This is a genomic window from Devosia sp., assembly GCF_017307495.1.
In the GTDB taxonomy this organism is placed as follows: Bacteria; Pseudomonadota; Alphaproteobacteria; order Rhizobiales; family Devosiaceae; genus Devosia_A.
The window spans coordinates 107705-162810 of the sequence record NZ_JAFKHE010000019.1 but is presented as its reverse complement, the minus strand read 5'-3'; the positions used below and the strand labels follow the sequence as shown (position 1 = coordinate 162810).

General features: G+C 66.9%; 57 protein-coding genes and 1 other RNA gene (2 of these 58 running past the window's edge). 25 read left to right on the top strand and 33 right to left on the bottom strand.

From position 1 onward, the window contains the following. The 10 genes from rsmH to katG form a co-directional block, all read right to left on the bottom strand. A protein-coding gene (gene rsmH, locus J0I99_RS12545) for a 16S rRNA (cytosine(1402)-N(4))-methyltransferase RsmH (RefSeq protein ID WP_291397973.1) crosses the window boundary here: on the bottom strand, nucleotides 1–102 show its 5' portion. The gene continues 885 nt to the left of window position 1, outside the view; 102 of the gene's 987 nt are visible here — the first part of the coding sequence; it begins with the start codon at nucleotides 100–102; the stop codon falls past the left edge of the window. Between the two features lie 111 nt (nucleotides 103–213). Further along, on the bottom strand, nucleotides 214–612 hold the full coding sequence (locus J0I99_RS12540; protein WP_291397972.1) for a PIN domain-containing protein: 399 nt from the start codon (nucleotides 610–612) through the stop codon (nucleotides 214–216). Then, entirely contained in the window at nucleotides 605–880 is a 276-nt protein-coding gene (locus J0I99_RS12535) for an AbrB/MazE/SpoVT family DNA-binding domain-containing protein (protein ID WP_291391970.1), read from the bottom strand. Before J0I99_RS12535 ends, J0I99_RS12540 begins: the two co-directional genes overlap by 8 nt. A 69-nt stretch (nucleotides 881–949) precedes the next feature. Then, nucleotides 950–1334, bottom strand: an RNA gene (gene rnpB, locus J0I99_RS12530) — RNase P RNA component class A. A 56-nt stretch (nucleotides 1335–1390) separates the two neighbouring features. After that, nucleotides 1391–2089: a DnaJ family molecular chaperone gene (locus tag J0I99_RS12525; RefSeq protein WP_291397970.1), complete on the bottom strand. Its 699-nt coding sequence runs from the start codon at nucleotides 2087–2089 to the stop codon at nucleotides 1391–1393. A 121-nt stretch (nucleotides 2090–2210) separates the two neighbouring features. Then, nucleotides 2211–2957, bottom strand: a complete 747-nt coding sequence (locus tag J0I99_RS12520; protein ID WP_291397968.1) for a hypothetical protein — start codon at nucleotides 2955–2957, stop codon at nucleotides 2211–2213. Nucleotides 2958–3088: 131 nt separating this feature from the next. Beyond that, entirely contained in the window at nucleotides 3089–3988 is a 900-nt protein-coding gene (gene metF / locus J0I99_RS12515; RefSeq protein ID WP_291391967.1) for a methylenetetrahydrofolate reductase [NAD(P)H], read from the bottom strand. Beyond that, nucleotides 3985–4947: a metalloregulator ArsR/SmtB family transcription factor gene (locus J0I99_RS12510; RefSeq protein ID WP_291397966.1), complete on the bottom strand. Its 963-nt coding sequence runs from the start codon at nucleotides 4945–4947 to the stop codon at nucleotides 3985–3987. Before J0I99_RS12510 ends, metF begins: the two co-directional genes overlap by 4 nt. Nucleotides 4948–5089: 142 nt before the next feature. Then, nucleotides 5090–6220: a DUF2336 domain-containing protein gene (locus tag J0I99_RS12505; protein WP_291391965.1), complete on the bottom strand. Its 1131-nt coding sequence runs from the start codon at nucleotides 6218–6220 to the stop codon at nucleotides 5090–5092. A gap of 205 nt (nucleotides 6221–6425) precedes the next feature. Beyond that, a complete protein-coding gene (katG, locus tag J0I99_RS12500) occupies nucleotides 6426–8612 on the bottom strand; it encodes a catalase/peroxidase HPI (RefSeq protein WP_291397963.1) in 2187 nt (728 codons plus the stop codon). A gap of 178 nt (nucleotides 8613–8790) precedes the next feature. Between katG and J0I99_RS12495 the strand changes: the two genes are divergently transcribed. Further along, on the top strand, nucleotides 8791–9699 hold the full coding sequence (locus tag J0I99_RS12495) for a hydrogen peroxide-inducible genes activator (protein ID WP_291397961.1): 909 nt from the start codon (nucleotides 8791–8793) through the stop codon (nucleotides 9697–9699). On the opposite strand, the gene J0I99_RS12490 is transcribed toward J0I99_RS12495, so the two are convergent. Together J0I99_RS12490 and rarD are read right to left on the bottom strand one after the other, a co-directional pair. Then, the gene (locus J0I99_RS12490; protein ID WP_291397959.1) at nucleotides 9681–10268 is read right to left on the bottom strand and encodes an MOSC domain-containing protein; all 588 of its coding nucleotides are present in this window, start codon (nucleotides 10266–10268) and stop codon (nucleotides 9681–9683) included. The two genes, J0I99_RS12495 and J0I99_RS12490, sit on opposite strands and share 19 nt — an antisense overlap. Next, a complete protein-coding gene (rarD, locus tag J0I99_RS12485; RefSeq protein ID WP_291397957.1) occupies nucleotides 10265–11173 on the bottom strand; it encodes an EamA family transporter RarD in 909 nt (302 codons plus the stop codon). Before rarD ends, J0I99_RS12490 begins: the two co-directional genes overlap by 4 nt. A gap of 164 nt (nucleotides 11174–11337) precedes the next feature. Between rarD and J0I99_RS12480 the strand changes: the two genes are divergently transcribed. After that, a complete protein-coding gene (locus J0I99_RS12480) occupies nucleotides 11338–11787 on the top strand; it encodes a host attachment protein (RefSeq protein ID WP_291391960.1) in 450 nt (149 codons plus the stop codon). 29 nt (nucleotides 11788–11816) lie between these two features. On the opposite strand, the gene J0I99_RS12475 is transcribed toward J0I99_RS12480, so the two are convergent. Beyond that, entirely contained in the window at nucleotides 11817–12674 is an 858-nt protein-coding gene (locus tag J0I99_RS12475) for an alpha/beta hydrolase (protein WP_291391959.1), read from the bottom strand. 67 nt (nucleotides 12675–12741) lie between these two features. Then, nucleotides 12742–13071: a hypothetical protein gene (locus J0I99_RS12470; RefSeq protein ID WP_291397954.1), complete on the bottom strand. Its 330-nt coding sequence runs from the start codon at nucleotides 13069–13071 to the stop codon at nucleotides 12742–12744. Between the two features lie 60 nt (nucleotides 13072–13131). Here J0I99_RS12470 and J0I99_RS12465 point away from each other — a divergent pair, with 60 nt between their 5' ends. After that, on the top strand, nucleotides 13132–13698 hold the full coding sequence (locus J0I99_RS12465) for an NnrU family protein (RefSeq protein ID WP_291397952.1): 567 nt from the start codon (nucleotides 13132–13134) through the stop codon (nucleotides 13696–13698). A 9-nt stretch (nucleotides 13699–13707) separates the two neighbouring features. Here J0I99_RS12465 and tam read toward each other — a convergent pair whose 3' ends face one another. Further along, entirely contained in the window at nucleotides 13708–14472 is a 765-nt protein-coding gene (gene tam / locus J0I99_RS12460; protein ID WP_291397950.1) for a trans-aconitate 2-methyltransferase, read from the bottom strand. A gap of 95 nt (nucleotides 14473–14567) precedes the next feature. Between tam and J0I99_RS12455 the strand changes: the two genes are divergently transcribed. Further along, complete coding sequence (locus J0I99_RS12455) at nucleotides 14568–15344, top strand: DpnI domain-containing protein (protein ID WP_291397948.1); 777 nt, start codon at nucleotides 14568–14570, stop codon at nucleotides 15342–15344. Nucleotides 15345–15360: 16 nt separating this feature from the next. After that, entirely contained in the window at nucleotides 15361–15642 is a 282-nt protein-coding gene (locus J0I99_RS12450; protein WP_291397947.1) for a hypothetical protein, read from the top strand. Between the two features lie 4 nt (nucleotides 15643–15646). On the opposite strand, the gene ettA is transcribed toward J0I99_RS12450, so the two are convergent. From ettA to J0I99_RS12435, 3 genes are all read right to left on the bottom strand, one after another. Next, nucleotides 15647–17302 (bottom strand): energy-dependent translational throttle protein EttA, encoded by a 1656-nt coding sequence (ettA, locus tag J0I99_RS12445; RefSeq protein ID WP_291394119.1) that lies wholly within the window; start codon nucleotides 17300–17302, stop codon nucleotides 15647–15649. A gap of 218 nt (nucleotides 17303–17520) precedes the next feature. Next, nucleotides 17521–18195, bottom strand: coding sequence for a DUF2461 domain-containing protein (locus J0I99_RS12440; protein ID WP_291397945.1), 675 nt, complete (start codon nucleotides 18193–18195; stop codon nucleotides 17521–17523). A gap of 3 nt (nucleotides 18196–18198) precedes the next feature. Further along, a complete protein-coding gene (locus J0I99_RS12435; protein WP_291397943.1) occupies nucleotides 18199–20370 on the bottom strand; it encodes an FdhF/YdeP family oxidoreductase in 2172 nt (723 codons plus the stop codon). 181 nt (nucleotides 20371–20551) lie between these two features. On the opposite strand from J0I99_RS12435, the gene J0I99_RS12430 reads away from it, so the two are divergent. Beyond that, nucleotides 20552–21202 (top strand): ankyrin repeat domain-containing protein, encoded by a 651-nt coding sequence (locus tag J0I99_RS12430; protein WP_291397942.1) that lies wholly within the window; start codon nucleotides 20552–20554, stop codon nucleotides 21200–21202. A 329-nt stretch (nucleotides 21203–21531) separates the two neighbouring features. Here the strand turns inward: J0I99_RS12430 and J0I99_RS12425 are convergent, their stop codons facing one another. Continuing rightward, entirely contained in the window at nucleotides 21532–21942 is a 411-nt protein-coding gene (locus tag J0I99_RS12425) for a hypothetical protein (RefSeq protein ID WP_291397940.1), read from the bottom strand. A gap of 186 nt (nucleotides 21943–22128) precedes the next feature. Between J0I99_RS12425 and J0I99_RS12420 the strand changes: the two genes are divergently transcribed. From J0I99_RS12420 to J0I99_RS12410, 3 genes are all read left to right on the top strand, one after another. Next, complete coding sequence (locus J0I99_RS12420; RefSeq protein WP_291397938.1) at nucleotides 22129–22947, top strand: urease accessory protein UreD; 819 nt, start codon at nucleotides 22129–22131, stop codon at nucleotides 22945–22947. Between the two features lie 159 nt (nucleotides 22948–23106). After that, entirely contained in the window at nucleotides 23107–23409 is a 303-nt protein-coding gene (locus J0I99_RS12415) for an urease subunit gamma (RefSeq protein WP_291397937.1), read from the top strand. A 5-nt stretch (nucleotides 23410–23414) separates the two neighbouring features. Beyond that, nucleotides 23415–23726: an urease subunit beta gene (locus J0I99_RS12410; protein ID WP_291397935.1), complete on the top strand. Its 312-nt coding sequence runs from the start codon at nucleotides 23415–23417 to the stop codon at nucleotides 23724–23726. A 210-nt stretch (nucleotides 23727–23936) separates the two neighbouring features. Here the strand turns inward: J0I99_RS12410 and J0I99_RS12405 are convergent, their stop codons facing one another. Then, a complete protein-coding gene (locus J0I99_RS12405; protein ID WP_291397933.1) occupies nucleotides 23937–24320 on the bottom strand; it encodes a hypothetical protein in 384 nt (127 codons plus the stop codon). 133 nt (nucleotides 24321–24453) lie between these two features. On the opposite strand from J0I99_RS12405, the gene J0I99_RS12400 reads away from it, so the two are divergent. Continuing rightward, the gene (locus J0I99_RS12400; protein WP_291391868.1) at nucleotides 24454–24855 is read left to right on the top strand and encodes a hypothetical protein; all 402 of its coding nucleotides are present in this window, start codon (nucleotides 24454–24456) and stop codon (nucleotides 24853–24855) included. Between the two features lie 170 nt (nucleotides 24856–25025). On the opposite strand, the gene J0I99_RS12395 is transcribed toward J0I99_RS12400, so the two are convergent. Together J0I99_RS12395 and J0I99_RS12390 are read right to left on the bottom strand one after the other, a co-directional pair. Further along, nucleotides 25026–25856: a c-type cytochrome gene (locus tag J0I99_RS12395; RefSeq protein WP_291391869.1), complete on the bottom strand. Its 831-nt coding sequence runs from the start codon at nucleotides 25854–25856 to the stop codon at nucleotides 25026–25028. A gap of 244 nt (nucleotides 25857–26100) precedes the next feature. Further along, the gene (locus J0I99_RS12390) at nucleotides 26101–26532 is read right to left on the bottom strand and encodes a hypothetical protein (protein WP_291391870.1); all 432 of its coding nucleotides are present in this window, start codon (nucleotides 26530–26532) and stop codon (nucleotides 26101–26103) included. Between the two features lie 129 nt (nucleotides 26533–26661). On the opposite strand from J0I99_RS12390, the gene ureC reads away from it, so the two are divergent. The 10 genes from ureC to J0I99_RS12340 all read left to right on the top strand — a co-directional run bounded on the left by ureC (nucleotide 26662) and on the right by J0I99_RS12340 (nucleotide 34291). Continuing rightward, entirely contained in the window at nucleotides 26662–28371 is a 1710-nt protein-coding gene (gene ureC, locus J0I99_RS12385; protein WP_291397931.1) for an urease subunit alpha, read from the top strand. 43 nt (nucleotides 28372–28414) lie between these two features. Further along, nucleotides 28415–28873 carry a DUF29 domain-containing protein gene (locus J0I99_RS12380; RefSeq protein WP_291397930.1) on the top strand — a complete coding sequence of 153 codons (459 nt, stop codon included), beginning with the start codon at nucleotides 28415–28417 and terminating at the stop codon, nucleotides 28871–28873. A gap of 67 nt (nucleotides 28874–28940) precedes the next feature. Further along, nucleotides 28941–29696, top strand: a complete 756-nt coding sequence (locus tag J0I99_RS12375; protein ID WP_291397928.1) for an SDR family oxidoreductase — start codon at nucleotides 28941–28943, stop codon at nucleotides 29694–29696. 156 nt (nucleotides 29697–29852) lie between these two features. Next, a complete protein-coding gene (locus J0I99_RS12370; protein WP_291397926.1) occupies nucleotides 29853–30842 on the top strand; it encodes a hypothetical protein in 990 nt (329 codons plus the stop codon). A gap of 54 nt (nucleotides 30843–30896) precedes the next feature. After that, entirely contained in the window at nucleotides 30897–31235 is a 339-nt protein-coding gene (locus J0I99_RS12365; protein WP_291391875.1) for an MliC family protein, read from the top strand. Between the two features lie 101 nt (nucleotides 31236–31336). Then, nucleotides 31337–31810 (top strand): urease accessory protein UreE, encoded by a 474-nt coding sequence (locus J0I99_RS12360; RefSeq protein ID WP_291397924.1) that lies wholly within the window; start codon nucleotides 31337–31339, stop codon nucleotides 31808–31810. Further along, on the top strand, nucleotides 31807–32610 hold the full coding sequence (locus J0I99_RS12355; protein WP_291397922.1) for an urease accessory protein UreF: 804 nt from the start codon (nucleotides 31807–31809) through the stop codon (nucleotides 32608–32610). Before J0I99_RS12360 ends, J0I99_RS12355 begins: the two co-directional genes overlap by 4 nt. Then, nucleotides 32607–33035, top strand: a complete 429-nt coding sequence (locus J0I99_RS12350; protein WP_291397920.1) for a DUF3995 domain-containing protein — start codon at nucleotides 32607–32609, stop codon at nucleotides 33033–33035. The genes J0I99_RS12355 and J0I99_RS12350 overlap by 4 nt, the downstream gene beginning before the upstream one ends. After that, entirely contained in the window at nucleotides 33032–33664 is a 633-nt protein-coding gene (ureG, locus tag J0I99_RS12345) for an urease accessory protein UreG (protein ID WP_291397918.1), read from the top strand. Before J0I99_RS12350 ends, ureG begins: the two co-directional genes overlap by 4 nt. Nucleotides 33665–33736: 72 nt before the next feature. Beyond that, nucleotides 33737–34291, top strand: a complete 555-nt coding sequence (locus J0I99_RS12340) for a GNAT family N-acetyltransferase (protein ID WP_291397916.1) — start codon at nucleotides 33737–33739, stop codon at nucleotides 34289–34291. 147 nt (nucleotides 34292–34438) lie between these two features. On the opposite strand, the gene glgX is transcribed toward J0I99_RS12340, so the two are convergent. The 8 genes from glgX to J0I99_RS12300 all read right to left on the bottom strand — a co-directional run bounded on the left by glgX (nucleotide 34439) and on the right by J0I99_RS12300 (nucleotide 49174). Beyond that, nucleotides 34439–36592, bottom strand: a complete 2154-nt coding sequence (glgX, locus tag J0I99_RS12335) for a glycogen debranching protein GlgX (protein ID WP_291397914.1) — start codon at nucleotides 36590–36592, stop codon at nucleotides 34439–34441. Between the two features lie 13 nt (nucleotides 36593–36605). Further along, nucleotides 36606–38237: an alpha-D-glucose phosphate-specific phosphoglucomutase gene (locus J0I99_RS12330; protein ID WP_291397913.1), complete on the bottom strand. Its 1632-nt coding sequence runs from the start codon at nucleotides 38235–38237 to the stop codon at nucleotides 36606–36608. Beyond that, entirely contained in the window at nucleotides 38218–39678 is a 1461-nt protein-coding gene (gene glgA / locus J0I99_RS12325) for a glycogen synthase GlgA (protein WP_291398005.1), read from the bottom strand. Before glgA ends, J0I99_RS12330 begins: the two co-directional genes overlap by 20 nt. Nucleotides 39679–39693: 15 nt before the next feature. Beyond that, nucleotides 39694–40965, bottom strand: coding sequence for a glucose-1-phosphate adenylyltransferase (gene glgC, locus J0I99_RS12320; RefSeq protein ID WP_291391883.1), 1272 nt, complete (start codon nucleotides 40963–40965; stop codon nucleotides 39694–39696). 78 nt (nucleotides 40966–41043) lie between these two features. Further along, nucleotides 41044–43236, bottom strand: a complete 2193-nt coding sequence (gene glgB, locus J0I99_RS12315; protein ID WP_291397911.1) for a 1,4-alpha-glucan branching protein GlgB — start codon at nucleotides 43234–43236, stop codon at nucleotides 41044–41046. 3 nt (nucleotides 43237–43239) lie between these two features. Further along, a complete protein-coding gene (locus tag J0I99_RS12310; RefSeq protein ID WP_291397910.1) occupies nucleotides 43240–45717 on the bottom strand; it encodes a glycogen/starch/alpha-glucan phosphorylase in 2478 nt (825 codons plus the stop codon). Nucleotides 45718–46015: 298 nt separating this feature from the next. Then, nucleotides 46016–47866, bottom strand: a complete 1851-nt coding sequence (locus J0I99_RS12305; RefSeq protein WP_291397908.1) for a monovalent cation:proton antiporter-2 (CPA2) family protein — start codon at nucleotides 47864–47866, stop codon at nucleotides 46016–46018. Between the two features lie 72 nt (nucleotides 47867–47938). Further along, nucleotides 47939–49174, bottom strand: a complete 1236-nt coding sequence (locus J0I99_RS12300; RefSeq protein WP_291397905.1) for an AI-2E family transporter — start codon at nucleotides 49172–49174, stop codon at nucleotides 47939–47941. Nucleotides 49175–49313: 139 nt separating this feature from the next. Here J0I99_RS12300 and J0I99_RS12295 point away from each other — a divergent pair, with 139 nt between their 5' ends. Then, the gene (locus tag J0I99_RS12295; protein WP_291397904.1) at nucleotides 49314–50255 is read left to right on the top strand and encodes a nucleoside hydrolase; all 942 of its coding nucleotides are present in this window, start codon (nucleotides 49314–49316) and stop codon (nucleotides 50253–50255) included. 6 nt (nucleotides 50256–50261) lie between these two features. Here the strand turns inward: J0I99_RS12295 and J0I99_RS12290 are convergent, their stop codons facing one another. Continuing rightward, on the bottom strand, nucleotides 50262–50489 hold the full coding sequence (locus J0I99_RS12290) for a hypothetical protein (protein WP_291397903.1): 228 nt from the start codon (nucleotides 50487–50489) through the stop codon (nucleotides 50262–50264). A 172-nt stretch (nucleotides 50490–50661) separates the two neighbouring features. After that, nucleotides 50662–52101 carry a winged helix-turn-helix domain-containing protein gene (locus J0I99_RS12285; protein ID WP_291397902.1) on the bottom strand — a complete coding sequence of 480 codons (1440 nt, stop codon included), beginning with the start codon at nucleotides 52099–52101 and terminating at the stop codon, nucleotides 50662–50664. A 105-nt stretch (nucleotides 52102–52206) separates the two neighbouring features. Here J0I99_RS12285 and J0I99_RS12280 point away from each other — a divergent pair, with 105 nt between their 5' ends. The 4 genes from J0I99_RS12280 to J0I99_RS12265 all read left to right on the top strand — a co-directional run bounded on the left by J0I99_RS12280 (nucleotide 52207) and on the right by J0I99_RS12265 (nucleotide 54397). Next, nucleotides 52207–52608: a hypothetical protein gene (locus J0I99_RS12280; RefSeq protein WP_291397901.1), complete on the top strand. Its 402-nt coding sequence runs from the start codon at nucleotides 52207–52209 to the stop codon at nucleotides 52606–52608. A 108-nt stretch (nucleotides 52609–52716) separates the two neighbouring features. Further along, nucleotides 52717–53247 carry a dihydrofolate reductase family protein gene (locus tag J0I99_RS12275; protein WP_291397900.1) on the top strand — a complete coding sequence of 177 codons (531 nt, stop codon included), beginning with the start codon at nucleotides 52717–52719 and terminating at the stop codon, nucleotides 53245–53247. Between the two features lie 151 nt (nucleotides 53248–53398). Continuing rightward, nucleotides 53399–54016 (top strand): LysE family translocator, encoded by a 618-nt coding sequence (locus J0I99_RS12270; RefSeq protein WP_291391435.1) that lies wholly within the window; start codon nucleotides 53399–53401, stop codon nucleotides 54014–54016. A gap of 126 nt (nucleotides 54017–54142) precedes the next feature. Continuing rightward, the gene (locus tag J0I99_RS12265) at nucleotides 54143–54397 is read left to right on the top strand and encodes a GlsB/YeaQ/YmgE family stress response membrane protein (RefSeq protein ID WP_291391434.1); all 255 of its coding nucleotides are present in this window, start codon (nucleotides 54143–54145) and stop codon (nucleotides 54395–54397) included. A 273-nt stretch (nucleotides 54398–54670) separates the two neighbouring features. Here the strand turns inward: J0I99_RS12265 and J0I99_RS12260 are convergent, their stop codons facing one another. Next, on the bottom strand, nucleotides 54671–55106 hold the 3' portion of the coding sequence (locus J0I99_RS12260) for a hypothetical protein (RefSeq protein WP_291397898.1). Its footprint extends 86 nt past the window's final position; 436 of the gene's 522 nt are visible here — the last part of the coding sequence; the start codon falls outside the window, past its right edge; the stop codon is at nucleotides 54671–54673.

The following is a 55106-nucleotide window of genomic DNA, read 5'->3' as shown; positions in this document are numbered from 1 at the left end:
AAGGATGCGCGCCCCTTCGAGCGGCGCGAGCGCTTCGAGCACTTCGGCCAGCAGAACCGGCACGTGCGGCCCCTGCTGCTCGCTGCCCTCCGGCTTGCTCATCTTCCGCCCGAACTCCACTCCGGCCGCAACCGGCACACAACCACCCAATGATGGGGTATCGGCGCACTCTGACGGGGCCAGATTAAGATTCTGTTGAGCTTAAGTAGGTCGCTAGACCCAGTTCTCGACCTTGAGACCGGGGATGCGATCGAACTCGCGGCGGTTGTTGGTGACGAGCGTCACATCGAGCGAGCGGGCATGGGCGGCAATGAGCATGTCGTTGGAGCCAATGGGGGTTCCCTGGCGCTGCAGTTCAGTCCGAATCTGGCCGTAGTGCAAGGCGGCCTCGGGGCCGAATGGAACAATCTGCAAAGGTTCGACAAAAGCCGCGAGTGCCGCCAGATTGTCGTCCTTGCGCTGCGAGTACTCCATGCCGAACGCGAGTTCACCGTATGCGATGGCTGAAAGGCCCACGCGATCGATCACGTCCGTCAACCGCTCCGCCGCGGCGAGGAAACGCCGGTTCATGATGTAGATCGCGACATCGCTATCGAGGAGATACTCAATCATCGAAGGCGATATCGTCGGAGGGGGGCGGGTCAGGAATGTTGGGATCGAAATCTTTCGCCAGGAACGGGCCATTGCGCAGATAGTCCCGCCAGGCCTGGGCGGGGTCCTTGACCGGCTTGATCACGAGCCCACCGTCTTCGGTGGGTTCGATCGTTACCCGCTTCACGTCGGCGGCGAATGCCAAATCCTTGGGTATCCGCACTGCCTGGCTGCGGTTGGACTTGAACACCGCCGCTTCGCGAACTGCTGATGGATCGTGCTTGTTCATGGTAGCGCTCATGTATATCCCAGTGGGATATACATACACTCTTGGCGCTCCATCCTCAAGGTCAGGTGAAGTGCCAGTTGACCTATAAGCCGGGTTCTGTAGGGCCTGCGCCTCGCGGCGCAGACGTGGTGACCATTCATCTTTGACCGGCATTGCTGCCGGCCTTGTGCAACCAACCCGGACGACCGGCTTCGAAATCAGCTGGGGCCGAAACCCCGCGTCGTCCCTATTTGGTCTTGCTCCCGGTGGGGTTTGCCGTGCCGTCCCTGTTGCCAGGTCCGCGGTGCGCTCTTACCGCACCCTTTCACCCTTGCCGGCCCCGAAAGGCAGGCGGTTTGCTTTCTGTGGCACTTTCCCTGGGGTCGCCCCCGGCGGCCGTTAGCCGTCACCGTATTTCGATGGAGCCCGGACTTTCCTCTCCCACGGAAACAGGAGCGGCCACCCGGTCAACTGGCGAGGCGCATATGGGGGAGCGGCAGGCGCCCCGTCAAGCAGCCAGAGTCGCGCGGCCTAGGCAGCGCGCTTCATGATCTGGTTGTAGGCGTTGTTGATCGCCGCCATCCGGTTCGTCGCCACATCGATCAGTTCCTCCGGCACGCCCTTGGCGATCAACCGGTCCGGATGATGTTCGGCCACCAGCAGCCGGTACACCCGCCTGACCTCGTCGCGATCGGCATTTGGCGCAAGACCCAGCACCATGAAGGGATCGGCGCCGCGGTCGAAAAGCACGTGTTGCGAGGTCAGTTGCTCGAAGCGGGCCTCGTCGAAGCCGAAGATGTCACTGACATTCTTGAGGTATTCGAGCTCGGACTCATGGATCATGCCATCTGCCGAGGCGATGAAGAACAGCCCGTCGAGCACGTGCTCGAGCGTATCCGGGCTATCGGAGAAGAAGCGGCGAATCTTCCTGGCGTAGGCCTCGTAGCCGGCCACGTCCTGCTGGGCGAGCTTGAACAGCCTGTCGACCTGCTGCTCGATGCCGGGCGGGATCTCGACGGTGCGCTGGAAGGCGCGCAGTTCTGACGCCGTCACCACGCCATCCGACACCGCCATCTTGGCCGAGAGCGCGATCAGCGCCAGCGTGAAGGCAGCATCGCGGCCACCGGGCAGCCAGTTGTCGGGGTCGAGCGCGTTGACGAACGAGCCGACCAGACCCGTGCGCTCGGACGCAGACCCCATCAATGCCGCCAATCGCTGCCACACCGACATGCGCTTCTCCAATCGGGGCGCACCATAACCGCCGAGTGCCGATTTGGCAGCCTTCAGGCATGCGGCTGATTGCATCGTCGCCCCCAACAAGGTTCGGCCGCCCGGGGGCGGCCGATGGAAACTAGAACAGGAAGAAGTCGAGATTCCGCTTGGGTCGCTTCACCTGATTGGGTCCCTCATCGAGATAGAACCCGTTCGGATCGTAGTCACCGGAGACCTGCGACCCGGATCCTTGCGACGGGGTTCCGCTCATCAGACCCTTGCGCTCGAGATAGTCGGCGAGCGAGCCCGAATCCCATTCCTCCAACTGGTCGGAAGTGACCACGTCCCGACCGCTGTCACTGAGCGGGAAGCGCTCCACGGCGGCCTGATCCTGCTGGACCTTGGTCTCGTCGATGATCAGCGGCTTCTCTTCCGTTGGGAGAGCGGCGACCTGCGTCGTCGACGGACGGGCGCTGCGCGGCAGCGGCACGGGCGGCGTTGCTGCCGGCGCCGTGGCGACCGCAGCCGGAGCTGTTACGGCCACCGGCGGCTTCACCGCCGGCGCCTTGACGGCGGGCGTGGTGGCGACGGGCTGGACCTGGTCGGCGTCGGAAATATAGGACGGAAGCTTCTTGCCGGACTTGACGAACCTGTCGACCGCGGCGTCGCCTTCGACGCTGGCCGTCTGGATCGAGTCCGTTGCGACGGCAGGCGCGAGCGCCGGGGCCCGAACGCCGGCGGTTCCGGCGGGGGCATCGGCGGTCACCGCCGTGGCGGCCGTGTTGCCATCCGGCTTGCCGAAAATCATGTCAGCGGCGGGCACCGCGAGGATGACGACCAGGCCGGCCCAAGCCAGTCCGCCCTTCACCTTGGCATCGAGTTTCATAGGCTGCTGTCCTTCAACTTTGCCCCGTCCCCCTCGCCCGGGACGGAAGCCAAATAACGTGGCCATGTTATGGCCGCGGGGTTGCCCCGAGGATGAGCGATGCCTGAAGGGAGCTGAACGGACGCTGAATGTCAGTCGGGCCGATAGCCCAGCAGTCGCGCCAGCGCCAGCACCAGGTTGGAACGGTTCAGCGTGTAGAAGTGGAACTCCGTGATGCCGTTGTCGACCAGTTCCAGCACCTGTTCGGCGGCGACCGCCGATGCGACCAGCGCATGGGTCTCGGGGTCTTCCTCCAGTCCCTCGAACCGGTCGGCCACCCAACCGGGAATGGACGCGCCGCAGCGCGCGGCAAATCCGGAAATCTGCTTGAACGAGTGGATCGGCTGGATCCCCGGCACGATCGGCGCCGTGATCCCCGCCCCCCGCGCCCGGTCGACGAAGCGGAAGTAGTCGTCGTTGTCGAAGAACATCTGCGTGATGGCGCGGGTCGCCCCGGCATCGAGCTTGCGCTTCAGGTTGTCGATGTCCGCCTGCCAGCTCGGGCTCTGCGGGTGCTTCTCGGGGTAGGCAGCGACGGAGATGTCGAAATCGCCGATCCCGCGGATGCCGGCGACGAGATCGGCGGCGTCCCGATAGCCCTGCGGGTGCGGCGTGAACGGCTGGCCGATGCCTTCGGCCGGATCACCGCGCAAGGCGACGATGCGCGACACGCCGGCCTGCTGGTAGCCGCGCACGACGGCGTCGACCTCGTCACGCGACGCACCGACGCAGGTGAGATGCGCCGCCGCGTCGACGCCGGTCTGCGCCTTCACTTCCTTGACCATGCGCAGCGTGCGCTCGCGGGTCGAGCCGCCGGCACCATAGGTGACCGAGACGAAGCGTGGATGGAGCGGCGCGAGCTTGTGGATCGAGTCCCAGAACCGCTCCTCCATGACATCGGTCTTGGGCGGGAAGAATTCGAACGAGACGCGGAAATCGGGCCGGGCGTCCGGGCTGCGGCGGCTCGGGCGATCGGTGTAGTCGGTGCTCATCGGGGTCGGTCCGTCTCGTCTATAAGGCGCCACAGGCACACGGTCAGGCCTTCGGCGGGATTGGTCGGGGGGAAAGTCTCGAGCCCGGCGACGGACAGGTTCGCCGCCCTGGCCCAGCCGGCCATCTGCGCCTCGGACATGCCGAGCCGGCGATGGGCGTGATTGGTGCGCAGGAACTCGAGCGCGTGCGGCGCGAAATCGACGATCAGCATCTCGCCGCCTTGCTTCAGCGCGCGCCGCGCCTGCAGCAGCACGCGGCCCGGATCGTCGAAATAGTGCAGCACCTGGTGGATCACGATGACATCGGCCCGCCCGGCGCTGGCATCGAGGTCGGCGATATCGCCCAGCCGCACCTGCGCGTGGCCGATGGCGCATTGCGCCAGCTTGGCGCGCGCCACCGCGATCATCTCCCGGCTGGCATCGATCCCGATGCCCCGCCGGTAGTGCCCGGCGAGCAGTTCGAGCATGCGACCCGTGCCCGTGCCCAGGTCGATCAGCGTGTCCACCACCCTGCCGTGAAGCGCCGCGACGATGGCCGCTTCCACTGCCTCCTCCGGCACGTGGAGCTTGCGCAGCAGGTCCCAGCTGTCGGCCACCTTGGCGAAATAGGCCGCCGCCTGCTCGGCCTGCTGCAACCGTACCCCTTCGAGCCGCTGGCGATCGCGGGCGCGATCCGGGTCGTCGGGCGAAACCCGCGCGATCAGCCAGCGCGCGAGATCGCCCCCCGGCCCGTCCGCCGCCAGCCCGTAGTAGGCCCAGGCGCCCTCGGCATTGCGGTCAATGAGCCCCGCGTCGGCGAGCAGCTTGAGGTGGCGCGAGACGCGTGGCTGGCTCTGGCCCAGGATTTCGGTCAGGTCCTTGACCGACTGCTCGCCATCGGCCAGCAACGCAAGCAGGCGCAGGCGGGTGGTTTCCCCCGCCGCGCGCAAGATGCCAACCAGGTCCGCTGTATCGTTCATCGAGCCTCACGAGACATAAAGATATCTTTATATCCGTTGAGGCGAACTGCACAAGGGCCTGTTGCCGGTGGAGGCGGCCGCCAGCAAAAAAACGGCGACCGTTGCCGGCCGCCGCGAGTTTGGTTCGACAGACTTTGGGTAGTCAGGCGGCGCCGACCGAGTCCTCGTTGGGCAGGCGGCGGCGGAAGGCATGGGTGCGCCAGAGTTCGAAGATGCCGACGGCCTCGTCCTTGCTGAGGGCCTCGAAGCGCTTGCGCACGTTCTGCAGCTCGGCCTGGCTGGGCAGGTCGCGCCAGGGCATGGAGGCGATCATCGCCTCGAACAGGTCGGGCTGGATGCCGAGCGCGCGCAGCGCCACGGTGATCGCCACGTAGTCCTGCATGGCGAGCCACTTCACGAACACTTCCGGACCGACGCGCAGCAGCATGGTCAGCGCGGCAGCGGTGTGGTGGCCGTAGCCGAAGCGGGCGAAGCGGATCAGCGCGCGCTCATCGAGCTGCTTGCGGTCCGACAGCGCCTTAACCTGGTTGTAGGCGACCTTCCACTCCTGGCTGGAGAAGCCGGCGCGGTTGCGCATGCGGTTGTAGACCACCGCCTGTACCTTGCCGACGGTGACGGGGTCGACGCGTGGATCGATCTGCTCGATCGTCTCGCGCACCTTGTCGCCGACGGCGTCGATCCTCGAGCTCAGCGCCTTCCAGTCGATGTCGGTGCGCCCCCGCAGATCGGCGGCAAGCGCGGCATCCTGGGCGGCACGCCCGGCGATGCGCTCCAGCGCCTGCTGGCCGAGTTCGGCGTTGGTGTTGCGCACCAGCCGGATCACCGAGTCGGTCTCGCCGTGCTCGACGATGGCGTCGCCCACCCGCTCGGTCACCTGCTGGCGGCCGGCGATGGCGACGCGATGCGCCTCGGACTGCCTGGCGATGATCTCGATCAGGTCGTCGTCGCTCAGCACATTGGAGAACTCGAGCAGCGGCTGCGCTACCTCGATCTCGTCATTGGCGAGCTTCACCACGACGTTGCCGGGTGCCCGGTCAAGCGGCGCGAGAAGCTTGGCCACGTGGGCACGCGCCTCGGCCTCGACCAGTTCGGCCAGCTGGCACAGCACCTCGTCGTACTGCGCGACCTGCTCGTCGTCGCAGCGATCCGACACATACGAATAAAGCTGGGCCATGTTGCGGAACAGCTGTTCGCGTTCCACGATGTTGGAATCACCGTTCAGGACCCTGAACGTCGAGAAGGCTTTCGTCGTGCCCTCTTCCATCTCAGTCATGTCACTTCCCTCCGGCTTCTGCCGACGTAGGGGTGACTTTGGAGCGCCAGTTCAGTGCATGCGCTGAAGGCAAGCCCGCACGTTTGATTCAAATGCCACGCAAAATCGAAGGGTTTGTAGACAGTGCGGGCACCGCCTCGGCAGGTTCCCGAGGCGGATCGGCAAAGCCGTGGGGCAGGCATCGCGCCTGCCCCATCGAGACGACTCAGGCGAGGTCGAACCGATCGGCGTTCATCACCTTGACCCAGGCCGCGACGAAGTCCTGGACGAACTTCTCGGCATTGTCGGACTGGGCATAGACTTCGGCCAGGGCGCGGAGCACCGAGTGCGAGCCGAAGATCAGGTCGACGCGGGTCGCAGTCCAGCGCGGCTCACCGGTCGCCCGGTCGACACCCTGGTAGACGCTGTGCGTGTCGTCGGCCGGTTTCCACCTTGTGGCCATGTCGAGCAGGTTGACGAAGAAGTCGTTCGTCAGCGTCTCGGGCCGGCCGGTGAACACGCCGTGCTGGGGATTGCCCGCCTTGAGGACGCGCAGTCCGCCGACCAGCACCGTCATCTCCGGCGCCGTCAGCCCGAGCAGTTGCGCGCGATCGACCAGGTTCTCCTCGGGCGTGAGGCGCTGGCTCCCGGCCGAATAGTTGCGGAAGCCATCGGCGGTCGGCTCCAGCGGCGCAAACGAGGCCGCGTCGGTCTGTTCCGCCGTGGCATCCATGCGACCGGGCGTGAACGGCACGGTGGCGGAAAATCCGGCATCCTTGGCGGCCTTCTCGATGCCGACGCCGCCAGCGAGCACGATCAGGTCGGCGAGCGACACCTTCTTGCCGCCGCTCTGAGCCGCGTTGAACTCGGTCTGGATGGCCTCGAGCGCGCCCAGCACCTTGCCCAGTTGCTCAGGCTGGTTGACCGCCCAATCCTTCTGCGGGGCGAGCCGGATGCGCGCGCCGTTGGCGCCGCCGCGCATGTCGGAACCACGGAAGGTCGAGGCCGAGGCCCAGGCCGTGCTCACCAGTTCCGATACCGACAGGCCGGTCGCGAGGATCTTCGCCTTCAGCGCCGCGATATCGGCAGCATCGACCACCGGATGGTCGAGGGCAGGGATCGGATCCTGCCAGATCAGGTCTTCAGCCGGCACTTCGGGGCCGAGGTAGCGGACCTTCGGGCCCATGTCGCGGTGCGTCAGCTTGAACCAGGCGCGCGCAAAAGCCTCCGCGAACTGATCGGGATTCTCGAAGAACCGACGCGAAATCTTCTCGTAGACGGGATCGACGCGGAGCGCGAGATCGGACGTCAGCATGGTCGGCGCGTGGCGCTTGGACGGGTCATGGGCGTCCGGAATGGTGTTGGCGCCCATGCCGTGCTTGGCCACCCACTGCTGCGCGCCGGCCGGGCTCCTGGTCAGTTCCCACTCGTAGCCGAACAGGTTCCAGAAGAAGTTGTTGCTCCACTTGGTCGGCGTGGAGGTCCAGGTCACCTCGAGGCCGCTGCCGATCGTGTCGCCACCCTTGCCGGTGCCGAACTTGCTCGCCCAGCCAAGCCCCTGCTCCTCGAGGTCAGCGGCTTCCGGCTCGGGACCGACGAGGCTCGCGTCGCCCGCGCCGTGCGTCTTGCCGAAGGTGTGGCCCCCGGCGATCAGCGCCACGGTCTCTTCGTCGTTCATCGCCATGCGGCCGAAGGTGTCGCGGATGTCGCGCGCCGAGGCCAGCGGGTCCGGGTTGCCGTTCGGGCCTTCCGGATTGACGTAGATGAGCCCCATCTGCACCGCCGCAAGCGGGTTCTCGAGGTCACGCTCGCCAGAGTAGCGCTCGTCGGCGAGCCACTCGCCCTCCTTGCCCCAGTAGATGTCCATCTCGGGCTCCCAGGTGTCGGCACGCCCGCCGCCGAAGCCGAACGTCTTGAAGCCCATCGACTCGAGCGCAACGTTGCCGGCGAGGATCATCAGGTCGGCCCAGGAAATCCGGTTGCCGTACTTCTGCTTGATCGGCCACAGCAGGCGCCGTGCCTTGTCGAGGTTGACGTTGTCCGGCCAGCTGTTGAGCGGCGCAAAGCGCTGCTGCCCCTCGCCGCCGCCACCACGACCGTCGGCGATGCGATAGGTGCCGGCGCTGTGCCAGGCCATGCGGATGAACAGCGGGCCATAGTGCCCGAAGTCGGCCGGCCACCAGTCCTGCGAGTCCGTCATGAGCGCGGTCAGGTCGGCCTTCAGCGCCTTAAGGTCGAGCTTCTTGAACTCCTCGGCGTAGTTGAACAGCGGCCCGAGCGGATTCGAGAGCGCCGTGTGCTGGTGCAGCACCGACAAATCCAGCTGGTTCGGCCACCAGTCACGATTGGTGCGACCTGCACCGCCGTGCGGAACCGGGCACTTGCCCGCGCCACCTTCGGTTGCTGCTTCCATGATCTGTCTCCGTTCGTCTCGATGTCTGCCTGATTTTCCCCGACGTGCCGTGAGTGCGCTGCGCGAACCATCGGACGCGTGCTTGCGCAAGCGTTAGTCTGGAATTGTTCCAGGCTTGTGACCCAGATCAAACGATAAGGCCAATTGATTGTACTACAAGTTATGATAAACATCGCTTATGGTATCACTTCGACAGATGCAGTACGCGGTCACCCTGGCGGAAACCGGCCATTTCGGCCGCGCCGCAGACCGTTGCCATGTCACGCAGCCTGCTCTCAGCCAGCAGATCCGGCAGCTTGAGGAGGCATGCGGGTCGGCCCTGTTCGACCGCCTCGGAAAGTCCGTGCGCCCCACCCCCCTGGGCCGCGAGTTCGTCGACCGGGCACGGCCGATCCTCGAGCAGGCGGAGGCCCTGGACGCGCTCCTGTCAGGCGCGCGCGGCCATCCGGCCCGGCCGCTTCGGCTCGGCGTCATCCCCACAGTGGCGCCCTACCTGCTGCCGCAGATCTTCCCGGCCCTGCAACGCGAACACCCCGGCATGAGCTTCAGCGTCTCGGAGAGCCGTACCGATGCCCTCATCGAGGCACTTGCCAGCGGCGCCATAGACCTGGCGCTCATTGCCAGCGAGCCGCGGCCGAGTGGTCCGCGCCTCACCAGCGTGCCGCTGTTCGACGATGCCTTCGTGCTTGCCACCGGCGTCGACGAGGAGCCGCGCGATCCTGTGCCGCTCGACGAGATCGACCAGACCCGCATGCTGCTGCTCGACGAGGGGCACTGCTTCCGCAACCAGACCATCGCCGCCTGCGGGCTCGATCCGGAAGCGGCGGGCCACACGTTCGCGGCGACCTCGCTGTCCACGATCGTCGAGTTCGTCGCCAACGGCCAGGGCATAACCCTGCTGCCCGAGATCGCGCTGCACAAGGAAGCGACGGGAGACCGCATCCGCATCCATCGCCTGCAGTCGCCGGGGGCACACCGACAACTCCAACTGGTTTGGCGCGAGGCGACGCCCTTCGCCGAGGTGTTCCAGGACGTGGCCGCCACGATCAGGCGCGCCCGCCCGGCGCCTCAGCCCTCGAACGGGTAGGACAGCAGCCGCCAGGTGCGCAGCTTCACCGCATCGCCCGGCCGCACCACGCCCTCGCGCTCGACCCAGCCGACGAGGCCGCGCCTGTCCGCCGCCGCCTTCACGAACGCGAACTCGACATCGCTGCGATCGGGATGGTGCCGGGCGATCGCCGCCCCCGACTTCCGGCACGGCCCGTTGTCGCCATCGACGCGGATCGTCGCGCCACTCGGGAACATCAGCAGCGTGCGGGGCGGCAGCCGGCTGAGATGCGGCACGCCGGAGAGGGCGAGGTTGGCCCCGATCCACTCGGCCGGCAGGGTCGGCAGCGCCAGCGCTCCCGCGATCGCGGCCAGTTCTTCCACCGACAGGATGGACACTTGCCGCTCGTTGCGCATCTTCGTGCCGCGCGGATACCACGGCTCGCGCGCCCCGCTGGGCCGCAGCAGGCCTTCGTGGCGGTCGCCCACCACGCCGGCATAGGTGAGGTGCAGCTCTGCCCGCGGGGTTGATTGCACCGCCTCGCTGTCGACGACGAAGACGCCCTCGACCCGGCCGACGAGGGTCAGCGCCGGAGCCTCGTCGCTCATGTCGCCGCGCGCCGCCGGCGCACCACCGAATCCACCGTGTAGACGATGAGCGACAGCCAGATCAGAGCAAAGCTGACCAGTCGCACGCCGTTCAGATGCTCGCCGAACAGGGTGATCGCCAGCACGAACTGGATCGACGGAGCGACATACTGCAGCATGCCGATGGTGCTGAGCCGCAACCGCTGCACCGCGAAGGCAAACAGCAGCAGCGGCAGCGCCGTGGCCGGGCCGGTTAGCATCAGCAGGCCCAGGGTATAGGGGTCGGCATGGACGCCGATCCCGCCGTCGAGGACGAAGGTGACGGCGAGATAGGCCAGCGCCACCGGCGCGAGGATCAGGGTCTCGACGAACAACCCGGTCGCCGAGGACGCCTTCGCCGTCTTCCTCAGGTAGCCGTAGAGCGCGAAACTCAGCGCCAGGCTGAGCGCGATGTAGGGTACGCCGCCAAGTCCGAGGGCCTGGATGCCGATGGCGATCGTCGCGATCGAGACCGCCACGGTCTGCCAGCGGCTCAGCCGCTCGCCGAGCAGCACCATGCCCATGGCGACGTTGACGAGCGGATTGATGAAGTAGCCGAAGCTGGCCTCGAGCACCTGGTTGGTCTCGACGGCATAGACGTAGATCAGCCAGTTCGCCGCCAGCACAAAGGCCGCGACAGCCATGGAGCGTACGGCCTTGTGGTCGCGCAGGATGGCCCGCACCTCGGCGGTGCGGCCGCCGACGATCATGATGATCCCGACCAGCAGCAGCGACCACAGCGTCCGGTCGGCGACCAGCGTCGCCGCGCCCACATGCCGCATCAGGTTGAACAGCAGCGGCAGGAAGCCCCACAGCAGGTAGGCCGCCAGGCCGGCGACAAGCCCGCTCTCGGAGCGCTGGGCATCGGTGGTAGAAATGGAGGCCAAGGCCGGTCCTTCCGGGCACGCAGCCCCACTCGCGGGCGCCTTCTACCCCCGGCGCACCGCTTCGACAAATGACAGTTTGTGATTTCGCCCAGTGGCTTTCTTGATCGTGATCAAACCAATCGCCACGTCAGGCATTGGTGAAACGAAACCAGATGGAGAGTGCCATGAAGGCCAAGGTGACCTGGATCCTGATCGCGGACGGTGCAACCGCCAAGGTTTTCGAGCACTCGGGCCCCGGACGGGGGCTCAAGGCGGTCGACGGCCTGATGTTCGAGCAGGAGTCGCTGAAGGCCGGCGAGATCATGGCCGATCGCCCTGGCCGAAGCTATTCATCCGTCGGGCACGGCCGCAGCGCGATGGAATACTCGTCCGATCCAGTGGCCGTGCGCGAGCGCCGCTTCGTCGAGCATGTGGCCGGGGAACTGGAGCGCCGGCACCAGCAGAACGCCTTCGACCGCCTGATCGTCGCCGCCGCCCCGACGGCGCTGGGCGACCTGCGCCCGGCGCTCAGCAAGGGCGTCAGGGACACGATCATCGCCGAGTTGCCGAAGGACCTGACCAATACCCCGACCGCGCAGCTCGAATCCCACTTCGCCGACTTGCTGCCGGTCTGATCCGCCTCAGGCCCCTTGGGACGGGAGCGTCATTCCCCGTCGTCACCGTCCCCCTCGTCCTCGTCCTCGCCGTGCCCCGTCACCGCCTCGAGGAATTCGCCCAGGATCGGATTGAACAGGTCGGGGCGCTCGAGGCTGGGGAAGTGCGCGGTGTCCTCGATGACCACGGCAAACGAGTTCTCGATCTCCTCGGACAGGTCCTCGTGCAAGGCGATGATGTCGGAGCAGTCGAGCTCGCCCACCACCAGCAGCGTCGGCGCGTTGATGGTGTGGACATTGTCCATCGCGGATTCCGGCCGCTCCTCCTGCGTCAGCTCCGGGTGGTTGAGGTGGATTTCGTTCATGGCGAGGAAGAGTTGGCGCGCGTCGCCGGTCACCCGGCCGGCCTCGCCGTAGGGGCCGTCCAGCCACAGGTGCGCCTCGATGCGATTGGCCGTGCCGATATTGCCGCGCTCCCTGGCATACTCGAACGCCTCCTCGAGCTGCTCGACCTCCTCGTCGACCTCGTAGCCCTCGGCGCCGGTCACGGCCGTGCCCATCAGCACCAGCGCGATGGTGCGCTCCGGGTGCTCCAGGGCGAAATCGATGGCGAGGCCGCCACCCATTGAGGCGCCCACCAGGATCGCGGCATGGACGCTCAGCCGGTCGAGCACCGCCTCGAGATCGATGAGGTGGTTGAAGGGCACGTCCTCCGTCGTCGTCTCGCCGTAGCCGCGCCGGTCGTAGCTGATGACGTGATAGCCCTCCTCGGCCAGCATCTGCATCTGCTCGCCCCACATGCGCCGGTCGGTGACGCCGGAATGGAGGAAGACGACCGGAATGCCGAACCCGTCCGCCTCTCCGCGGATCACCGCGCCGTCGAACGGGATTTCAAAGGGAGAGGTCATGGCAAGGCGCCCTGCAGCTTGAGAAAGCGCGCCACTTAGCACCGGAACGCCGCCGAGGCCAGATCGGCTACCAGGCGCAGATCTGCACCCCGGTCTCGTCATTGTCCCAGCACGCGCCGTCATCGGCGTTGCGCCTGAACGTGCCCGGCAGGGCGACGAAGTTGCCCCCCTCCTCGTAACGGCCATAGCCGAAGGCGACCCCCGGCGTGTCGATGACGATCTGGAAGCTCGGATAGCCCCCGGCCGCGATCTCGAAGCTGCCGCCCCCGAGCGGCTCGAAGCTGCAGTCGTAGTAGCCGTCGTCGGTGGTGTAGCAGCGGGCCTGCTTGGCGAGGGCGGGCGACAGCGCCGCGACCAGCATGACCAGCCCCGCACCGAGCCCCAGCGACCAATTCATCCAAACGTCCCCTTGCCAGCCTGCCGCCAAGCGGCATGTTCGACGCATGCGGAGGCTAGCATGCTCATCTTGATTCTCGGGCTCGTCGTCTTTTTCGGTATCCACTCGGTACGCATCGTTGCGCCCGGGCTGCGCGCGGCGCAGGTGCGCGCCAACGAGAGGCGCTGGAAGGGGCTCTACTCGCTTGTGTCGCTGGTCGGCTTCGGGTTGATCATCTGGGGCTACATCCTGTATCGCCCCGAGGCACCGCAGCTTTATGCGCCGCCGGAATGGGGCCGGCTGATCGCCCTGCCCGCCTTGTTCGTGAGCCTGGTGCTGCTGAGCACCCCCAGGGCGCCCATCGGCCGCATCAGGGCGACCGTCGTACATCCGATGGTGGTCGGCATGCTGGTCTGGGCCGCAGGCCACCTGCTCTCTAACGGCGACGCGGCGGGCACGCTGCTGTTCGGTGTCACGCTGGTCTATGCGGTCGCCGACCTGGTCTCGGCCTTGCGTCGCGACGAACCGCGGCCGCGGTTCGAGAGCGCGCGCGGCGACATCATCGCCATCGGCATCGGCGCGGTGGTGACGGCGGCGCTGCTGTTTGGCCTGCACGGCCTGCTGTTCGGCGCCAATCCGCTGGCCTGAGCCGGCCGGCTACCGCACCGCGACGATGAACAGGCGCGGGAAGCGCAGCAGCACCTTGCCGTCTGCCGTGCGCGGATAGGCCTCGGCGATGCGCTCGAGGTAGCGCGCGAGGAAATCCGCGCGCTCGCCCGGCGCCAGCGGGTCGATGAACGGGCGGAGCCCGGTGCTCTTCACCCATTCGACGATCGCCTCGGGGCCGGCGAGCACGTGGTTGTAGATCGTGTGCCAGATGTCGATGCGCTGCGCGACGGGCCTTAGCGCATCGTAATAGGTCGGGGCCGGCGGCAGCGGCAGGCGCGCCGCATCGCGGAGCCGCTCGGCCCACGGCCCCGAAGCCGCGACCTCGCGCATCAGCACATGCGAGGGCTCGGCCATGTTGTCCGGCATCTGAACCGCCAGCACCCCGCCCTCGGGCAACGCCGCGACGACGCGCGGAAACACCGCGATATGCTCCGGCACCCACTGGTAGATGGCATTGGCGAAGACGACATCCGTCCCCGCCTCCGGCACCCAGCTCGCCGCATCCGCTTCCGCGAAGCGTGCGCCCGGCAGGCGCTTCCGCGCGTCGGCCAGCATGGCGGGCGAATTGTCGAGCCCAACTACCTCGGCGTGAGGGAAGCGCTCGACGAGAAGCTCGGTCGAATTCCCCGGCCCGCACCCCATGTCGACGACCCGGCGCGGCGCCGTCAGCGGCACCTGGGCCAGCAGGTCACGCGCAGGACGCGTGCGCTCGTCCTCGAACTTGAGGTAGGCGGAGGGCGACCAGTCGGGCATGGGGGGCTCCGGTGTGGTTGGGCGACCCATCGGATAGCGGATGCTGGGCAGTGGCGTCCACTGGCGAACCGGCGCAGTCGTGCTAGCGTTGCTTCATGAGACTTGGCTTCGAAGAATCCCAGACCCCGTTTGACAGCGGCTCCCAACAGGCACGCGTGTGGACGGAGCGCTGGGTGGCCGACTGGATGTTCTGCACAAATTGCGGCGCGCCGCGACTGAGCCAATTTCCGGCCAACAGCCCCGTCGCTGATTTCTTCTGTCCCGAGTGCTCGGACCAGTATGAGGTGAAGGCGAAGAACGGCAAGTCGTTCGGCAACTCGGTAGCGGACGGCGCGTACGACACCAAGATCGCTCGGCTGACTTCGAACACAAACCCGAACCTGCTGTTGCTTGGCTATGACAAAGCGGCGCGGGAGGTGCGGAACGTCTGCGTAGTGCCGAAGCACTTCTTCGTGCCAGAGATTATCCAGCGCCGGAAGCCACTTGCGGAGACGGCGCGGCGGGCAGGTTGGGTCGGATCAAACATTCTGCTGAGCCAAGTGCCCGAGGTTGGGCGCATATACGTGCTGCGGAACGGCCAGCCCGAGCGGCGCGAAACCATCCTCGCCAAGTGGCAGCAGACGTTGTTCCTGCGGAACCAGAGCGTCGAAGCGCGCGGTTGGCTGCTCGACGTGATGAAGGCGGTGGAAGCGATTGGGCGGCCAGAATTCTCGCTCGAAGACGTGTATGCGTTCGAGGGCCGGCTGCAGCTGATCTACCCAAACAACAACAACGTACGACCGAAGATACGTCAACAACTTCAAGTTCTGAGAGACAGCGGGTATCTGGATTTTGTCGGGAGAGGCCAGTACCGTTTACGCATGGGTCGATAGCATCGAGGGCGCGGGGATGGCTTGGTATCTCAATCACTACCATTGTCAGGACTGCAATGCAGCGTGGAGCGATGAATGGTCGTGCTGCTGTGACGATGATTGCCCGCAATGCGGGTCACGTCACTGGTCACCTTACGCCTCTGAAGACCTTACCGAGATCGTAAGAGAGCAGGATGGTCTGTTTGTCGTCATGCGCTCGCCCGACTCCGCCGACCACAAGCCGCGCTATGAACCCATTGCCCGGTTCACAAGCAACGAGCTCGCGAACCGGTTCATTGTCGACGGTGAACTGACCTGACTCGCTACCGCGTCAGCTTCTTATAGCTCACCTTGTGATTGTTCACGCTGTCCGGACCCAGCCGCCGGATCTTGTCCTGCTCGTAGTCGGCGAAGTTGCCCTCGAACCACTCGAAGTGCGACTCCCCCTCGTAGGCCAGCATGTGCGTGGCCAGCCGGTCGAGGAACATGCGGTCGTGGCTGATGATCACGGCGCAGCCGGCGAATTCCTCGAGCGCCTCTTCGAGCGCGGCGAGGGTTTCGGTGTCGAGGTCGTTGGTCGGCTCGTCGAGGAGCAGCACGTTCGCGCCCGACTTCAGCATCTTGGCGAGGTGCACGCGGTTGCGCTGGCCGCCCGACAGGTTGCCCACCTTCTGCTGCTGGTCGGCGCCCTTGAAGTTGAACGCCGAGGTATAGGCGCGGCTGTTCATCTCGCGCTTGCCGAGCATCAGGATGTCGTTGCCGCCCGAGATTTCCTCCCACACCGTCTTGTTGGGATTGAGCGTGTCGCGGCTCTGGTCGACATAGCCGAGGTTGACGTTCTCGGCGATGGTGATGGTGCCCGAGTCCGGCTTCTCCTGCCCGGTGATCATGCGGAACAGCGTCGACTTGCCGACGCCGTTCGGCCCGATGATGCCGACGATGCCGCCCGGCGGCAGCTTGAAGCTGAGGTTGTCGATCAGCACGCGGTCGCCATAGGCCTTGGTGACGCCCTCGATGTTGATGACGTTCTGGCCCAGCCGCTCGCCCGGCGGGATGATGATCTGCGCCGTGTTGGACATGGTTCGGGCCTCGTTGACCTTCACCAGCTCGTCATAGGCGCGGATACGCGCCTTGGACTTGGCCATGCGCGCCTGCGGGCTCTGGCCCATCCACTCCTTCTCGCGTTCCAGCACCTTGGCACGCGCCGCGTCTTCCGACTGCTCCTGCGCGAAGCGCTTGGCCTTGGAGCCGAGATAGGCCGAGTAGTTGCCCTCGTACGGGATGCCGCGGCCGCGGTCGAGCTCGAGGATCCAGCCGGTGACGTTGTCGAGGAAATAGCGGTCGTGGGTGATGATCAGCACCGCGCCGGGGAACTCGCGCAGGTGCTTTTCGAGCCAGGCCGTGGTCTCGGCGTCGAGATGGTTGGTCGGTTCGTCGAGCAGCAGCAGGTCGGGCTGGCTGAGGAGGAGAGCGCAGAGCGCGACGCGCCGCTTCTCGCCGCCCGAGAGGTTGTCAACCGAGGCCTCGCCCGGCGGGCAGCCCAGCGCCTCCATGGCGACTTCGACCTGGCTGTCGAGGTCCCACAGGTTCTGGGCATCGATGATGTCCTGGAGCTTGGTCGCCTCGTCGGCGGTCTCGTCGGAATAGTTCATCATCAGCTCGTTGTAGCGATCGATGATGTCCTTCTTCTCCTTGACGCCGGTCATGACGTTGCCCTTGACGTCGAGCGCCGGGTCGAGCTGCGGCTCCTGCGCCAGGTAGCCGACCCTGGCGCCGTCCGCCACCCAGGCTTCGCCGGTGAACTCGGTGTCGATGCCGGCCATGATGCGCAGCAGCGTCGACTTGCCCGAGCCGTTCGGGCCGAGCACGCCGATCTTGGCATCCGGATAGAAGCTGAGGTGGATGTTATCCAGCACCTTCTTGCCGTTGGAGTAGGCCTTGTTGAGGCCGTGCATGTGATAGATGAACTGGCGCGCCATGAAGCGTACGGATCCTGCCGCTAGTGGAGCATGCCCGGGAAAAGTCGCTCGCGCTTTTCCGATCCGGACATGCGACCGGGTGAAGAATGGGCCCTCGGCCCACTGCTGAAATCGAGCGCCGTATGTAGGGGAAGAGCCGGTTGCGGGCAACCCGCCCCGGCCCGCCGCGATGCGGCCGATTGGCCCTGCCGCCCGATCCGGGGCATGCACGGCCCCTGCTAGTCGGCCACTTCGGCAATCAGCCAGCGCGCGATCGGCCAGGTATTGGCGAAGTGCGTGACGCAGGCATCCGAGAATCCCGGCGCAAAGGCGGCCGCGGCCGGCAGCTCGATCCAGCCGGTGAGACCTTCATGCAGCAGGTAATCTGCCCGCTCCGGGTCGGCCTCGTAGCCGCGCGGCATGAGCTTGCGCGTCTTCTCGCCGATCAGGTAGTCACCCTTGGCCTTTACCTCGGCCACGGCCGCGAGCAAGGCCTTGCCGGAGCGCGGGTGGATCACCGACTGGCGGTAGTGCTCGAGTTGCTCCCGGGTGAACATGTGCATGCCCGTGCCCAGCATGACCCGTGCCGGCGTAAGGCGAAACCAGAATCCCGGCAGCTCCCAGCTGCGCCTGTCGCCGTGCCAGAACCACAGGTCGAGGTGGTCCTTGTAGGGCCGCTTGTCCTTGGAAAAGCGGATGTCGCGATTTATGCGCGGAATCGAGCCGTTCACCCTGGGTTCGAACTGCACGCCGGGCGAGATCTCCCTGAGCCTGGGGCCAAGCTCGGCCACGAAGCCCTTGCCCGCCTCGACGTAGCCCGCCTCGTAGAGCGGGCGGTTGGCCTCGAACCAGGCCTTGTCGTTATGCGCCGCGATGCCCTCGAGGAAGGCCAGGGTCTCCTTGGGGAAATGCATGGACTATGCCTCGATCCAGATCGGCACGGACTTGAAGGCCGGCGTCTTCGAGCGCGGGTCGACCGCCGTGCCGCACAGCACGTTCGCCTCCGGATAGTACGCCAGCGCCGAGCCGCGCGGCAGGTCGAACGCCGTCGCCGTGCCGGACATGCGGCCCGCCTCCGAGGCGATGGTGATCCGCTGCCCGTCTCTAAGTCCTTGTTCCGCCATGTCTTCCCGGTTGAGGAAGATGGCGTCGCGAGCCGCCTTCAGCCGGTAGCTGTCCTGCTCCTCGTAGATGATGGTGTTGAACTGGCCCTCGGAGCGCACCGTCGCCAGCGTCAGTTGCCCGGGCGTCCGGGGCAGCGGCGTGACGGCGAATCGGGCCTTGCCGTCCGGGGTGGAGAACTCGCGCGTGTGCATCACCCGGTTGCGCACGTGGAACTCGCGCTTGGCCACGTCGATGTCGGCCAGTTGCTCCAGACCGGGGACGATTTTCGCAATGGCGGCGCGGACTTGCGAGTGTTCCTTGAATCGGGCGAAGGGCACCGGGCTGTCTGGGATGAGCTGGGCTGCGAGGTCGCAGAGGATCACCGTCTCGGGCCGCACGTTGTCGAGCCGCTCGATGCCGCCGTCACTGAGCCGGACGTAGTTGAACATCGACTCCTGCGTGGTCGGCGACCACTCCTCGTCGCGCGCCGTGACGGGCAGGATGAGCACCTCGCCCTCCCCTAACCCATTGACATGTCCGCGGTTCAGCGTGGTGGTGAGGAACAGCTTGAAGCCGATGGCGTCCATGGCGCGGGTGGCAAAGGCGGTGTCGGGGGTGGCACCCCAGAGGTTGCCGCCCATGATGACGGCCGCATCGACCTCGCCGCGGGCGGCCGATTGCAGGCAGGACATGGTGTCCAAGCCCTTGTCTCGGCTGAGCTTTATGCCGAAGGCATGCTCCATGGCGGAGAACACCTGCTCGGAGACCACCGGCTTGACGCCGATGGTGCCGATGCCCTGCACGTTGGAGTGCCCGCGCAGCGGCAGCAGGCCCGAAAAACGCTTGCCGATCATGCCTCTAAGCAGGGCGAGATTGGCGATCGCCTCGACGTTCTCGACCCCGTGCAGGTGGTGCGTCATGCCCATGCCCCAGGCGAAGACGACGTTCTGCCGGTTGGCGTAGCGGGTGGCGACACGCTCCAGGTCCGCGATGGAAGTCCCGGTCTTCGACTGGATCTCTTCCATGGAAAGTCCGGCCAGATCGGCCTCGAGTTCATGAAAGTTGGCGGTGTGCGCGGCGATGAAGGCGCGATCCTCGGCCCCCATGGCGAGAATGGCCTTCATCAGCCCCTTGAGGAGCCAGATGTCGGTGCCGATGCGCGGCTGCAGATAGTCGGACGCGATCTCGGTGCCGCCCGAGAGCATGGAGGTCGGCGACTTCGGTACGGCGAACTTCACCAACCCGGGTTCCCTCGCCGGGTTGATGACGATGACGTCGCCGCCCCGGTCCCGGCAATGCTTCAGCATGTGGATGAAGCGCGGGTGGTTGGATGACGGATTGGCGCCGATGACGAAGATCAGGTCGGCGCCGGTCAGGTCCTCGAGCTCGACCGTCGCCGTGCCCTTGCCGATGGTGCTCCCCAGCCCCTCGCTGGTCGCCTGGTGGCAGTAGTACGAGCAGTTGTTGACGTTGTTGGTGCCCCAGGCCCGGGCCAGCAGCTGGAACACGAAGCCGGCCTCGTTCGACGAGCGGCCGGAGGAGTAGAAGAAGCTGCGGTCCGGATCGGTGGTCCTGAGCCGCGCCGCGGCATGCGCGATGGCGAAGTCCCAGTTCACCGTCTCGAAGCGGTCGGCGCCGGCCGCCTTGAACAGCGGCGTGTTGAGGCGTCCGAGCTTCTCCATCTCCCGGCCGCTCAACTGCTGCAGGTCGCTCAGCGGATGAAGGAACGCCTCGCTGGGAATGGCCGGCTGGATGTCGGTCGATTGCGCCTGCACCGACTTGTTGCAGACCGACGGGAATTCTCCCAGCTCGTTGGTCATGCCGCCCTGCTGGCCGCCCATGCCATAGGCGCAGGCCTTGCAGGCATTGCGGGCGGTCAGCGCCTTGGCCGCCTTGCCGACACCCATGCGCCGGATGGTGTCGACGGTATAGAGCAGCTTCTTGGGCCCGCCGCCAACGATGCGGGGCCGGTCGTCGATGGTCATTGGAACTCCTCGTCCACGGCAAACTAGCATCGGTGCACCGGGACAGCCACTGCAACAACTGCTCGCGGCCGACCTGTGTGCCGGATAGACGCCTGCCCACCGGCTGTCGTCCCGGCGAACGCTGGGACCCCGGCCATCGCCGGCACTTCCGGTGCGCCGTGGCTGCGCCTATGCTCCCCGGATGAGCGATCCTTTCGAGCTGGTGGCCCGGGGTGACCTGGACGGACTGCGGAGCGCGCTGGCGCATGATCCCGGGCTGGTGCAGGCGCGCCACGCCTCGGGTGCCTCGCTGGTCGCCTGGGCCGCCTATATGGGCAATGCCGGTGCGGTCGCAGCCATCCGTTCCAGGCTCGGGCAGCTCGACCCGCACGAGGCGATCATCCTGCGCGACGGCGCCGGGCTGGAAGCGGCGCTGGCCGGCGGCTGGGACGCCAACGCGCTGTCGCCCGACGGCTTCACGCCCCTGTCGCTGGCCGCCTACTTCGAGAACGCCGAGGCCTTCGACCTGCTGCTGCCCCTGACCCGCGACGTCAACGCCTCCGCCCGCAACCCCCAGCAGGTCGCCGCCCTGCATGCCGCCTGCGCCCGGCGCAACGCGTCGATGGCGGAACGCCTGCTGCTGGCCGGCGCCGATCCCAACCAGGCGCAGGCCGAGGGCTTCACCCCGCTGCACGCAGCGGCCCAGCACGGCGACGGCGCCATTGCCGGCCTGCTGCTGCTCGCCGGAGCCCGCCCCGGTGATCGCAACGCCGCCGGCGCCGATGCCGCGACGCTGGCCCGCGCGGCCGGCCACGATTGGCTCGCCGACAGGCTCGCCGCTCTCGCCGGCTAGCCCTCGCCACGCGGCCGCTGCGCAAGCCCCGCGCCCGAGGCCGAAGCCGCCCCCGCACCGGCGGAGTAGGCGGACAAAAAGAAGGCGCGAAGCCGAAGCTTCGCGCCCCACCGGCGTCGACGAAAAGGGAGCGTCAGCCCTCCCCGCCTCGGCCGATATGCCTGTGCCGGTCTTGCGTGCCGGCGACTTGGCCATCTAACGTCACAGGGTGGGGAAGGTTGCGCCGCGCCGTTGCGAGGGCTCGACGTTCTCGCGGGCAACACGCAGGTGCAGGTCGACGCGGGCAGCCGGTCGACGGCCCGCGTCGCGTTACGCCACGAGAGGCCGGATCAATGCAGGTAGACGGCGAAGGCGTTCTTGTCCGGCATGTGCACGATTGCCATCATGTCGTTGAGCACGTAGCCATTGTCCTTGAACCACTTGGCCACGTCGGCATTGGCCGCGAAGGCCTTGTGCATGTCGCCCAGCGTGCCGGCCTCGTCCTCCGCGCCGCTGACCATGCTATGGTCGTCGAAGTCGTAGGCGTCGGAGATGCGGAAGACGTAGATGGTGTCGGCTTTCGCGAAATCGGCGACATCGGTCGCGTCCCAGTGACCGATACGCCCAGCCAGGTCGGCAGCCTTGAGCAGCATGTCGGAAGGGCCGGCGACATTCTTCGGCATGGCAAAGGCGAGTGAAGTGGCCAGTGCCAGGACGGCAAGTGCGGAGGCCGCTGCAGCCCCGATGCGGTGGAACTTCATGGTATACTCCTTTCAACAACACTCACGCCGCAAGAACATGCCCATTCCGGGCAGTGTCAGCGTGACCCGCAGCTGGATTGCCACGGTATGCTTCACAATAATCACCGCGTTCGACTGTAATATTTGACAAGCGTCAAACGCAGATCTGATGATCAAAGACTCAATATGTGCGCGCATGCGATTGAAATGAATTCAGAAATCGAGCGTGACGCCCGCCTGCAGCGGGCCCGCGGCTGCGGAAATATTGCAGCGGCAGTGCGAGAGGGAAAGACACGGCTCACCACCCTGTTCCAGGACGGCTGCGCCAAGATCCGGCTGCCGCATACGCATGACCGGAGCCTGCAGGCGGTGCTGATCAACACCGCCGGCGGGTTGACGGGCGGCGACGAGGTGGCCTGGCGCGTACATGCCGCCGCGGGCGCTAACCTGGTGCTGACCACGCAGGGCTGCGAGCGCGTCTATCGCTCGCTCGGCGACGACGCCCGGGTCCGCACCCGCATCGAGGTCGGGGCCGGCGCGCAGCTCGACTGGCTGCCGCAGGAGACGATCCTGTTCGATGGCGCACGCCTCGACCGCACCCTCGAGGTCGATCTCGCGCCCGATGCCAGTTTCCTTGCGGTGGAGGCGATCCTGCTCGGCCGCGAGGCCATGGGCGAGACGGCGCGCAACGCCCATCTGCGCGACACCTGGCGCATCCGCCGCGCCGGCCGCCTGATCCATGCCGAGGCGACGCGGCTCGGCGCCCAGGCGGAGGAGCGCGACGGCCTGTCGCTGCTCGCCGGCGCCAATGCCTTCGCCACGCTGCTCTATGTCGGGGCCGATGCCGAGCGGCGGCTCGACCGCGTCCGGCCGCTGCTGTCCGGCGCGTCCGGCGCCAGCGTCATCGGCGAGCGCCTCGTCATACGTGCCATGGCGCCATCCGGGCTTGCGCTGCGCCGCATCATCACGCCAATAATTGCCCAGCTCTCCGGCGCGGGCGCCCTGCCCCGCCTCTGGCACTTGTGAGAACTAAGTATGGTTTTGCTCACCCACCGGTGTCATCCCGGCGAAAGCCGGGATCCTTTCCTTGGCCCGCTCTGGCTGCGAGAGGGATTCCCGCTTTCGCGGGAATGACATCGTGCAGGTGGCGACGTCGATGCCACCCACTCCTGTTGGAACGAACCGATGAACCTGACGCCCCGCGAGAAGGACAAGCTGCTGATCTCGATGGCCGCCATCGTGGCGCGAAAACGCCTCGAGCGCGGCGTGAAGCTGAACCATCCCGAGGCGATCGCGCTGATCACCGACTATGTGGTGGAAGGCGCCCGCGACGGCCGCTCCGTCGCCGACCTGATGGAGGCCGGGGCGCATGTCGTCACCCGCGCCCAGGTGATGGACGGCATCGCCGAGATGATCCACGACGTGCAGGTGAAGGCCACCTTCCCCGACGGGACGAAACTCGTCACCGTCCACGAACCAATCCGGTGAATCCCATGACCTTCGTCCCCGGCGAAATCATCGCCGTCCCCGGCGAAATCGAGCTCAACCAGGGCGCGCCGCAGATCACCATCGAGGTGGCCAATACTGGCGACCGGCCGATCCAGGTCGGCTCGCACTACCACTTCTACGAGACCAATGCGGGGCTGAGCTTCGAGCGCGAGAAGGCGCGCGGCATGCGGCTCGACATCGCGGCCGGCACCGCCGTGCGCTTCGAGCCGGGCCAGAGGCGCGAGGTCAGGCTCGTGCCGCTTTCCGGCAAGCGCGAGGTGTACGGCTTCCAGCAGAAGGTGATGGGGAAACTCTGAGGCTTGCGTAGGGCGGGCAGACGGCTGCTGCGCTCGAGGTGTTCCCCTTCGTCGGCAGCAACCACTGCAACTGCCTCGCCCGGGGTCATCCCCGCGAAAGCGGGGATCTCCGTTTGGCCACAGGCACCGAAAACAGAGGTTCCCGCTTTAGTGGGAATGACTCCGTGGCTCAATGGGCCCTTGGTGGTCAGCTGCCCGGGAGCACCGCCCCTACAGATCGTCGGCGTAGAGCACGCCGCCACCGTCGCCCGCGATGTCGGCCGAAACGATCTGTTCGAGCGACACGCCGGCGCCGCGGATGGCGGTCATGGCGAGCGGGTTGATCACCAGGTTCGACTGCAGGTAGCGGATATCCCGTTCCTTGAGTGCGGTGGCCGCATGCAGCCGCGAGGCGCTCTGTGCCGCGCCGGCCAGCGTCGACAGCCGGACCACGCGCAGGCCGGCCGCGCCGTCCGCCCGCTCGGCCGAGCGCAGGAAATGGGCGTCGCCGATGCCGGAGATGATGGTGTTGAGGTCCATGTACTGGGCCACGGCGAACTGCGGCGCGGACATCAGGAGAGCCGCGGCAAGTGCAACTGCGAATCGTGATTTCATCTGAGCCTCCAGAAGCGATCCGGCCAGCAGATACCTGGCCTGTGGCGAAATACGGACGGCGTATTCAACAGACGTTTGGCATTCCCGCTGGATTTCGTTTACGGATGCGCCGATTTCAACGGGCAGGACGACGATGGCCACCAAGGAAGAAGATTTCAGGGAACGCTTCGTTGCGATGATGCAGGACCTGCACGCCAATGGCGGCAAGGATCAGGAAGCCATGTTCCTGATCGGCAGCCTGGCGTCGCGCCTGATGGACCGGACCAGCGCGAAATCCTGGACCACCTTCAAGTCGACCCTCGGTTCCTACGACCGCTCCGCCCTGATCACCGATTTCGAAAAGCAAGGCAACAAGTTCCACAAGGACGGCAAGCGCAAGCACGCCTACGCGGTGCAGGTGCTCGCCATGTCGGTGATCGCCCCCAGCCAGGCCGACGAGGACGTCCTGACCGGCAACAAGATCCTCGACAGCGTCATCAACCGACTGGTGGCGGCATTCCGCAAGGCCGAAGCGGCCACACCCAAGCCGAACTAGGTTGCAGCCCCACGCGGGCTGCTACCTCGCTGCCCTGGCTCACCGGGTCATTCCGCGAAAGTGGGATCCTCGTTTTTAGCGCATGCCACAAACGGAAATCCCCGCTTTCGCGGGGATGACCAGTGAACGGTGGGGACCAGAAGGCCTCCCCCTGACGGACGAGGCCAGTGTCAGCCCTTGGGCGGCAGGGAGCGCAGGTAGAGGATGATGGCCTTGACGTCGTCCGGCTTCAGGTTGGCGTAGGCCCAGATCGGCATCGGCGGCAGCAGGTGCGAGCCGTCCGGCCGCGTGCCGGTGGTGATGATCTTGGTGAGGTCCTCGTCGCTGTAGTGCCCGATCCCGGTGGGCGTGATGTTGGCCGCAACCGAGGTGCCCCATGGTCCCGGGAAGGGCTGCCCGCCAGCGCCGAGCGCCGTGTCGAGCATCGGACCCTGCGGTCCGAAGGTCGAGTGGCAGACGATGCAGTGTCCGAGCGGCCCTGCGAGATACGCACCATATTCCACCGTCACGCCCTCCGGCACGTCGGCGACATGCTCGATCGGCGGACCGTAGGCTGGCGGTAGCGGGATGTTGTAGTGCGACTCGCCGGGGTCGTTCTCCACCGCCGGAACCGTGCGCAGGTACATCACGATCGAAGCCACGTCCGTGTCGGACATGCCCTTGTACACCTCGAACGGCATCGGCGGCCCAAGCAGCTTGCCGTCCGGCTGGATACCCTCGCGGATCGCCTTGATCACCTGCGCGTCGGTCCAGTTCCTGATGTCGCCAGCCGGCGTGATGTTCGGAGCGATCGCAGTGTAGGCGTCGTTCTGTTCGACCAGCATGCCGCTGAGCGCCTTGTCCGCGATGGGACCATCCGGCCCCTGAGGCGTGTGGCAGTTGCCGCATCCGGCAATGGTGTTGACGAGATAACTTCCGCGCTCCACCGACGGCGCCGCCTGTGCGGCGCCCGCAAGCAGTGCCGAGCCGGCCAACACTGCCAGCGCCATGACCTTGAACATATAACCCTCCAGGCTGCGTCCTATTGCCCCACCCGACCCTCGTATAGCGTCGTCGCCCCGCCTGAAATTTGAATTTTCGGGTCAGGTTTAATAGTGCCGCCAAATGCGGCAAGCTTCTGGACAGCCTCACATTTAGGCGGTTCTTATGGAGGGCAACGGTTTGGGTGGTTCTGCGGTGCAAGCCTTGGCAGCGACGTGCGGGGAAAATGGATGGGCGGCCACAGCCGCCCATCCGTTGCGTGCGTCAGGCGCGATCGTCGACGTAGACGACGAACGATCCGTCCGCCTCGGCAGTGATGGCGACGACCTTGTCGACGCTGTACCCGGCGGCTTCGATCTTGGCCTTGAGGGCCGCATTCGCATCGATCGAGGTCTTGAGACCGGCAACGACGCTGGCGTTCTTGTTGAGCGCGTTGTCGAGGGCCTTGGCATCGGCATCGGCCTTCAGCGAGGACACGGTGACGAAGCTGATGGTGGAGCTGTCGCTGAACGCCGACAGGTCCGCGCTCTTGCCAGCCTGCAGGCTGGAGATGAGCGAGCCGTAGTTGCTCGCGCTGCCCTTGGCCATCGCATTGACCGAGACCTTGGCGCCGGCGGCCGCGTCCTGCGCGACCGAAATGGCCGGAACACCGAGAGCAAGCACCGCAACTGCGGCATATTTGGCGATCGTCTTCATTGTAGTTTCCTTTCTTGTTTCGCCCAGCCCAACAACGTCACCTGCTACTGCCGGTTCCTTCGCAAATGAGGCGATCCGGAGGAATGTTCGTGACCACAATCGACGCCTTGTTCCTCCGGAGCTGATCCCATGCCCGCGCGCATCTCCCGCTCGACCTATGCCCAGATGTACGGGCCGACCACCGGCGACAAGGTGCGGCTGGCCGACACCAAACTGTTCATCGAGGTGGAGCGCGACCTCACCACCTATGGCGAGGAAGTGAAGTTCGGCGGCGGCAAGGTCATCCGCGACGGCATGGGCCAGAGCCAGGCGACGCGCGCCCAGGGCGCCATGGATACGGTGATCACCAATGCGCTGATCGTCGACCACACCGGCATCTACAAGGCCGATGTCGGCCTGCGCGACGGGCGCATTTCGAAGATCGGCAAGGCCGGCAATCCGGATACCCAGCCGGGCGTCGACACCATCATCGGGCCATCGACCGAGATCATCGCCAGCGAGGGCAGGATCCTCACCGCCGGCGGCATGGACAGCCACATCCACTTCATCGCGCCGCAGCAGATCGAGGAAGCGCTGATGGCGGGGATGACCACAATGGTCGGCGGCGGCACGGGCCCGGCGCACGGCACGCTCGCCACCACCTGCACCGGCGCCTGGCATGCCCAGCGCATGATCGAGAGTTTCGACGCCTTCCCGATGAACCTCGGCCTCGCCGGCAAGGGCAACGCCTCGCTGCCCGCCCCGCTCGAGGAAATGATCCTCGCCGGCGTCTCCTCGCTGAAGCTGCACGAGGACTGGGGCACCACCCCGGCCGCCATCGACAACTGCCTGAGCGTCGCCGACGCCTATGACGTGCAGGTGATGATCCACACCGACACGCTGAACGAGAGCGGCTTCGTCGAGGATACGGTGCGCGCCTTCAAGGGCCGCACCATCCACGCCTTCCACACCGAAGGAGCCGGCGGCGGCCATGCGCCCGACATCATCAAGGTGGCGAGCCTGCCCAACGTGCTCCCCTCCTCGACCAACCCGACGCGGCCCTACACGGTCAACACGCTGGCCGAGCACCTCGATATGCTGATGGTCTGCCATCACCTCAGCCCCTCGATCGCCGAGGATGTCGCCTTCGCCGAGAGCCGCATCCGCAAGGAGACCATCGCCGCCGAGGACATCCTCCACGACATCGGCTGCTTTTCGATGTTCTCGTCCGACAGCCAGGCCATGGGCCGCGTCGGCGAGGTGATCATCCGCACCTGGCAGACCGCCGACAAGATGAAGCGCCAGCGCGGCCCCCTGCCCGAGGAAACCGGCGACAACGACAATTTCCGGGTCAGGCGCTACATCGCCAAGTACACGATCAACCCGGCCATCGCGCAGGGCATGAGCCGGCATATCGGCTCGATCGAAATCGGCAAGCGCGCCGACCTGGTATTGTGGAACCCCGCCTTCTTCGGCGTGAAGCCGGAACTGGTGCTGCTCGGCGGCTCCATTGCAGCAGCCCCGATGGGCGACCCCAACGCCTCCATCCCCACCCCGCAGCCGATGCACTACCGGCCGATGTTCGCCGGCTTCGGCAAGCTGAAGACGAGTTCCACCGTCACCTTCGTCAGCCAGGCGGCCTACGACGACGGGTTGCAGGCCAGGCTCGGCGTCGCCAAGGCCATGCTGCCGGTCGAGAACACTCGCGGCGGCATCGGCAAGGCTTCGATGATCCATAACGCGGCCATGCCGCATCTCGAAGTCGATCCGGAGACCTACGAAGTGCGCGCCGACGGCGAACTGCTGACCTGCGAGCCGGCCACGGTGCTGCCGATGGCGCAGCGCTACTTCCTGTTCTGAAACCGATTTGGTTTCGCCCGTCGGGGAGCCTATACTGCCTTTCATGAACAAGGTCGAAGTCAAGAAGCCAGCGGGCTACGAAGACGATTTCGCGCTCTGGAGCGCGGAGCAGGCGGCATTGATCCGCGCCGGCAGGTTCGACCGTATCGACGTGGAGAACGTCGCCGAGGAGATCGAGAGCTTGGGGCGCTCGGACAAGCACGAAATTCTCAGCAGAATGGCAGTCATCTTGCTGCACTTGCTGAAGTGGCAATACCAGCCGTCGGCAAGGTCCCCGAGTTGGCAGGCGAGCATCGTGACCAATCGCGACGCCATCGCAGTCCTGATCGAGCAGAGCCCAAGTCTGCAGTCCTACCCGGACGAAGTCATCAAGCGCGCCTACAAGAAGGCCCCTCGCCTTGCTGCGCTCGAAACGGGCCTGCGCGAAACTGCTTTCCCTGCCGAGTGCCCGTACTCCGCAGACGAGGTGCTCGACGACGATTTCTGGCCGGAAGCGGCCTGACCTGCATCAAATCCGCGACCGGTGCATCACCTAGTTTGCAGACAACCAAACTGGATGGGGACCGATTATGCGCATCAAGGACAAGGTAGCAGTGGTCACGGGCGCGGGCTCCGGCATGGGGCTGGCGATCGCCAAGCTGTTCATCGCCGAGGGCGCGAAGGTCGTTGCGGCCGACTGGCATGCGGACGCGGTCAAGGCGGCAGCCGGCGAAATCGGCGGGCCGATCGTGCCGGTCACGGCCAACGTGGCGGTCGAAGCCGAATGCGTAGGGATGATCGACAAGGCCGTTTCGGAGTTCGGCCGCATCGACATCCTCGTCAACAATGCCGGCGTCATGGACCTGTTCCAGTCCGTCGCCGATGTCAGCAACGACACCTGGCGCCGCGTGCTGTCGGTCAACCTCGACGGCCCGATGTTCGCCATGCGCCGCGCCGTGCCGCTGATGCTGGCTCAGGGCGGCGGCGCCATCGTCAATATCGCCTCGGTCGCCGGCCTCGGGGGCGGTTCGGCGGGCGCGGCCTATACGGCCAGCAAGCACGCGCTCATCGGGCTCGGCCAATCCACGGCGTTCCAGTATGCCAAGATGGGCCTGCGTTGTAACACGGTGGCCTCGGGCGGGGTCGCGACCAACATCATGCAGAGCGTCGATGCCGCCGGGCTCGACCAGGCGGCTCTGGGACGGCTCGGCGCCTATCACGCGACCAACCCGGGCACGCTCGAGCCCATCGACATCGCCAACCTCGTGCTCTTCCTCGCCTCCGACGAGGCCCGGCACATCAACGGCGCGGTGATCCCCGCCGACATGGGCTGGCGCGCCGCCTGACCGGTGCCTTGAGCCGCGCTGGTCCAGCGGCCGCGGAGCCGCCGCCGAGGCGGCGATCGCAGTCAGTCCGATCACGGCGCTAATAGCTATTTTCATTGAGACTGCAACGCATCTATATCTTCCGCATTGGCTCGAAGATTTCCGGAAATTTGATAATTGCAGACATTCCACGTCGGCTATCCCAAGAGCGGATCCACAACGATTCAGGACCTGCTGAAGGCCGACGACAGCATCGACTTTCTGGGCAAGCCGTATCGCGACCACGAGGCCGAGTATCACGTGCGCGAGCACCTGAGCTTCGGCGACCTACGCCAGTTGCCGGCCGCAACCCTCGACGACATGCGGCGGCGCCTGTGCGACGGCCAGCCGATCATCAGCGACGAGATTCTCTCCGGGGTCGGGTTGGCCCACGGCATCGCGGCAAACTCGCTGCTCCAGATCGTCGACAACATCGAGATGCTGACCGAGGGCGACTTCGTCGCCTACGTCGTATTCCGCCAGCCCGATGCCTTCATCCGCTCGTACTACAACCAGCTGGTGCGCATGGGCGCGCGCATGACCTTCGACCAGTTCTGCTCGCTGGTGCTGCTGCGGCCGCATCACTGGGTCTATCGCAGCCTCGACTATGGCGCGATCCTGCGCTCGCGCCCCTGCCGCGAAGGCAAGCTGAAGCCGGTGCTGTTCGAAACCCTGTTCAAGGACGGCGGCCTCGGCGACTTCATGCGTGCTGCCTTCGGCATGGCCCGGCTGCCGGAGGTGCCGACCGACCAGCGATCGAACAGGTCCGAAACCGACAGCGCCGCCGACTATGCAGCGCCGCGCCTTCCCCTCCAGCCTGCGAGCTGGATCGAGCTGACCGTTACCCAGCCCTCCTACCAGGAGTACCAGTGGCTGGACCGGCTGCCGCCCGAGGAGCGCGACGCTCATCAAGCGGTCTGGACTTTCCAGCGCAGCGAAGCTGACGCAATCCGCCGCGAGTATGGAGAGATCCTTATCGATGCCCGGGCCCGCATGGGGCGCCATGCTGGCAAGCGCCCGGCCACCCCGATGCTTCGTCGCCTGCTCGACGCCATCGCCCAGACCAATCGCGGCGTCGCCGAGGCGTTCCCCGAGCTCGATTTCGCCCGTCACAACTATTTCGGCTGACCCCGACGGCCGTTCTGCTACCCTTTCGATGCTGAATCGCGAGGAGGACTGCCGATGGAAGCCCTGGCCGCTGCCGCCATGATGGGGAGCGCCGACGTGTCGGCGCAGGTTGTGCTGCAGTTGCAGGGCAATTTCGAGCGCAACATCGTGCAGTACCAGTGCGAGGGCCTCGACCCGTTCACCGTCGACTTCATTAACGCCGAGCCCAATTTCCTTGCCGTCATCCCCGTCGGGCCGCGCAAGATGGTGTTCGTCAACGTCATGTCGGCTTCCGGCGCCAAGTATGTCGCCGGCCAGTTCGAATTCTGGACCAAGGGCAGCGAGGCGACGCTGACCGACCTGCAGGCGACGCCGCCGTCGGTCGAGTGCACCGAAGTCAGCGAGACGCCCTGAGCGCACCGGGCCCCGGGCCCGTCTTCGCCTTTGACAGCCGCGCCGCAGCGGCTAAGCTCGCCGGCGCGGGTTGGGAAGCCTCGAAGACTTGGTAGTGTGCAATGCCGCAGACGTTTCGCGCGGTACGATATGTGCCCCCCGGCGCGGCCGGAACGGCGTTCGACCTTGCCATCCTCATGCATGACGAGCGCCGTGTGCGTCGCCGCAGCATCACGCTGATCCACGGCGACAGCGTGCTCGTCGATTTCCCCGAACCGGTGACGCTCGAGGATCGCGGCGCGCTGCAGCTCGAGGACGGGCGTTTCGTCGAGATCATCGCCGGCGAGGAGGCGCTCCACGAAGTGTGCGGCCGCGACCGCATCCACCTGATGCGGCTGTGCTGGCACCTGGGCAACCGGCACCTCAAGACCCAGATCGAGGACGATCGCGTGCTCATCCTGCGCGACCACGTGATCAAGGACATGCTGCGCGGTCTCGGGGCCACGGTCACCGACATCAGCGAGCCCTTCCACCCGGAGGAAGGCGCCTATGCGCACAGCCACGGCGAAGCGGCGCACGCCCTGCTCAACCGATGACCGATCCCGCCGCGCTGCAGAAGCTCGTCACCTGGCTGTCGCCCGCCTTCCCGGTCGGCGCTTTCGCCTGGTCGGCCGGACTTGAGACGGCGATTGCGGATCGACGCGTAACCGACTCCGAACGCTTGCGGAACTGGATCGAGGGCGCGCTGGCGCACGGGGGGATACACACCGACTCGATCGTGTTGGCTGAGGCGTGGCGGGTCGTACGGGATGGCGCAACGCCCGTGGCTACCCCCCTCCCGACCTCCCCCACAAGGGGGGAGGTGTGGGCCGATGCTTCGGGCACATTCAAGCAAAGTGAACCGGCGGGCACCTCCCCCCTTGTGGGGGAGGTCGGGAGGGGGGAAGCCACACGCGCCGCGCTCTCCGACCTCTCCGACCTCGCCCTCGCCCTCACCCCCAGCCGCGAGCGCTGGCTGGAAACCACGATCACCGGCGACAACTACGCGCTGGCGGCGCGGCACTGGCCATCGGGCGTCCTCGCCCTCCTGCCCCAGCCCTGCCCCTACCCCGTGGCGGTCGGCGCCATCGCCGCTGCGCACGGGATCGACCTTGAGGACACGTTGCTTGCCTGGCTGACGGCGACAGTGCATGGCCAGGTGTCGGTGGCCGTGCGCCTCGTCCCCCTCGGCCAGTCTGATGGGCTCAAAGTCATGTCCGGCCTTGAACCCTGCGTTGCCGCCCTCGCGAAGTCCGCTTCTACGGCGACCCTTGCCGATATCGGCGCAATCGCCTACGCCGCCGACATCGCACAGATGCGCCACGAGACGCTGGAACCGAGGATCTTCCGCTCATGAGCATGTTCGTCGCCGCCCTGATCTTCGTCGTGCTGCTGACGGTGGCCATCGCCTGCCTGATGTGGGCCATCGGCGCGCCCTGGCCGATCCGCGATCCGGCGCTGCTGGCGCGTACCGTGATCGGCCGGCCCGGCGTCACCCGCGTGCCGAAACTGGCCTCGCTCGCCGTCGCCATCCTCGCCCTTGCTGCCGGCATCCTCGCCCTGTCGCTCGCCGACCACACTGCCGGCGACTGGTGGCTGACGCTGATCGGCGTCCTGCTGGCCGCGATCTTTTTCGGCCGCGGCGCCCTCGGCTACACTGAAGGCTGGCGCGCCCGCTTCTCCGAGCAGCCGTTCGCGACGCTCGACCGCAAGAACTACTCCCCGCTCTGCATCGCGCTCGGCGTGGGCTTTCTCCTGCTCGTGATCATGAGGCTGATATGAAGTCGCCCAACGGCCCCCTGCGCGTCGGCATCGGCGGCCCCGTCGGCTCGGGCAAGACCACGCTGTGCGAGATGCTGCTCAAGGCCATGCGCGAGCGCTACTCGATGGCCGTGGTGACCAACGACATCTACACCAAGGAAGATGCGCTGATCCTCAACCGGGTGCAGGCCATCTCCGAGGACCGCATCGTCGGCGTCGAGACCGGCGGCTGCCCGCATACCGCCATCCGCGAGGATGCCTCGCTGAACCTCGCGGCGATCGCCGAGCTCAACCACAAGTTCCCCGACCTCGACATCATCCTGATCGAGTCGGGCGGCGACAATCTGGCCGCGACCTTCTCGCCCGACCTCGCCGATATCACGCTCTACGTCATCTCGGTGGCGCAGGGCGAGAAGATCCCGCGCAAGGGCGGCCCTGCCATCACGCGCTCGGACCTGCTGGTCGTCACTCACACCGACATCGCGCAGTACGTCAATGCCAGCCTCGAGGTGATGGTCGCCGACACCGAGCGCGTGCGCGAAGGCCGCCCGTACGTGTTCACCGACCTGCTGCGGCGCGAGAACCTCGACGCGATCGTCGCCTTCATCGAGCGCATGGGCGGGCTGGTCCCCGCCGAGGCGGCGGAGTAGCCTTTCCGGCAACGAGAACGAAGCGGGCGGGAGCAGCCGACGCTAACGCCCGGCCAGATGATGGGGGACAGTTTGGCACGTCGAAGACCGAAGGGTGGGTTCGGCAAGGCCGCAGCGCCCGCCGGCGGAGCGGGCCTGCCCCCGCCGGTGCCGCATCCGACCAGCCCCGCAGCGGGCCATATCCTGCTGCGCCGGCCGATGGCCCTGCCTGAGCCGCCGATCCGCCTGCCGCCCGGGGTCGCCATCGCGCCGATCGAAGCCGCCAACGCCGGCGCCGTGCACAAGCTGATGCAGCGCGCCTATGCCTCCGGCTTCGGCACCGTGCCGGCCAACCTGCTCGACTGGTGGGAGGGCCTCGTCACCGACAGCGAGTTCGACCGCAACCTGGCGCTCGTCGCCCGGGCCGGCGACGAGGTGATCGGTTTCTGCCTGTGCTGGACCTCGAGCTTCGTCAAGGACCTGGTGGTCGACGCCGGCTGGCGCAACCGCGGCGTCGGCTCCGCCCTGCTCTCCACCGCCATCGCGGCGCTGCGCGCCCGCGGCGCAGAGGAACTGGCGCTGAAGGTCGATATCTATAACGGCACCGCGCAGCGGCTGTATCGGAGCTTTGGCTTCGGGCAGGACTGACGGACGCGCCGGTTGCCCCCCGGACACGGAGTCATTTCCGCGAGCATCTCTGTTTTGCCGTGCCTTAGACCAAACAGAGATCCCCGCTTGCGCGGGGATGACCCGGTGACGTGGGCATCTCCTCTCCACCCCTCCGCGGCCGCCCCCCTACTCCTTCGGCGTCTCCTCCGGCGGCTCATTGCCCGGCACTTCCACCGGCGTCTCGCCGGGCACCGTTTCCGGCTCGGGCGCCGGTTGCGGCGTCTCGGGCTCGACCGGCACTTCCTGCGGCTGCGGCGGCACCTCCGGCTTGCTCGGCGGGATCTGGCCCTTGAGCAGCACCACCACCGAGCGCGGCGGCAGCGTGGCGGCGCGGTCGGCGAGCGGCAGCACGGCCTTGTCGTCCGACAGCAGCCCCACCGTCCAGTAGCCCTCCGGCAGGCGGGCCAGCACCGGGTCGATCCGGCGGTTGAACCACACGATCAGGTCCTCATCGGCGGTCTGGAGCCGCATGCCCAGCACCGAGGCGCCGGCATCGTTCCAGTCGTGCTCGTTCATCTCGCGCCCGTCCGGATGCAGCCAGGCCACGTCGCGGACGCCATGCCTGGTCTGCCCCGTGAGGAAATGATCATGCGTCAGCGCCGGATGCAGGCGGCGGAAATCGCTGAGCGCCGAGACATAGTCGACCAGCGCCCCGTCGGCATTCTCCCAGTCGACCCAGGTGATCTCGTTGTCCTGCGCATAGGCATTGTTGTTGCCCTGCTGGCTGCGGCCGAACTCGTCGCCCTGCTGGATCAGCGGAATGCCCCGGCTGAGGAACAGCGTCGCCAGCAGCGCGCGGACATCGCGCTTGCGGGCCGCGGCGATGCCGGCGTCGTCGGTCGGGCCTTCGGCGCCGCAGTTCCACGAGTGGTTGTTGTTGTGCCCGTCGCGGTTGCCCTCGCCGTTCGCCTCGTTGTGCTTGTCGAGGTAGGAGACGAGGTCCGCCAGCGTGAAACCGTCGTGGACGGCCAGCATGTTGACGCCGGCGCTCGGCTTGCGCCCGGCGAAATCGAAGATTTCGGCCGAACCGGCGACCTTGCCGGCCAGCGCACCGATCTTGCCCTGGTCGCCGCGCCAGAACGAGCGCACGTCATCGCGATAGGTGTCGTTCCACTCGCGGAATTCCTTGCCGAACTGGCCGAGCTGGTAGCCGCCCGGACCCGGATCCCACGGCTCGGCGACGAGGATGCACTTGCCCAGCACCGGATCGGACTTGATCAGTTGCAGCATGCGCGCGTTCGGATTGAACCCGGGCTCGCGGCCGAGCACCGGCGCGAGATCGAAGCGGAAGCCCGAGACGCCCATCTCCTCGACCCAGTAGCGCAGGCTCTCGATCACCAGCCGCTGCGTCGCCGGGTGGTCGCAGCGCAGCGTGTTGCCGGTGCCGGAGTCGTTGACCAGCGCCTTCTTTCCGTCGACGTCGATGAACCGGTAGTAGGTCATGGCGTCGAGGCCCATGAGGCTGAGCATCGGCCCGTTGGCGTCGCCCTCGCCGGTGTGGTTGTAGACCACGTCGAGGATCACCGAGATGCCCGCCTTGCGGTACACATCGGTCATGTTGCGCAATTCCTGCGGGCCGCGCGGCGCGAGCCTGGGGTCGACGGCGAAATAGGTCACCGGATTGTAGCCCCAGGCATTGGTGAGCCCCAGCGAGGGCAGGTGCCCGTCGTCGATGAACGCCGCGATCGGCATCAGCTCCACCGTATCCACGCCGAGATAGCGCAGATGGTCCACCACCCGCTTGGTGGTCAGCCCCGAGACGGTGCCACGCAGCGGGCCCTGCACCGACGGGTGGCGCATTGTGTAGCCGCGCACGTTGAGTTCGTAGAACAGCCCCGGCACCTTGCGTCGCGGCGCCGCCGGCTTGTTTTCCGCGCCCACCACGATCGCCTTGGGGATCAGCGGAGCGGTGTCCACCGCCTCGTCGCGATGCAGCCTGAGGCGCGGCGAGCGCACGAAGGTGCGGTCGATCCGGCGCGCATAGGGGTCGACCAGCAGCTTGTTGGGGTCGAAGAAATAGCCCTGGTCGGGGTCGTAGCGACCGTCGGCGCGCAGGCCGTAGCGGGTCCCTGCCCCGATCCTGCCGATCAGGCCGTGATAGATGTTGCCGTCGTAGCCGTCGAGCTGGACGCGCGCGACCTCCTGGTCGAGCTCGTCGTAGATCGACACCCACATCGCCGTTGCCGTCTCCGAATAGACGGCAAAGTTCACGCCCTCGGCGGTGATGGTGGCGCCGAGCCGCTCCGGGCTGCCAGCGCCCGGGATCAGTTCAGGTTTCAACTGCGGGGGACCTTCAAGTGATAACGCTCGGCCGGTCCCGGCCCGTCCGCGCCTTGATGCTCGCGACGCGGTCGGCAATGGCAATGAGGGGGGCGAGGGCGGACTGAGTGTCGAGGTCATGCTGTCCATGCGGCGGCTCATACCTTTCAAGGTACAGTCGCAACGTGGCGCCCACGGTCCCGGTTCCACTGAGCCTGAAGACGATGCGGCTGCCGTCGGCAAAGCCGATTCGGATGCCCTGCTTCGCGCTGGTCGAGCCGTCGACCGGATCGTGGTAGGTGAAGTCGTCGGCATAGGCCACCGGCCGGCCCTCGAGGCTCTTGCCCACGAGCCCGGGCAGCCTGGCGCGCAGGTCGTCCATCAGCCCGTTGGCCGCGCCCGCGTCGACCTCCTCGTAGTCGTGGCGCGTGTAGTAGTTGCGCCCGTAGGTGGCCCAGTGGTCGGTGACGATCATGTCGACGCCCTGCTGGCGCGCCGCGATGATGTTGAGCCAGAGCAGCACGGCCCACAGGCCATCCTTCTCGCGCACGTGGTTCGAGCCGGTGCCGGCCGATTCCTCGCCGCAGATGGTGACGCGTCCCGCGTCCAGCAGGTTGCCGAAGAACTTCCAGCCGGTCGGCGTCTCGTGCATCTCGATGCCGAGCTTCTCAGCCACCCGGTCCGCCGCCGCGCTGGTCGGCATGGAGCGCGCGATGCCGGCGATGCCGGCGGCGTAGCCCGGCGCATGCGGCGCGTTGGCGGCGAGGATGGCGAGCGAGTCCGACGGGGTGACGAAGCGGTTGCGCCCGATGATCAGGTTGCGGTCGCCGTCGCCGTCGGAGGCGGCGCCGAAGTCGGGCGCATCCGCGCTCATCATCAGGTCGTAGAGGTCCTTGGCGTACACCAGGTTGGGGTCCGGATGCCCGCCGCCGAAATCGGGCGACGGCGTGCCGTTGACCACCGTCCCCGCCGGTGCGCCGAGCAGCCCCTCGAGGATCTTGTGCGCGTATGGCCCGGTCACCGCGTGCATGGCGTCGAACCGCATGGTGAAGCCGGACGCGAACATCTGCCGGATCCGGTCGAAGTCGAACAGCGTCTGCATCAGGTCGGCATAGTCGGCCACCGGGTCGATTACCTCGACCACCATGCCGGCCGAATGCTGCGTGCCGATGCGGCTCAGGTCGACATCCGGCGCATCGACCGTCAGGTAGCGGTCGATCACCCTGGAGCGCGCGAACACCGCCTCGGTGATCTTTTCCGGCGCCGGTCCGCCGTTCGAGACGTTGTACTTGATGCCGAAGTCGCCATCCGGGCCGCCCGGATTGTGGCTCGCCGACAGGATCAGCCCGCCGAACGCCTTGTGATGGCGGATCACGTGGCTGGCGGCCGGCGTCGACAAGAGCCCGTTCTGGCCGACCAGCACCGTGCCGAAGCCGTTGGCCGAGGCGATCCGGATGATCTTCTGGATGGCGACGTCGTTGAAGTAGCGGCCGTCGCCGCCGATCACCAGCGTCTTGCCCTTGAACCCCTCGAGGCTGTCGAAGATCGACTGCACGAAGTTCTCGACATAGTTCGGCACCATGAACGCCGCGGTGCGCTTCCGCAGCCCGGACGTGCCCGGCTTCTGGTCCGCGAAGGGCTTGGTCTCAATCGTCTGCATCGTCATCGCGTGCGTGCCCCAGGAGTGAGCCGTAGAGATCGGCGTATTTCTCGGCGCTGAGTTCCCACGAAACGTCGGACTTCATCCCGCGCCGCTGCATCTTGTGCCAGACCTTGGGCCGGGCATAGAGGGCGATGGTCCGCCGGATCGCCTCGCCCAGCGCTTCCTCGGCGGCCGGCGAGAACACCACGCCCGTGGCGACGCCCGCCTCGATCGCCGCCTCGTTGGCGTCGATCACCGTGTCGGCAAGCCCGCCGACGCGGCTGACCACCGGAATGCAGCCATAGCGCAGGCCGTAGAGCTGGGTCAGCCCGCACGGCTCGAACCGCGACGGGATCAGGATCGCATCCGCCCCGCCCTGCATCAGGTGGCTCCGGCCCTCGTCGTAGCCGATGTGCACGCCGACCTTGCCGGGGTGCCGGAGCGCAGCGCCGGCAAAGCCGTTCTCGATCGCCGCGTCGCCCGAGCCGAGCACCGCCAGCCGCCCGCCATGCGCCACCAGCATGTCGATCAGGCCGGGCAGCATGTCGAGCCCCTTCTGCGTGGTCAGCCGGCTGACCACGCAGAAGATCGGTCCTTCGCCCGGCTCGAGGCCGAAGCGCTGCTCCACCGCCGCCTTGTTGGCGGCGCGGTTGAAGATCGTAGAGGCGCCATAGGTCTGCGCCAGCGCCGGATCGGTGCCCGGGTTCCACTCGTTGGCATCGATGCCGTTGAGGATGCCCATCACGCTGTCGGCGCGCGACTGCAGCAGCCCCTCGAGCCCCATGCCGTAGGCGGCGGTGCGGATCTCGTGCGCATAGGTCGGGCTGACCGTCGTCACCTCGTCGGCGAGCAGCAGCCCGGCCTTGAGGTAGCTAAGGTTGCCGAAATACTCGATCGAGCCGGTCCGCGCCGCCTCGTAGTCGAGCTTCAGCCCGTTGAACACGTCCCAACCGAACACGCCCTGGAAGGCGATGTTGTGCACGGTGACGATGGTCCTGGCGGTGCTGCCCGGGTTGAACCTCACATAGGCCGGCACCAGCCCGGCCTGCCAGTCGTGGCAGTGCAGGACCTCCGGACGGTAGCCCTCGACGATCCCGCGCGAAATCTCGTAGCCGGCAAAGCTCAGCGCCGCGAAACGCCGCCAGTTGTCCGGCCAGTCCTTGCCGTCCGGCCCGAGATAGGGGTTGCCCGGACGGTCATAGAGATGCGGCGCGTCGATGGCGATGGCGTCGAGCCCGTTGGCCCGCCCGGCGATCAGCCGCGCCTCGCCGCCGAACAGGTCCTCGAACCAGTAGATCTCGTGCCCGCCCGTCAGGCCCGACATGACCCTGGGATAGCCGGGCAGCAGCACGCGCATGCTGACGCCATGCGGCGCCAGCGCCGCCGGCAGCGCACCCACGACGTCCGCGAGGCCGCCCGTCTTGATCAGCGGGTACGCCTCCGAGGCGACGGAGAGGACTTCGATCATCGGCTCCGCCAGTTACTTGCTCGCCAGGTACTTGTCGATCATCGGCTGGGTCACCAGCGTCACCCCCTCGGCGGTGCGCCGGAACCACTGCGCGTCGAACTCGGGATCCTCGCCCACCACCAGCCCCTCGGGGATGTTGACGCCGCGGTCGAGCACCACCTTGCGCACCCGGGCCCCGCGGCCGATGGTGCAATAGGGCAGCACCACCGCCTCGTGCAGCTCGGAATACGAGTGCACCCGGCTGCCGGTCGACAGCAGGGTCTTGTCGAGCGCGCCTCCCGAGACGATGCAGTCGCCCGACACCAGCGAGTTCACCGCCGAACCGCGCCGCCCGTCGAAATCATGCACGAACTTGGCCGGCGGGGTGATCTCGGCAAAGGTCCAGATCGGCCAGTCGCGATCGTAGAGGTCGAGCTGCGGAGTGACGTCGCAGAGGTCGATATTGGCCTTCCAGTAGGCGTCCACCGTGCCGACGTCGCGCCAATACGCGACTTCCTCGTTCGGAGAGCGCACGCAGGAGCGCGGGAAGCGGTGCGCCCAGGCCGAGCCGTTCTTGACGATGTAGGGGATGATGTCCTTGCCGAAGTCGCGGCTCGAGCCCTCGGTGGCGGCGTCGCGGCGCAGCTGTTCCATCAGGAACCGCGTCTCGAACACGTAGATGCCCATCGAGGCGAGCGCCATGTCCGGGTTGTCCGGAATGCCCGGCGGGTCCTTCGGCTTCTCGACGAAATCGACGATGCGGTCGCGCCCGTCGACATGCATCACGCCGAAGCCGGTTGCCTCCATGCGCGGCACCTCGAGACAGCCGATGGTCACGTCGGCGCCCGTGTCGACGTGCTGCCGCAGCATGATCTCGTAGTCCATCTTGTAGATGTGGTCGCCCGCCAGAAGCACGATGTAGCGCGGGCCGTAGTCCTCGATGATGTCCATGTTCTGGTACACGGCATCGGCGGTGCCTTCGTACCACTGCGTCTCGCTGACGCGCTGGGAAGCGGGCAGCACGTCGAAGCTCTCGTTTCGCTCGGTGCGCAGGAAGTTCCAGCCGCGCTGCAGGTGCCGGATCAGCGAGTGGGCCTGGTACTGCGTCGCCACCGAGATGCGGCGGATGCCCGAGTTCAGCGCGTTGGACAGCGCGAAATCGATGATGCGGCTCTTGCCGCCGAAATAGACGGCGGGCTTGGCGCGCCGATCCGTCAGCTCGAACAGCCGGGTCCCTCGCCCGCCTGCCAGCACATAAGCCATCGCCTCGCGCGCCAGCGGTGACGGTGTCCGATAGTCAGCCATGCATTCCTCCCCACGCGGCGTGACCGGTTACCCTGATTGCCGGTTCGGTCACGCATCAACCCCTGGTTCGTCCCGCTCTCAGGCGGGATCGTACTTCAAGTACAAAGTCGACATCGGTGGCAGGTAGAGATCGGCATACGGGCCGAGACCTTCGACCTCGCTGGCCTTGGCAACCACCCTGCCCTGGTTGCCCTTGTTGGTTCCGCCGTACCAGCCGGCATCCGTATTGAGCCGCTCCACCCAGTTGCCGGCAAGCGGCATCGGCACCCGATAGCTGTCGCGCGGCACCGGCGTCATGTTGGCGATCACCACCACGGGATGCGTGCCCGGCGCCTTGCGGGCAAAGGCGAACACCGAGTTCTGCTGGTCGTTCCCGATCAGCCACTCGAAACCCTCCGGCTCGTTGTCGCGGGCATGCAGCGCCGGCAATTCGCGGTACAGGGCGTTGAGATCGGTGACGAGGCGACGAATGCCCTCGTGCGAAGGCGCATCGAGCAGCCACCAGTCGAGCCCGCGCGCCTCGTTCCATTCGTCGCGCTGCGCGAACTCCTGGCCCATGAACAGCAGCTTCTTGCCCGGCCAGCCCCACATGAAGCCGTAGTAGGCGCGCAGGCCGGCGAACTGCCCCCAGTCGTCGCCGCCCATCTTCGACAGCAGCGAGCCCTTGCCGTGCACCACTTCGTCGTGGCTGAGCGGCAGGATGAAGTTCTCCGAATAGGCGTAGAGTGCCGCGAAGGTCATGTCGCTGTGGTGGAAGCGGCGATGGATCGGGTTGCGGCTCATGAAACGCAACGTGTCGTTCATGAACCCCATGTTCCACTTGAAGCCGAAGCCGAGCCCGCCCTTGTCGGCCGGCGCGCTGACCCCGCTCCATGACGTCGACTCCTCGGCGATCATCATCACGCCCGGATGCTGCCGATAGGCCTCGGTATTCACCCGCTTGAGGAATTCGACCGCCTCGAGGTTGTGGTTGCCGCCGAACTGGTTCGGCACCCACTGCCCCGGCTGTCGGGAGTAATCGAGATAGAGCATCGACGCCACGGCATCGACCCGCAGTCCGTCGAGGTGGAACTTCTCCAGCCAGTACAGCGCGTTGTTGACGAGGAAGCTCACCACCTCCTTGCGCCCGAAATTGTAGATCGCCGTGTTCCAGTCGGGGTGGTAGCCCTTGCGCGGGTCGAGATGCTCGTACAGCGCCGTGCCGTCGAAGCGGGCAAGCCCGTGCTCGTCGGTCGGGAAGTGCGCCGGCACCCAGTCGAGGATCACGCCCAGCCCGGCCGCATGCGCCTTGTCGACGAAGCGCGCAAAGCCGCGCGGATCGCCGAACCGCGCCGTCGGCGCATACAGCCCGGTCGGCTGGTAACCCCAGCTCGGGTCGAACGGGTGCTCGGTGATCGGCAGCAGCTCGAGGTGGGTGAAGCCGGAATCCGCCGCATAGGGGATGAGCTGCTCGGCCAGCTGGTCGTAGCTCATGAACGAGCCGTCGGCCCGCCGCCGCCAGGAGCCCAGATGCACCTCGTAGATGGAGACGGGCCTGCGCCGCCAGTCGGCCTTGGCCCGCTCCGCCAGGTAGGCCGCGTCGCTCCATTCGAACGGAGCTGGGTCGGCCACCACCGAGGCGGTCTTGGGCCTCAGCTCCGACTGCTGCGCGAACGGATCGGCCTTGAGCGGCCGCAACTGCCCGTTCGCCCCGACGATCTCGTACTTGTAGATCTCGCCCGGGCCGATATTGGGGATGAACACTTCCCACACGCCGGTATTGATGCGCACCCGCATCGGATGGCGCCGCCCGTCCCATTCGTTGAACGGTCCGACGACGCTGACGCGCCGGGCATTCGGCGCCCACACGGCGAAGTGCGTCCCCCGCACGCCCTCGAACTCCATGGCATGCGCACCCAGCTTGTCGAACAGCCGCAGGTGCGAGCCCTCGCCGATGTAGTAGTCGTCCATCGGCCCGAGCACCGGCCCGAAGCTGTATGGGTCGAGCACATCCCATTCGCCGCCGTCGTTGCGCGCGTGGTAGCTCACCGGCAGGTGGCCGCTGACCTTGACTTCGCCCTCGAAAAAGCCGTCGCCGCGCGGCTGCAACTCGCCCAGGATGCGGTTGTCGATGGTCCGGGCCGAAACCGTCACGGCGTGCGGGATGAATGTCCGCGCCACCCAGATGTCCCCGACCTGGTGCAGGCCCAGCACCCCGAACGGGTCGGAATGGCGACCCGCGACGATCGCCGCGACGTCGCTGTCAGCTGCTTGCCACTTGGATTTGGTCACCCGTTACCCCCCGATGACCGGCACACCCCAGATTTCCTTGGCGTACTGCTTGATCGTACGATCCGAGGAAAACCAGCTGACATGAGCAGTGTTCCGGATGGCCATGGAATACCATTTGCGTGGGCTAATCCAGAGGTCATCGACGCTGCGCTGGGCCGCGGCATAGGCATCGAAATCCCGGGCCACCATGAACCAGTCGTGGTCGTAGAGCCCGCCGATCAGGTCGCGGTAGCGGTTCGGGTCGTCCGGCGAGAACACCCCGGTCGAGATCGCCTCCAGCGCCTCGCGCAGCGCCGGCGAGGCGTCGATCGCGGCGCGCGGCATTTCGGAGCGGATGCGCTTCTCGGCCACCTTGTCGGCGGTGAGCCCGAAGATCACCATGTTTTCCGGCCCCACCTGCTCCAGCATCTCGACATTGGCGCCGTCGAGCGTGCCGATGGTGATGGCACCGTTGGCCATGAACTTCATGTTGCCGGTGCCCGAGGCTTCCATGCCGGCCGTCGAGATCTGCTCCGACAGGTCCGCGGCCGGGATGATGGTCTCGGCCAGCGACACGTTGTAGTTGGGCAGGAACACGACCTTGAGCAGGCCGCGCACTGCCGGATCGTTGTTGATCACCTTGGCGACGTCGTTGACCAGCTTGATGATCAGCTTGGCGTTCCAGTAGCCCGGCGCCGCCTTGCCGGCGAACACCTTCACGCGCGGCACCCAGTCCTTCTCCGGGTGCGAGCGCATCATCGAATACTGCGCCACCGCCTCGATGACGTTGAGCAGCTGGCGCTTGTACTCGTGGATGCGCTTGACCTGCACGTCGAACAGCGCATCGGGCGACACGACGATGCCGAGCCGATCCTTGATCACCTGCGTCAGCCTGACCTTGTTGGCCCGCTTCACCGCCCTGAACTGGTCCTGGAAGGTCGGATCGTCGGCATGCTTGTCGAGGTTCTTGAGCAGGTCGATGTCGTCCATGAACTCCGACCCGATCCTGCTGCCGATCAGCCTGGTCAGGTCGGGGTTGCATTCGAACAGCCAGCGCCGGGGCGTCACGCCGTTGGTCTTGTTGTTGATCCGGCCCGGGTAGAGCCGGTTGAGGTCGGCGAACAGGGTCTTCTTGAGCAGGTCGGAATGCAGCGCCGACACGCCGTTGATCGAGTGTGAGCCGACGAAGGCCAGTTGCCCCATGCGCACCCGGCGCGCGCCATGCTCGTCGATCAGCGACAGGTTGGCGATCTGGTCGTCGCTGAACCCGCCCATCGCCCGCGCCTCGCCCAGCACTTCGGCATTGATGGCGTAGATGAGCTGCATCTGGCGCGGCAGCAGCCGCTCGAGCAGCCCCACCGGCCAGGTCTCGAGCGCTTCGGGCAGGAGCGTGTGGTTGGTGTAGCCGAACGTCGCCTTGGTCAGCTTCCAGGCCGGCGCGAACTTCATGCCGTGCATGTCGATCAGGATGCGCATCAGTTCGGCGATCGAGATCGCCGGATGCGTGTCGTTGAGCTGGATCGCCACCTTGTCGCTGAGCGAGCCGAGATCGCCAAAGGCCTGCATGTGCCGGCGCACGATGTCCTGCAGCGAGGCCGACGAGAAGAAGAACTCCTGGCGCAGCCGCAGTTCCTGTCCCGACGGCGTGTTGTCGGCCGGATAGAGCACGCGCGTCACCGCCGCCGCGCGGGCATTCTCCTCGAGCGCGCCGATATGGTCGCCGGCGTTGAACTTGTCGAGCAGGATGGGGTCGATCGGCTGCGCCGACCACAGGCGCAGCGTGTTCACGCGCTTGCCGCGCCAGCCCACGATCGGGGTATCGAACGCCACCGCCAGCAGGTGCTCGGCCGGGCGCCATTCGAGCCGCGTCGTGCCGTCCGGTTCCTGTACCGCATCGACATGCCCGCCGAAACCGATCTCGTAGCTCGATTCCTGCCGCTCGAACTCCCACGGATTGCCGTGCGCCAGCCAGTCCTCCGGCAGCTCGACCTGCCAGCCCTCGCTCATTTCCTGCCGGAACAGGCCGTGCACATAGCGGATGCCGTAGCCGTAGGCGGGGATGTCGACCGTTGCCATCGACTCCATGAAGCACGCCGCGAGGCGTCCGAGGCCGCCGTTGCCGAGTGCCGCGTCGGGCTCGAGGGTGATCAGGTCGTCGAGGTTGACGTTGAAGTTCTTCAGCGCCGCGCGCACCGGCTCCATCACGCCGATATTGCTCATCGCATCGCGCAGCAGCCGCCCGATCAGGAACTCGAGGCTGAGGTAGTAGACCCGCTTGTTCGACGTCCGCCAGGTTTCCCGGCTCGACTCCATCCACTGGTCGATGATCCGGTCGCGGACGGCGTAGATCGTGGCCTTGAGCCAGTCATGCGGCCGCGCGACGATCGGGTCCTTGCCGATGAAATAGGTGAGCTTTTCGAGGATTTCCGCCTGCAGCGCCTCGGCGGTCAGACCGCGGCGGGCCGGCGCGAGCGCTTCCAAAGCAAGAGGGTTTTGCGGCATTGTCGCAATCCATGCATGATCAAGATTTCCCCTCTAAGCCGCAACCCTTGCACTGAATCGCATGGCTGTGAAGTCCCGTTGAGAACGGTTCCAGGGCAGTCTGCCTAAACGATAGACGGTTATTGCTCGTGGGGAGACGATCGGGGCACCGCCCTCGGATGTCATCCCTGCGAAAGCAGGGACCCAACTCACAGCTGGCGCGGGCGGCGAAATGGGTCCCTGCTTTCGCACGGATGACACCGAGTATCCGGGGTGCATCGGTGACCAAACCCCACGGCCCGAGGGGACATGAAAGGCTCTACGCCTTCGCGCCATCCTCGGGGGCGATGATCGGCGTCGACGGTCCGGCCACCGTCCCGCTCTCGCGCGCCTGGTCCTCCGCATTGGCCCTGAGCAGATCGCGGCCCGCGAGAATACCGCCCACCATCTGCGCCGCAAAGCGCTGCCGGTCGCGCTCGCGCACGCCCTCGACGATCTCGCCGACCTCGACCATGTCGACATCGAGCTCGCGCAGCACCTCGGCGCCGAACTCGAGCGCGCTCTCGAACACCTCGCGCAACTGGTAGTCCGCGCCGGCCTTGACCAGTTCCAGCGCATGGCCGCGGTCGAAAGCCCGCGCCATGACCTTGGCGAGCGGGAACTCGGACTTCACCAGTTCGACGATGCGGGTCGCCGCCTCCTTCCTGTCGACGCAGACGAGCACGAGGTCGGCCGAGGCCGCGCCTGCCGCATGCAGGATGTCGAGACGCGTGCCGTCGCCATAGTAGATCTTGAACCCGAAGGTCTGCGCCACCTGGATCATCTCGACGTCGTTGTCGATGATCGAGATCGTGTGCTGCCCCTTGGCGATCAGCGGCTGGCTGGCGATCTGGCCGAACCGGCCGAAGCCGATCAGCAGCACGGTGCCGGTCAGTCCCTCCGGCCGCTCGACGCCGTCGAGCGACTGCGCCGGCCGGGGGATCAGCTTCAGCAGCATGGTCGAGAACGGCGTCAGCACCATCGAGATGATGACCGTTGCGGTGAAGCTGGCATTGAGTTCGGCGCTGAGCAGCCCGCCCGAGACCGCCGTGGCATAGAGCACGAAGGCGAACTCGCCGCCCTGCGCCATCAGCACGGCCCGCTCCAGCGCCACCGCATTGCTGCCGCCCAGCAGCCGCGCCAGCCCGTAGATGGCAAGCCCCTTGAGCGCCATGTAGCCGAGGGCGGCGATGGCAATGAACTGCCAGTTCGACATCACCACGTCGAGGTCGAGCGCCATGCCGACGGCGAGGAAGAACAGCCCCAGCAGCAACCCCCTGAACGGCTCGACGTCCGCCTCGAGCTGGTGGCGGAAGGTCGAGGTCGACAGCAGCACGCCGGCCAGGAACGCGCCCATCGCCATCGACAGCCCACCGGCCTGCATGATCAGCGCCGCGCCCAGCACCACAAGCAGCGCCGCCGCCGTCATCACCTCGCGCGCCTTCGACGCGGCGAGAATCCGGAACACCGGGTTCAGCACCCAGCGCCCGGCGAACACCACCGCCACGATGGCCGCCGCGGCGACACCGACGCTGATCCAGCGCTGCGTCATCGATGCTCCTGTGTCGCCGCCCGGCGAAAGGAAGGCCACGATGGCGAGCAGCGGCACGATGGCGAGGTCCTCGAGCAGCAGCACCGAGACGATCCTCTGCCCCGCCGGGCTCTGCAGTTCGCCGCGCTCGCCGAGAATCTGCATCACGATGGCGGTCGAGGTCAGCACGAACCCCATGCCGGCCACGAATGCCACCGGCGGGGCGAGACCGAGGACGACGATGCCTGCCACCGTCAGCACCAGCCCGCACAGCGCCACCTGCAGCACGCCCAGCCCGAAGATCTGCTTGCGCAGGCCCCACAGCTTGGCCGGCTCCATCTCGAGCCCGACGATGAACAGGAATAGCACGACGCCCAGTTCCGCCGCGTGCAGCACCGCCTGCGGATCGCCCACCAGCTTCAGCCCGAACGGCCCGATCACCAGCCCGGCGGCGAGATAGCCGAGCACCGAGCCGAGCCCCAGCCGGCGGAACAGCGGAACGGCGATTACCCCCGCGCCCAGCAGTGCCACGACCTGCATGAGGTCGATCCCGCCATGCGCCGCCACATCCGCCGCATGCGCAGCCACCGCGCCCGCCATCGCCCACCTCTTGAATCCGGAAGTGGCGAAGGTGCTTGTGTTGGGCCCCCGCCGTCAAGGCTGGCCGTTCGGCTAGGGCGTGGCGGCCGCCTTGGCGCGGGACGGACGCTTGCGCGCCGCCGGCACCGCCGCCGAAGGTTCGGGGCTGGCCGCGACGGGCTGCGCCTCAGCCACCTCGAGCCTCGCCTTCTGGCGCACCAGCAGCCGCTCCTTGCGGGACGGCAGCGGGCGCATCGGCAGGATGTGCGTGATCAGCGACAGCACGATGAGCAGCGAAGGCACCGCGATCAGGCCGCCAACCGGCCCCCATGCCCACAGCCAGAAGGTCAGCGACAGGAAGATCAGGAACGGATTCACCGTCATCGTCGCCCCCAGCAGGTTCGGGGTGACGAAGTTGCCCTCGACGAAGTTCACCGCCCAGTACAGGCCAACCGGCACGAACGCGGCCCCGAGGCTGCCGCCCGAGCCAAGCCCGGCAAGGAACAGGAGCAGCGCCATGAACGCCTGCCCGACGAAGGGGACATAGTTCAGCACCGCCGCCATCGCGCCCCACAGGATCGGCGACGGCATGCCGATGATCCACATTAGCACCGTCACCACCACCCCCACGCCGATATTCACCATGGTGATGGTGAGCAGGTATTTCGACACCTTCTGCTCGACATCCTGGAACACGTGCGCTGCGCGCCAGCGCATGCGCCGCGAAAAGCACAGCGACAGGGTCGCGATCCGGATGCTTTCGCGCGTTGCGAGGAAGAAGTAGAGCGACACGAGGAACACCAGCACCTGCGCGAACACGGCCGGCGCCAGCATGGCGATGCCGGTGACGGTGCTGCCGTCGTCGACGCGCACCTCTACCTTGTCCTGGCCGCCGAGCACGCCCTTGACCTGTTCCTGCAGGTTGGTCAGCGCCGAGATTGGCTCCTGCCAGTTGCGCATCTCGGTCTGCAGCCGGCTCCAGATCACCGGAATGCGGTCGGCCCACTCGCTGAGCGGGCCATAGAACAGGGCGCCGCCGGACACGATGACCAGCAGCAACCCCAGGACCACCACCGCCGCCGACACCCCCTCGGGGATGCCGCGGTTCTCAAGCATGTCGGCCACCGGCCCGAATGCCAGCCCGATGGTGATGGCGAGGAACAGCGGCGCGAGGATGACCTGCGCCTCGCGGATGGCCACGAAGGCGACGACGATGCCGACCAGGATGATCGCCATCTGCGCCGCGTTGTGCATGACGCGCTCGAAATTGGTCCGGGCGATATCGGCGGCTAGCGCCTTGCGGCGGGCGGCGGTCAATGGCTTGCGCACTCTCGGGTCCCCTCGAAGGTGCCCATCAACGCGCGGTCCCGCCGGTTGTTCCACGGGGCTCATGCGCCCAGTCGACGCCTGCGACCGCCGCCCCTATCATGCCGCCGGAATCAAACTGCGAGAGGTTCGCGCCAAACCCATGGCACGCAAGATTATTATCGATACCGACCCGGGCCAGGACGACGCCGTCGCCATCCTGCTCGCCCTGGCCTCGCCCGAGGACTTCGAGGTGCTTGGCATCGTCGCCGTGGCCGGCAACGTCACGCTGGCCCAGAACGCGCGCAACGCGCTGAAGGTCGTCGAGCTCTCCGGCCGCAAGGACATCGCCGTCTATGCCGGCTGCGAACGCCCGATGCGCCGCACCCTCGTCACTGCCGAGCATGTCCATGGCGAGACCGGCCTCGACGGCCCGGATCTGCCGCTGCCCAAGCTCAAGCTCGAGGAGCGGCACGGCATCGACTACCTCATCGAGACCCTGCTCGCGCACGAGGAAAAGACCGTCACCCTCGCCTGCCTGGGGCCGCTGACGAACGTCGCCATGGCCATGGTCAAGGAGCCGCGCATCATCCCCCGCACCGAGGAAATCGTGCTGATGGGCGGCGGCTACTTCGAGATGGGCAACATCACGCCGGCCGCCGAATTCAACATCTATGTCGATCCCGACGCCGCCGACGTGGTGATGCGCTCGGGCGTGCCGATCACCATGGTCCCGCTCGACGTCACCCACATGATGCAGTCGACCAAGCCGCGCCTCGAGCGCATCCGGGCGCTGGGCAACAAGGCCGGCGCGGCCGTCTACGACATGCTGAGCTTTTCCGAGCGCTTCGACCTCAAGAAGTACGAGAGCGAGGGCGCCCCGCTGCACGACCCTTGCGTCATGGCCTACATGCTCAAGCCCGACCTGTTCCAGGGCCGGCACATCAACGTCGAGATCGAGACCGGAAGCGAGCTGACGGTCGGCATGACCGTCGCCGACTACTGGGGCGTCACCAACCGGCCGAAGAACGTCAACTTCCTGCGCTCCGGCAATGCCGACGGGTTCTTCGCCCTGCTCACCGAGCGGCTCGCCCGCCTGCCCTGAGGCCGCTCAGTCGTCCGACGCCGGATGGTGGGTGGGCAGGTCCGCCCACTCCCGCGGGCTGAACGAGGCCGTCGGATCGGCCGGTGCGTCGGCACCGGCGCACAGGTCGGCGATCAGTCCGGCCAGCCACGCCCGGGCCCGCGCCATGAGGCTGGGGCGATCGGCGTGGCGGGCGATGGCGGCGCGTGCATCGATCAGGCTCATCTCGGTCTCCTCGCGTTCGCCGGCTGACATGCGCCGGACACGAGCGAAACTGACGCGAGCCCTGGCTTTGTGTCCCAAAGCCGGGGCCAAAATGATGCAAATCGTGTCGGCTACTCGGGCAACCCGGCCTTGCGCAGCCCGGCGACGATCCGCTCGTGCCGCTGGCTGCGATACGGCTCGGGAAAGCGGCTGCCGTTGCGGATCATGCTCGATACCCTGAGGTGCGGCGCCCGTTCGCGGATGGCGGCCACCGTGGCGCGCGCCTCGTCCAGGCGCTCGAGGTGGGCGTAGGCGGCGGCCAGCGCCCAGTATGCGCCCAGCCACTCCCCATTGGCCGCGACGCTGCGCAGTGACCACTCCACCGACTTGGCGAAGTCGCCCTGAACAGGTCGGCGAGGCCGACCCCGACCAGCAGTTCGTAATTGTCGAGCGCACCGGGCGAGATCTGCAGGGCCTTGAGATAGAGCTCGCGTCCGAACTCCAGGTCGCCGAACATGACGTTGCAGAACGCCGCGAGCGACAGGATCGTGGCATTGTTCGGATTGGCCGCCACCGCCTCGCCCATCATGGCGAGGCACCGCCGCCACTGGCCGCCCAGCGCCATCAGCACCAGCCCCGAGATCGCCTGCACCAGCGGATCGTCGGGCCCCGCCACCAGCGCCGCCTCGGCGAGCTGAACCGCCCGCGCCCGCTCCTCCGGCGTCGCGCCGAGCCCGAAGGTCTCCTGCCTTTCATACGCCCAGGCCGCATGCGCCAGCGCCGTGGCAAACCCCGGATCGAGCCGTATCGACTCCTCCAGCAGGCGTATCGCCTCGGCCCGCACCTCGGCCGACGTCCCGCGAAACAGTGGCAGCGCCCGCAGGTAGAGGTCGTAGGCATCGAGGCTGCCGGGCTGCTTGCGGCGCGCCCGCTCGATTTCCGCCCGCCGCACTTCCGGCTCGACGAACCCCACCACGGCGACCACCACGGCATCGAGGAAATCGAACAGCGCCGCCCCGTCGCCGTCGAACTGCTGGGCCCACAGCTGCGTGGCGCCCGCCGTCTCGACCAGCCGCACACTGACCCGGAGTTGCGCGCCGCGACGCCGCACCATGCCTTCGACGACATAGCGGACGCCCAGCCCGGCGATCGCCGCCGCATCCAGCCCGCGCTCGCGATAGCCGAACGAGGCGTTGCGCGACACCACCGCAAACGTCCTGAACCGCGACAGCGCCGTGATCAGGTCTTCGACCACGCCGTCGGCGAAATAGGCCTGCTCCCGGTCGTCCGGCGGCGTGGTGAAGGGCAGCACCGCCACGGTCGGCCGCTGCATCGGCACGGCATCGGGCAGGCGGGTCGGCCGCGGCAGGCGGTAGCCGACCCGCGGCACGGTCGTGATCCATTCCTGTCCGTCCGGCGCCTTGCCGAGCGCCTTGCGCAGGGCGGCGATCTGCACGGAGAGGTTCGCCTCTTCGACGAACAGCCCCGGCCAGGCCGATGCCATGAGCGCATCCTTGTCGACCGCCGCGCCATCGGCTTCGACCAGCGCGACCAGCAGGTCGAACGCCCGCTGTCCCAGCGGCACGGCAACACCGTCCCGCTGCACGCTGCCCGCGGCGCGGTCGAGCACGAACGGACCGAAGCTGATATTATGCGTCCCCATGCCCGACCATAGCGCCGCGCCGCGCGCCGGTCATCAGTCAGGCCGGCGTCGGCCCCGGGCCCCGCGCTAAGCAAATGCATACTGCAGCGCGCTAATCATCGCCGCATGACTGCCCCGCACGACCAGCCCCCGCGCGCCACGCGTCGCCGCCGCCGGCGCGAACCGGATCCGCCCCCGGAGGGCGTTGCCACGCCCCGGCGCGCGCCCCTGGCGCGGCTGATGGAGTGGCTCTGCCGATTGACGGTCAGCGCGTTCGGCTGGGCCTACCTGGCGATCCTCGCGCTCGAGGTGCTGGCGCGGTACGACCCCTTCGACATTGTCCCCAAGCCGCTGATCGGCGTTTCGCTGATCGTCATCGGCCTGCCCTGGACCCTGAGCTCGATGTGGTTCAACGAAGGCGTGCAATACCTCGTCGCCGCCATCGCGCCCGCCATCAACTGGCTGATCCTGGGCTTCCTCTGCGCCTGGCAGCGCCTCAAGCCGACCCTGCCCAGAGACGAGCCGTGAGCGCCGGCACCGGCGCCCCGCAGCGAGGCGCGCATCCGGTGCCGGCCGCACTTCTGCGCACCTTCGATTTCGGGCTATCCTTGGCGCGTTGTGGCGGAGGAGTGCATCATGGCGAAGCTCGTCTATGGAATGAACCAGTCGCTCGACGGCTACGTCGACCACACCGGGTTTGCGCCGGGCCCGGGGCTGTTCCGGCACTTCATCGAGCAGGCGCGCGCGCATGCCGGCAGCGTGTATGGACGTCGCCTGTACGAGATCATGCGCTATTTTGATGAGGACCGTCCCGAGTGGGACGCAGCCGAGCGCGACTTCGCGGCGGCCTGGCGGAGCCATCCCAAGTGGGTCGTCTCGCGCTCGCTGAAGTCGGTCGGGCCCAACGCCACGCTCGTCGACACGGACCTCGGGCCGGCGATCCGCGCGCTCAAGGCCCGGTTCGACGGGGAGATCGAAGTCGGCGGCCCGGTGCTGGCGAAAAGCCTGACCGACCTTGGCCTCATCGACGAGTATCGCATCTACCTGCACCCGGTCGTCCTCGGTGGCGGCACGCCGTACTTCGCCGCCCCCCGTCCCCCACTCCGGCTCGTCGCCAGCGATCCGATGGGCGAGGACGTCATCCGGCTGACCTACGTTCCGGCCTGATCGCGGTCGGGACCCGCATACGCCTCGTCCTCCCGGCGCCGGCATCCGTCGCAACGCGGCCATGGCCGGCGAGCATTTAGGTCAGCAATGCTGACAATATTGCCTTCCCCGGCGCGCCACGCTAGATAGATCGCCGCTCCCGGAGAACGCCATGGATCTCGTCACCCTCGCCGCCTTCACCGTCGCCTATGCCATCGCGGTCATCGTGCCCGGACCGGGGGTAGCGGCGGTCGTGGCGCGGGCGCTGGGCGGCGGCTTCCGCGCGGCCTTCCCGATGGTGCTGGGCATTCTCGTCGGCGATCTCGTCTACCTGGTGTTCGCGCTGTTCGGCCTTGCCGCCATCGCCACCTGGTTCGGTCCGGTCTTCTTCGTGGTGAAGTGGGCGGGCGCGCTCTACCTGCTCTATGTCGCCTGGCAGTTCTGGAGCGCCCGGCCCGGTTCCGAGCAGATCGGGGCCAAGCGCGACGGCAGCGCCTGGAAGACCTTCCTCTCGGGTTTCGCGCTCACCATGGGCAACCCCAAGACCATCGTCTTCTACCTCGCCCTGCTCCCGACCGTGGTGCCGCTCGACAAGCCGATCACCGCCCTCGGCTTTGCCGAACTGACCGGCATCGTCATCGTCGTGCTGCTCGCCATCGGCTGCGCCTATGCCGGCCTTGCGGCCGCGGCGCGCGACTTCTTCCGCTCGACGCGCGCCATCCGCGCGCTGAACCGCACCGCCGGCGTCGTCATGGCCAGTGCCGCCGCATTCGTCATCGCGCGCGAGTAGCGCGTCGAACGCAACCACCCCGCCTGCCATGCGTTGACAGCCGCCCAATACGGGCGGACCATTCTCATTGCGGCGAGGGATTCGGCGCACCGCCGGGCCCGCCGCTTATGTTGCGAGGGCTTCATAATGGACCTGACTTCGATTCTGATCGTCCTGATCGTCGGTGCTGTCGCCGGCTGGCTTGCCGGCGTCATCATGAAAGGCTCCGGCTTCGGACTCGTCGGCGATATCATCATCGGCCTCGTCGGCGGCCTGATCGCCGGCTGGCTGCTGCCGATGGTGGGCGTGAGCTTCGGCGGCCTCATCGGCTCGATCATCATGTCGGTGATCGGCGCCGTCATCCTGATCTTCATCATCAGGCTGGTGCGCCGGGCAACGTGACCCGCACCCACGGGGCCTCGCCATGGCGGGGCCCCACGTAGAGCGCTCACGACCGCACATTGAGCGATTGCGCGCTTTTGCGGCCATCCTCCGGAACGTCACGGCTGCATTATGCCGTCAGGCGCTTTTGCTGCCACCCCCACCGGCTGTCATCCCTGCGAAGGCAGGGACCCATTTCGCAGCTCGCACCAGTTGATGCTTGGATCCCTGCCTTCGCAGGGATGACACCGGTGTGACAGGCAACACCGTGCGGAGTAGCAGACACGAATTGGATCAGCCAACCGCCGCTTTGCGAAGCTGGCCAAGCACCGAACCGAGCTTCTGCGCATCGCGCTTCAGGGACTCAAGTCGAGCCGCGGCCTCATTCTGATCGAGAACCAAGACGACTCGGTCAGCCTTGCCCGATCGGAACGCCAGTACGCGCATCACAAGCATCCAGCGACCGCCGCGCTCAACCGTGATCTTTACTAGGCCGTGACAGAGCAGGTTGCGAAAGTGCTCGTGTCGTTCGCGATAATGCAGAAGCTCAACTTGCGCAGTCTTTCCTGCTTCCTCGAACGGACCGCCGGCAGCCGTCGCAGCGGTTAGGTCCTCAAGGCGCTGCCCGATCAGGTGGCGCAGTGGGATGGCTGCTGACGACACTTCGCTAAGGGCAAGCAACGTCTCTGCAACAGCTACCTCGACCACAGAAAAGTGGTGCAGGCAAGTG

Excerpts from the sequence above, each read along its gene's own strand:
- J0I99_RS12540 (WP_291397972.1), bottom strand. The coding sequence starts at position 612 with ATGATTGAGTATCTCCTCGATAGCGATGTCGCGATCTACATCATGAAC.
- J0I99_RS12535 (WP_291391970.1), bottom strand. The coding sequence starts at position 880 with ATGAACAAGCACGATCCATCAGCAGTTCGCGAAGCGGCGGTGTTCAAG.
- J0I99_RS12525 (WP_291397970.1), bottom strand. The coding sequence starts at position 2,089 with ATGTCGGTGTGGCAGCGATTGGCGGCATTGATGGGGTCTGCGTCCGAG.
- J0I99_RS12520 (WP_291397968.1), bottom strand. The coding sequence starts at position 2,957 with ATGAAACTCGATGCCAAGGTGAAGGGCGGACTGGCTTGGGCCGGCCTG.
- metF (WP_291391967.1), bottom strand. The coding sequence starts at position 3,988 with ATGAGCACCGACTACACCGATCGCCCGAGCCGCCGCAGCCCGGACGCC.
- J0I99_RS12510 (WP_291397966.1), bottom strand. The coding sequence starts at position 4,947 with ATGAACGATACAGCGGACCTGGTTGGCATCTTGCGCGCGGCGGGGGAA.
- J0I99_RS12505 (WP_291391965.1), bottom strand. The coding sequence starts at position 6,220 with ATGACTGAGATGGAAGAGGGCACGACGAAAGCCTTCTCGACGTTCAGG.
- katG (WP_291397963.1), bottom strand. The coding sequence starts at position 8,612 with ATGGAAGCAGCAACCGAAGGTGGCGCGGGCAAGTGCCCGGTTCCGCAC.
- J0I99_RS12495 (WP_291397961.1), top strand. The coding sequence starts at position 8,791 with ATGGTATCACTTCGACAGATGCAGTACGCGGTCACCCTGGCGGAAACC.
- J0I99_RS12490 (WP_291397959.1), bottom strand. The coding sequence starts at position 10,268 with ATGAGCGACGAGGCTCCGGCGCTGACCCTCGTCGGCCGGGTCGAGGGC.
- J0I99_RS12480 (WP_291391960.1), top strand. The coding sequence starts at position 11,338 with ATGAAGGCCAAGGTGACCTGGATCCTGATCGCGGACGGTGCAACCGCC.
- J0I99_RS12475 (WP_291391959.1), bottom strand. The coding sequence starts at position 12,674 with ATGACCTCTCCCTTTGAAATCCCGTTCGACGGCGCGGTGATCCGCGGA.
- J0I99_RS12470 (WP_291397954.1), bottom strand. The coding sequence starts at position 13,071 with ATGAATTGGTCGCTGGGGCTCGGTGCGGGGCTGGTCATGCTGGTCGCG.
- J0I99_RS12465 (WP_291397952.1), top strand. The coding sequence starts at position 13,132 with ATGCTCATCTTGATTCTCGGGCTCGTCGTCTTTTTCGGTATCCACTCG.
- tam (WP_291397950.1), bottom strand. The coding sequence starts at position 14,472 with ATGCCCGACTGGTCGCCCTCCGCCTACCTCAAGTTCGAGGACGAGCGC.
- J0I99_RS12455 (WP_291397948.1), top strand. The coding sequence starts at position 14,568 with ATGAGACTTGGCTTCGAAGAATCCCAGACCCCGTTTGACAGCGGCTCC.
- J0I99_RS12450 (WP_291397947.1), top strand. The coding sequence starts at position 15,361 with ATGGCTTGGTATCTCAATCACTACCATTGTCAGGACTGCAATGCAGCG.
- ettA (WP_291394119.1), bottom strand. The coding sequence starts at position 17,302 with ATGGCGCGCCAGTTCATCTATCACATGCACGGCCTCAACAAGGCCTAC.
- J0I99_RS12440 (WP_291397945.1), bottom strand. The coding sequence starts at position 18,195 with ATGCATTTCCCCAAGGAGACCCTGGCCTTCCTCGAGGGCATCGCGGCG.
- J0I99_RS12435 (WP_291397943.1), bottom strand. The coding sequence starts at position 20,370 with ATGACCATCGACGACCGGCCCCGCATCGTTGGCGGCGGGCCCAAGAAG.
- J0I99_RS12430 (WP_291397942.1), top strand. The coding sequence starts at position 20,552 with ATGAGCGATCCTTTCGAGCTGGTGGCCCGGGGTGACCTGGACGGACTG.
- J0I99_RS12425 (WP_291397940.1), bottom strand. The coding sequence starts at position 21,942 with ATGAAGTTCCACCGCATCGGGGCTGCAGCGGCCTCCGCACTTGCCGTC.
- J0I99_RS12420 (WP_291397938.1), top strand. The coding sequence starts at position 22,129 with ATGAATTCAGAAATCGAGCGTGACGCCCGCCTGCAGCGGGCCCGCGGC.
- J0I99_RS12415 (WP_291397937.1), top strand. The coding sequence starts at position 23,107 with ATGAACCTGACGCCCCGCGAGAAGGACAAGCTGCTGATCTCGATGGCC.
- J0I99_RS12410 (WP_291397935.1), top strand. The coding sequence starts at position 23,415 with ATGACCTTCGTCCCCGGCGAAATCATCGCCGTCCCCGGCGAAATCGAG.
- J0I99_RS12405 (WP_291397933.1), bottom strand. The coding sequence starts at position 24,320 with ATGAAATCACGATTCGCAGTTGCACTTGCCGCGGCTCTCCTGATGTCC.
- J0I99_RS12400 (WP_291391868.1), top strand. The coding sequence starts at position 24,454 with ATGGCCACCAAGGAAGAAGATTTCAGGGAACGCTTCGTTGCGATGATG.
- J0I99_RS12395 (WP_291391869.1), bottom strand. The coding sequence starts at position 25,856 with ATGTTCAAGGTCATGGCGCTGGCAGTGTTGGCCGGCTCGGCACTGCTT.
- J0I99_RS12390 (WP_291391870.1), bottom strand. The coding sequence starts at position 26,532 with ATGAAGACGATCGCCAAATATGCCGCAGTTGCGGTGCTTGCTCTCGGT.
- ureC (WP_291397931.1), top strand. The coding sequence starts at position 26,662 with ATGCCCGCGCGCATCTCCCGCTCGACCTATGCCCAGATGTACGGGCCG.
- J0I99_RS12380 (WP_291397930.1), top strand. The coding sequence starts at position 28,415 with ATGAACAAGGTCGAAGTCAAGAAGCCAGCGGGCTACGAAGACGATTTC.
- J0I99_RS12375 (WP_291397928.1), top strand. The coding sequence starts at position 28,941 with ATGCGCATCAAGGACAAGGTAGCAGTGGTCACGGGCGCGGGCTCCGGC.
- J0I99_RS12365 (WP_291391875.1), top strand. The coding sequence starts at position 30,897 with ATGGAAGCCCTGGCCGCTGCCGCCATGATGGGGAGCGCCGACGTGTCG.
- J0I99_RS12360 (WP_291397924.1), top strand. The coding sequence starts at position 31,337 with ATGCCGCAGACGTTTCGCGCGGTACGATATGTGCCCCCCGGCGCGGCC.
- J0I99_RS12355 (WP_291397922.1), top strand. The coding sequence starts at position 31,807 with ATGACCGATCCCGCCGCGCTGCAGAAGCTCGTCACCTGGCTGTCGCCC.
- J0I99_RS12350 (WP_291397920.1), top strand. The coding sequence starts at position 32,607 with ATGAGCATGTTCGTCGCCGCCCTGATCTTCGTCGTGCTGCTGACGGTG.
- ureG (WP_291397918.1), top strand. The coding sequence starts at position 33,032 with ATGAAGTCGCCCAACGGCCCCCTGCGCGTCGGCATCGGCGGCCCCGTC.
- J0I99_RS12330 (WP_291397913.1), bottom strand. The coding sequence starts at position 38,237 with ATGACGATGCAGACGATTGAGACCAAGCCCTTCGCGGACCAGAAGCCG.
- glgC (WP_291391883.1), bottom strand. The coding sequence starts at position 40,965 with ATGGCTGACTATCGGACACCGTCACCGCTGGCGCGCGAGGCGATGGCT.
- J0I99_RS12310 (WP_291397910.1), bottom strand. The coding sequence starts at position 45,717 with ATGCCGCAAAACCCTCTTGCTTTGGAAGCGCTCGCGCCGGCCCGCCGC.
- J0I99_RS12305 (WP_291397908.1), bottom strand. The coding sequence starts at position 47,866 with ATGGCGGGCGCGGTGGCTGCGCATGCGGCGGATGTGGCGGCGCATGGC.
- J0I99_RS12295 (WP_291397904.1), top strand. The coding sequence starts at position 49,314 with ATGGCACGCAAGATTATTATCGATACCGACCCGGGCCAGGACGACGCC.
- J0I99_RS12290 (WP_291397903.1), bottom strand. The coding sequence starts at position 50,489 with ATGTCAGCCGGCGAACGCGAGGAGACCGAGATGAGCCTGATCGATGCA.
- J0I99_RS12285 (WP_291397902.1), bottom strand. The coding sequence starts at position 52,101 with ATGGGGACGCATAATATCAGCTTCGGTCCGTTCGTGCTCGACCGCGCC.
- J0I99_RS12280 (WP_291397901.1), top strand. The coding sequence starts at position 52,207 with ATGACTGCCCCGCACGACCAGCCCCCGCGCGCCACGCGTCGCCGCCGC.
- J0I99_RS12275 (WP_291397900.1), top strand. The coding sequence starts at position 52,717 with ATGGCGAAGCTCGTCTATGGAATGAACCAGTCGCTCGACGGCTACGTC.
- J0I99_RS12270 (WP_291391435.1), top strand. The coding sequence starts at position 53,399 with ATGGATCTCGTCACCCTCGCCGCCTTCACCGTCGCCTATGCCATCGCG.
- J0I99_RS12265 (WP_291391434.1), top strand. The coding sequence starts at position 54,143 with ATGGACCTGACTTCGATTCTGATCGTCCTGATCGTCGGTGCTGTCGCC.